The organism is Aequorivita vladivostokensis (assembly GCF_000952855.1).
Lineage (GTDB): Bacteria > Bacteroidota > Bacteroidia > Flavobacteriales > Flavobacteriaceae > Aequorivita > Aequorivita vladivostokensis.
Window position 1 is genome coordinate 230,686 of sequence record NZ_JSVU01000001.1, and the last position, 57,671, is coordinate 288,356.

Sequence of the window (57,671 nt, forward strand, 5' to 3'; positions counted from 1 at the left end):
CTTCCTATTACAGCTTATGTATTCTTTGCTTCGGGACAAAATAACTTTGCAACCTTACCGCTCCTCACCCAGTCTGTGGCAGAGCTCAATAATTTTGAAACCTTGGACGGCAAGCCTGTACAGCTTGAAAATCGTATCACCGTTTTAGGTTTCTTCGGAAAGGATCTTAATGCACATAGAGCCTATGCCTATAATTTGGCGCATAAAATCTACGGAAAAAATCATCAGTTTAATGAATTTCAGTTTGTTATCCTTTTGCCTAAAGGAACTGAGGCCCAAGCCAGAAATATTGAAACGAAGCTGAAACAAATTGCGCCCATCGATGCGTGGTTCTTCGCCTTTGGGGAAGAGCAGGACATCCGCAGGGTTTTTGAATCCTTAAAATCTGATATCTCCTTGGATGCCAATATTTCTACGCCATACGTGTTTATCGTGGACAAAGAAAGAAATCTTCGTGGTCGCGATGACGATGACGACGAAGGGATTATGTACGGTTTCGACTCCAGTAATATTGCCGAGATAAACAACAAAATGAGCGATGACGTAAAGGTGCTTTTGGCAGAATATAGAAGAGCATTAAAAAAATATAATTCCAACCGAGAGATTTAAATTATGGAACGTTCTATTAATTAGGAGCCCCTGTCTCGGACAATTAAATAGTAATCATATCAAAGTATTCCTTAAAAATGAAAAAGAATTATTCCTATATCGGCATTTCCTTTATAATCCTGGTTTTTGGAATTTGGGCCGTGCCTAAGATTATCGACAAACTATCCAAGCCAGATCTGGAAACAATCGGCACAGTGCCACAATTCAGCTTTACAGATCAAAACGGGAAAACCATTTCCAACAAAGATTATGAGGGCAAGGTGTACGTGGTTGAATTTTTCTTCACTACCTGCCCCTCCATTTGTCCCATTATGACGGAGAATATGCTCAAAATCCAGAATGAATTTTTGGGCAATCCTAAAGTTGCAATTGCCTCTTTTACCATCGATCCGGAACACGACACACCGGCAGTCTTAAAGGAATATGCAAAAACGATGGGCATAACAAAGCCGCAATGGCATTTATTGACGGGTCCAAAGGAAGAAGTTTTTAAACTCGCCAATGAAGGCTTTAATCTGTATGTAGGCGATGCCCCTGAAGTAGAGGGAGGTTTTGAGCACTCCGGCTTCTTTGCACTGGTTGACCAAGAGGGAAACATCCGTTCCCGCAAGGACGAGCACGGAAACCCGGTTATATATTACGACGGCTTGGAAGACAAGGGAATACAGATGTTAAAAGAAGACATTAAAAAACTCTTGTAACCCATGCAAACCTCCCCACAAAGCACTAAAAATTATAATGTGTGGATTTGGATACTTTCCATCGCTATTCCGCTGGCAGTGGCCGTTTTGTTCACCGTGAAAATTCCCGGTGCGCCACGCCTTGGCTTTTTACCGCCCATTTATGCAACCATAAATGGATTGACGGCCATAATTCTGATTGTTGCCGTTTACCAAATAAGAAAGGGAAACCGAAGACTGCATGAACGCCTGATGAAAACCGCCATCGCCTGCTCGGTACTGTTTCTAGGTATGTACGTCGCCTACCACATGACCTCAGATTCCACGCCGTTTGGTGGGGAAGGGATTGTGAGATATGTGTACTATTTCATACTTTTAACGCATATTTTACTGTCTATTGTCGTTATTCCCTTTGTATTGATAACCTTTGTGCGGGGAATTTCGGGACAGTTTTACAAACACCGAAAAATTGCGCGCATCACCTATCCGCTTTGGTTATATGTTGCGGTAAGCGGAGTGATTGTTTATTTAATGATTTCACCATATTATTAAATAGAAAAAAGAGAGAAGAACAGAGAAAAAAGATAATTGTGAAAGCTAACCTTTTCCTTTTTTTTTAAACAATGAATAATAAATGAAAGCAAAAATTCTTTTCGTTATATTGATTATATTTCTCATCGCGACAGTTCCCGCTGAAGCCCAATGCGCCATGTGCCGTGCCGTTCTGGAAAGTGAGGAGGGAGGACAGGCTGCCAAGGGGATTAACAATGGTATTGTCTATTTAATGATCTTTCCTTATCTATTGGTCGGCGGTATCGGCTATGCCATTTATCGCAGTCGCAAAAAGGCTCGCAGGGAAAATAAATTATAGTTTTTCCACAGAAGCTGTAACACTTCTCGTCCCTAATAGTCCTATAAATACTTGAAACCATCAAAGTTTCCAAGTCTTAACAAGAATTTCACATTTGGAAGGGGATTTCCCCTTTATTTTGTAAATCAACAATTTTCAGGATGATAGCTATTGAAAACCTTCACAAGTCATATCACATGGGCAAAAATTCGCTCCATGTTTTAAAAGGAATAAACTTTACGGTTTCTGAAGGTGAAATGGTCTCCATCATGGGCTCTTCCGGTTCGGGAAAATCTACGCTGCTCAACATCCTCGGCATCCTTGACGAAGCAGACGAAGGCACCTACACGCTGGACGGCACCTTGATCAAGAACCTGAACGAGAGGGTGGCCGCCCGTTACAGAAACAAATTTCTGGGTTTTATCTTTCAATCCTTCAATCTTATCAATTATAAATCGGCTTTGGAAAACGTGGCCATGCCGCTCTATTACCAAGGTGTAAAACGAAACATTCGTGTGGAAAAGGCAATGCACTATCTCGAAAAAGTAGGTCTTGCCGATTGGGCTACGCATCTTCCCAACGAACTTTCCGGAGGTCAGAAACAACGTGTGGCCATTGCCCGTGCGCTTGCCAGTGACCCAAAAGTATTACTTGCCGATGAACCTACGGGCGCACTCGATACCAAAACTTCTTATGAAGTAATGGAACTCATCCAAGGCATCAATGACGAGGGAAAAACCATCCTCATTGTTACCCACGAAGACGATATAGCGCATATGACCAAGCGAATCGTAAACCTAAAAGATGGAATTATTATAGACGATTCCGTAGTAACCCAAGTACGGGCAAAAAGCGAGGCCTATGTTTAATATTGAACGCTGGCAGGAAATTTTTGAAGCAATTCGGAAGAATAAATTGCGAACCTTTTTAACGGGGCTTTCCGTAGCGTCGGGCATTTTCATATTGGTCATTTTGCTCGCCATTGGGCAAGGTATGTCAAACGGAGTTGCAAAGGAATTTGAAAACGATGCCACCAACCGCATTAGTGTATGGACAAACGTAACTTCGGTTGAATATAAGGGATTGAACCCCGGCCGGATAATAGAAATGGACAACCGCGATTACGAAATGGCGGTTAACAAGAACAGCGAGAAGATTGAGCTAAAATCTGGCGTCTATAGCAGATGGGGCCAATTGACAACCTATAAAAAAGAAAGCGGGAGCTATAGGGTAGAAGGTGTTCGGGGAGATTATCAATTTCTTGAAAATGAAACTTTGGTCGTAGGCAGGTACATTAACCAGAACGACTTGGATTCCTTTGAAAAAAACGCGGTAATAGGCAATCAGGTCTATCTCGATCTTTTTTTGGGAAAAGAGGCGCTCGGCGAATATATTGACATTGCTGGAATAAAATTTAAGGTGGTGGGCGTTTATACCGACCCGGGCGGCGAACGGGAGGAAACCCGAATATTCATTCCGTTGACTACTGCACAGCGTGTTTACAATGCCGGCGATAAACTTCGGTCGCTTGCCTTTACCCTTCAGAAACACGATAAATATGAAGACGCTCTGGCTGCTTCCGAAGCCTTTTCAGCCGAACTGGAAGCTGATCTAAAAGCAAAACACACCATTGCCCCAAACGATGAAAGGGCAGTAAATGTGAACAATACTCTGGAAAACGCCAAACGTTTCTATGATCTCAACAATATGATCCGTTGGTTTTTTTGGGGAGTGGGCATTTGCACCATTATTGCCGGGATTGTGGGCGTTAGCAATATTATGCTCATCATCGTAAAGGAACGCACAAAGGAAATCGGCATCCGCAAGGCTATTGGGGCGCAACCTTGGTCCATTATTGGGATGATTCTTCACGAGTCTATATTCGTAACTGCCATTGCGGGGTTTGTAGGCCTTATCTTCAGCCTGATATTGCTTCAATTAGTGGGGCCATTCATAGAAACAGACTACATACGCAATCCGTCCGTTGATTTTTCGGTAGCCATCACCACGGTAATCATACTCGTTGTGGCGGGAGCCGTTGCCGGTTTTTTTCCTGCGTATCGAGCCGCAAATATTAAACCCATAGAAGCTTTGCGCGATGAGTAAACTATTCAGCAGGGACAGTTGGGCCGAAATTATTGAAGCCCTTAGCAGCAACTGGTTCAGAACCGTGATGACGGCTTTTGGAGTTTTATGGGGAATTTTTATCCTCGTCATTCTCCTAGCGGCAGGCAATGGCTTGGAAAACGGCATTAAGCAGGGTTTCAATGGGATGGCCACCAACTCAATGTTTATGTGGGCACAGACTGCCTCGCAACCTTACAAGGGCTTGCCCAAAGGCAGGCGGTACAACTTTAAGACCGATGATGTGGAAGCCATAAAGCAGCAGGTTCCCGGTTTGCGCTTCGTTTCGCCCAGAAACCAACTGGGAGGTTTTCGCGGAAACAACAATGTAGTGCGTGGCCTTCAAACCGGTGCTTTCAACGTTTATGGCGATTATCCCGAAATTATCCAACAACAGCCAATGGATATTACTTCGGGCCGTTTCATAAATTATTCCGATATAAATGAAAAACGAAAGGTGGCAATTATCGGCAGCGGGGTTCAATCTGCCCTCTACGAACCCAATGAAGAGGTAATCGGTTCTTATATAAAGATTAATGGCGTTAATTTTTTGGTCATCGGCACCTATAAAAAGAAAGGCAATAACGGCGATCCCGAAGAAATGCAGAAAGAAATCTACGTGCCATTCACCTCTTTTTCACAAGCCTTCAATATGGGCGACATTGTGGGATGGATGGCGATTACCGCGGAAGACGGCTCTTCAATAACCAACTTAAAATCGCAAATTTTCGACGTTATCAAAGCACGCCACACCATAAATCCGAACGACGAAAGGGCGGTGGGAAATTTTGACCTATATCAAGAATACAGCAAAATAAACGGGTTGTTTACGGCACTTAACTTTGTGGCCTATTTTGTTGGGATTTTGGTGCTCCTTTCAGGAATTATCGGCATTAGCAACATCATGTTAATAGTAGTAAAGGAACGCACCAAGGAAATTGGAATCCGCCGTGCCTTGGGCGCCACCCCGTGGAGCATCCGTGCACAAGTATTGTTGGAGTCAATTTTCTTGACCATCATTTCGGGGATGGCAGGCATAGTCCTGGCCAGTGCGGTTTTATGGTTCGTTAACTATCAACTCGGCAAAATGGATACAAGCGAAATGATGTTCATCAACCCTTCCGTAAACATCGGCGTAGTGTTTATCGCATTGACTATTTTGATAGTTTCTGGGCTATTGGCAGGATTGATTCCCGCGCAGAACGCCATAAAAGTGAAACCTGTGGAGGCATTGAGAACGGAATAAAATTTATAAATAGAAAAAACCATCAATTAAAAGACTATAATTTCAACAATCAAGAAAATGAAAAAATCAAAAACCATAATAATTCTCGTAACCATTGGTGTATTGTTTACAGTTTCTATGTATTGGCTATATTCAAAAAATATTGAAGACCCAATCGTTTATGAAACCGAAAAACCTGCAATGGGCTCTATCGTGAAAAAGACAGTGGCTACGGGTAGTATTGTCCCAAAGGAAGAAGTGCTTATCAAACCGAACATTTCAGGAATAATAGACGAAATATTCGTTGAGGCAGGCGAAATAGTAAAAGCCGGCGACCTTATCGCAAAAGTAAAGGTAGTACCGAATGTCTCTTCCTTAAACAGTGCCAAGAGCAATATTAGCAGCGTTCGCACTCAAGTGGAGACTGCCCGCTTGGCCTTAGAGAACCAAAAGAGTATTTATAACCGCCAAAAGCAATTGTTTGAAAAAGGTGTAATCTCTGCCAATGAATTTGACAATGCCCAATTGGCCTATAACCAAGCACAGCAAAGGCTGAAGCAAGAAGAGGTTAGTTTAAGGGCGGCAAGCCAAAATTATGATATAGTGAGGACCGGAACTACCAGTGGGATGGGGGCTTCGGCAAATACCGAGATTCGTGCAACGGTTTCGGGAATGGTGCTGGACGTGCCTGTAAAAACCGGAAACCAGGTAATTGAGGCAAACAATTTTAACGACGGAACCACTATCGCAACTTTGGCCGACGTGGACAAAATGATTTTTGAAGGAAAGGTGGACGAAAGTGAAGTAGGGAAAATCAAGGAAGGCTTGCCTCTGAAAATTACCGTGGGAGCCCTTCCCGATAAAACCTTTGATGCCGAACTTGATTACATTGCCCCAAAGGGAGTGGATGAAAACGGCGCAATCCAATTTGAAATTAAAGGAACTATGAAGAACCTGGATACCACTTCTACTTTTATCCGGGCAGGACTTAGCGCCAATGCCTCCATTATTTTGGCCAAAGCCGAAAATGTGCTGACCATAAAAGAGGCTCTGGTACAGTTTGATCCCAAAACGCAGCAATCATTTGTTGAGGTAATAGTGGGCGACCAAAAATTTGAAAGAAGAGATGTGGAACTGGGCGTTAGTGACGGCATAGATGTAGAAGTAAAGAGCGGTATTTCCAAAGACGACAATATAAAAGTTTGGAATCAACTAAAACCAGCACCCGCAACGGGAGGCAAAGGCTAAATCTTTGTGTTCTCTGTGAAACCTTCGTGTCCTCTGTGGTTAAAAGGGGCAAGAAATTCAATTAAAAAATTATAAATTTTGTAACGCAATGGCAATGCAAAAGACTCATTCATCAATAAATCAACCTATGAAGAACATAGCAATCGCTTTCCTTTTTTTGATATTCAGCCTTTCCCTCCAGGCCCAGGATAAAAAATGGACCCTGCAGGAATGTGTGAACCACGCGCTGGAAAATAATATTTCAGTGAAACAAAGTGAGTTGGAATTGGAACTTACTGAGGCAGATAAACTGGAGGCTATAGGTAACTTTTTGCCCTCTCTAAATGCAAATGCCAGTGCCTCAAAAAATACGGGGTTAAGTTTAAATCCTACCAACAATCAGCTGGAGAATACTACCTTTGGCTCTGCTTCGGCTGCTATAAACGTGGGGCTCACGCTTTTTGATGGCCTCAGGAACGTGCGCCAATTGCAAAGGTCCAAGCTTTCGGAACTCGCGGCACAATATCGTTTGGACAAAATGAAGGATGATATTGCCTTGGCCGTAGCAAATTCCTATTTACAGGTTTTGTTGAATAAGGCTAATCTGGAAGTAGCAAAGTCACAAAATATTGTGACACTGGAGCAACTGGATCGCACCAATAATCTTGTAGATGCTGGCGTACTTCCGCGTGGCGACCTTTTGGAAATCAAAGCTACCGATGCTTCAGAAAAGCAACGTATTGCCGTAGCGGAAAACACCGTTAAAATTTCGTTGATTAGTCTTGCACAATTACTTCTTATTAAAGACTATTCAAATTTTGATATAGCAGAAGAAGAATATAAAATAATTGATGGGGGAATTGCAGAGAAGGATGTTTCAGAAATTATTGAAAGTGCAAAAGAGACCCGCTCTGAAGTGCGGATTGCCCAAAAAAATGTAGATCTCGCAAGAAAAGATGTGCAAATTTCCAGAGGCGCATATTACCCCACGCTTTCTGCATTTTTTGGCTATAATACGCGTTATGCTGACAATGATCCTCTAGAACGCCCCTTTATCGATCAATTGTATCTTAATGATGGTATTGGGTATGGGCTACAGCTGAATGTGCCTATTTTTAATGGTTTTGCCGTAAGGAGTAATGTTAAAAGAAATAAAATTGGTTTAAGGAATTCGGAATATCAATTGGAGCAAGCCCAGCTCGATTTAGAATCAAATGTTTACCAAGCCTACGTAGATGCCAAAGGCGCACTGAAAGCCTACGAAGCGGCCATCGTTGCATTGGAATCGCAGGAATTGGCGTATCAATATGCAAAGGATCGCTATGATGTAGGGTTAACAAATGCCTTCGATTTTAGCCAATCAAAATTGCGCTACGACAATGCAAAAATTGAAGAGAACAGAACTAAATTTGAATACATTTTTAAATTGAAAGTATTGGAGCTCTATTTCGGTGTTCCAGCTAGCGAATTAAAATTTTAAATATGAAGAAAAAAACACGCTATTGGGTTATTGCGATAATAGTATTGCTTATTATTTTTCTAATAGTTGGAAAAAAAGCGGGATGGTTCGGAAAATCTGGTGATTTCAAGCAAGTTGAGGTAACTCAAATAGCTGCAATTGATATTGTGGAAACCGTTGCGGCAACCGGAAAAATACAACCTGAGGTGGAAGTGGCACTTTCGTCGGAAGTTTCCGGAGAGATTATAGAGCTTCCCGTAAAAGAAGGCCAAACCGTTGAAAAAGGCGACTTATTGGTTAAAATTAACCCCGATCTTATTCAGGCGGCCGTGAGCCAATCGCAGGCCGGGCTGCAAAATGTGCGCGCGCAATATACACAGGCCCAGGCGAGTGAAAAAAATGCCCGATTAAATTATGAAAGAAACAAGGCACTTTTTGAAAAAGGCGTTATCTCCAAATCGGAATGGGACAAATCTGTAGCCGATTATGAAATGGCGCAGGCCAATGCCAAGGCAGCCTATTATAACGTGCAGAGTGCTTCGGCAAATGTAAAGCAGTCTGTGGACAACCTTTCAAGAACAACCATTTATGCGCCCATGAGCGGAACCATTTCAAAGCTTTCTGTAGAATTGGGCGAAAGGGTAGTGGGAACCGCACAAATGGCGGGTACCGAGATTGTACGTGTTGCCAATCTTCAAAATATGGAAGTGGAAGTAGATGTAAATGAAAATGACATCGTAAAAGTTTCCGTAGGCGACTCTACCATTGTAGAGGTAGATGCTTATCTAAAACGTGAGTTTACTGGCATCGTTACTGAAATAGCAAACAGTGCTGAAAGTTCGCTAACGGCAGACCAGGTTACTAATTTTAAGGTAAAAGTTCGTATTCTTCCCGAATCCTATAAAGATCTTACCGAGGGCAAACCGGAGAGCTTCTCGCCTTTCCGTCCGGGAATGACTGCCACTGTAGATATTATTACAAACAAAAAGAAAAATATCATTGGAGTGCCCATAAGTTCTGTTGTTATAAAGACAGATACGACCGATTCCAAAAAATCGTACGTAGCGAACGAAACCGCCAATGGAACGGCTGAAAAATTTGAGGCGGTATACGTAAAAGAAGGAGATGAAGCTAAGTTGCGCGTCGTAAAGACCGGAATTCAAGACGATTCAAATATAGAAATCATCTCAGGGTTAAAGGTAGGCGAAACCGTAATTACCGGCCCTTATAACACGGTTACTAAATCGTTAAAGCAAGGAGATAAGGTGGAGGTTTCTTCCACTGAAAATGAAAAAAAGGATAAATAATGGCAATTATTTTGTGTCTTGAAACTGCGACTACCAATTGTTCGGTTGCGGTGGCGATTGATGGGGAAGTTAAGGCGATCCGTGAAGAAAACGATGAAAAATTCTCCCACGCTGAAAAGCTTCATGTTTTTATTGAAGAGGTTCTAAATGAAGCCAATATTAATAGAAAGGAACTAGATGCCATTGCCGTCAGCAAAGGTCCCGGTTCCTATACAGGCCTCCGCATTGGTGTGTCTGCTGCCAAAGGACTTTGTTTTGCATTGGATGTACCTTTGATTTCAATACCTACCTTGGATGTCTTAGTGCAACAGGTAGAACAAACAGGTGGATACATCATTCCGCTACTCGATGCCCGCCGGATGGAAGTTTATGCGGCCGTTTACAATGCGGCCAAAAAACAGATTCGCGAAACGAAGGCCGAAATATTAGATGAGAATTCTTTTAGCAATTATTTAAAGGAAGGCAAGACAACATTTATTGGTGATGGGGCAAATAAATTCAAGCAGTTATGTTCAAATGGGAATGCGGTTTTTCTCGACCATAAATTTCCATCTTCCGCGGCAATGGCAACTTTGGCAGAGGCCAAATACGAAATAAGCGACACCGAGGATGTCGCTTATTTTGAACCCTTTTACTTAAAGGAATTTATGTTAGGATAGAACCACTTTTTATAGAAGAGAATCAAAATAGGCTATCGTTTTGATCAAATCTGCTTCCTTATCGAAGTCTATATCGTTTTCCTTTATGTACTTTTTCATCTCACTTTTTTTGCTGTCCATCATTTTTAAAATTCTTGATTTGCTGTTAGGCATTTCTAAAAAGTTGCCATCTTTTACCAAATAATAGGTTGTTTGCATAACAAAGGAAGGAGGAGTGTCTTGCTGGTATGAGGTCTGCGCCTTTCGGGCTTGCCTAAATTCTGCTTTATCTTTTTTATACAGATCATAGGTCTTTCCATCATTCAATATTTTGAAATAGCCTCCTTTTTCGTTGGAGCCATTTAGGGGAATAAAGACATATATATCATTCAATATTCTTACAAAAATGTCTGGCGACTTGAGAAGGGCGCTATATGTTTCATCTGAAATATTTTTCTTTATTTCTATTTCATCCGCATAAGCATTATATCTCATCGGGACGTTATCCCTGATTAATTGATCATCCTGAAATATTTTACCTTGTAAAAAATTCGGGTTAGTATATGCCTGATATTTAATAGCATTAAATTGCGCTTCGGCAAGACCGAAGGCCAAAGCTTTTTGGTTTAGATCAATAGTTCTATCATACACACTGGTATAAGCGCTTTGCCCAGATTGAGCAAACAGCGAAACTGTCATCAAAACAAGAGAGGCTGTGAATATTAATTTTTTCATTTTATAGTATTTAAGATGTTTTATAAAAATATGAATAATTCCTACAAATTTAAGGATTTATTTCTTTAAAGTTTCCAAATTAAAATGGTGAACATCGCGTTGGGGATAAGGTATTGAAATTCCTGCCGCTTCGAGTCTCATTTTTCCTTCCTCTAGAATTAACCAGCGCAGGTTCCAGAAATCTTCATTCTTGGCCCAATAACGAAGGGTGAGGTTTACGGAGCTATCGCCCAATTCGGCAACGGCGACCATTGGCATTTTGTCTTCAAGTGTTAGGACCGTTTCCTGTTCCGATACCAAATTCAAAAGAATTTCCTTAGCTTGCTTTATATTGTCGTCATAACCTATTCCAAAGGTCAAGTTTTCGCGCCTAATGCCTTCTTCGGTATAATTTATAATATTGTCATTGCTCAGCTTTCCATTTGGGATTATGGCAAGCTGGTTTCCAAAGGTGGTCAACTTTGTATTGAATATTGAAATCTCCTTTACTGTCCCGTCAACACCTTGGGCACTTATAAAATCGCCTACGCGAAATGGCTTTATCAATAAAATAAGGACACCTCCGGCAAAATTGGCCAGTGATCCTTGCAGCGCCAATCCCACGGCAAGTCCCGCGGCACCAATAATCGCAACCAAAGAGGCAGATTCAACGCCCAGTTGCGTAATGACCAATACGAAGAGGACAATTTTAAGCCCCCAATTAATAAGGCTGGCGATGAAGTTCTCCAGCGTGGGGTCATATTCCTTTTTGTCAAAAAATCTCTTTATAAAACCATTCAGGATTTTTACCAGCCACAGTCCTATGAACAGCATTAAAACTGCCCCAATAACATTAGGTAAAAAATCTATTAGTTTTTGTCCATACTTTTCAATATAAATATCCAAGTCTTTGAATTTGTCCATAAAGTTTATTCGTTTTTGTTTAATGATTCAATTGCAATTTTTGGATCCTTTATCGGGAGTTTGCAAGTATTGTTTTTGCAAACATAAAAAAGGGTTTCGTTGGGCACAAATCTATTTTGGAATAACGGCCCGTTGTTTTCTTCTCTGCTGCCCGCAATTATTTTATTGGGAAGATAATGTTTGTTTATGTTTTTTACTTTTTCATCTACATCTTCTCCTATAATTACTACCTCGTAAAAATCGTTTTTAAGGTTCAACAATAGGTCCAGCCAATTGGAAAATCCGCTGGGATACTGCATAATCTCTGTTGAGACATTCTTTAGCATTTGCTGCGAAATTGCTTCAAAACTGGTATCTTCAAAATATTTTGAAAGCAGAAATAGGTTTTTGGCCATCGAGGAATTTGAGGCTGGAATTACGTTATCGCGATATTCAAAGTTTCGGCTCACGATGGCTGGGTCCTTTTTTGAAGTGAAATAAAACATCTGTTTTTCCGAATCAAAGAAATTGTCAATCGCATATTCGGTCATTTTCTTTGAAAGATGGAGCCATTGTTCATCCAGCGTGGTTTGATACAGGGCTATAAAAGCTTCAATAGTGAAGGCATAATCCTCCAAAAAACCGTTGATGCTACTTTTGCCGTCTTTGTGATTATGAAACAGTGCTCCGTTTTCCTGCAGTTGTTTTTCAGCAATGAACTTTGCATTTTTAATGGCGCTGTTTAAATACGCTTCTTTCCCAAAAACTTTATAGGCGTCTGTGTACCCTTTCAGCATCAGCGCATTCCAAGAAGTAAGGGTTTTGTCGTCCAAACGCGGTTTTGGCCTTTGGTTGCGATAGGCGCGCAGTGTTTCTTTCCAGCTTTTCTTTTTCTGCTGAAATACTTCGGAAGTAAGTTCAAATTCCCGCTCAATCTCCGCATCCGTTTTTTTTCGGATTAGCACGTAATTGTCTTTTTCCCAATGTCCGAAACTGTTCACATTATAATATTCCTTAAATATTTCGAAATCGTCTTTTAGCAACCGCCGCAATTCTTCCGAAGTGAAAACATAGAAAGCGCCCTCTTCCAGGGCTCCCTTTTCATTTTGGCTGTCTGCGTCGAGCGAGGAATAAAAACCGCCTTCGCTATTGGTCATTTCACGTGCTATAAAATTTAAGGTTTCTTCAACCACATCTTTATAAAGCAGATTTTGCGTAACCGAAAATGCATTGCTGTAAAGAGTGACGAGTTGGGCATTGTCATACAGCATTTTTTCAAAATGGGGCACGTGCCATTTTTCATCGGTACTATAGCGGGCAAAGCCACCGCCAATCTGGTCATAAAGACCGCCGAACGCCATTTTATCCAAGCTCAGGGTTACGTATGCCAGTAGCTCATCATCTTTTTCTGAAACGGCCTGTCTTAATAAAAACTCCAGATTATTGGGCATCATAAACTTCGGAGCGCCTTTGAAGCCGCCATTTCTTTCATCAAATTGGTTGGACCATTTCGATACAATTTCCGCAACCGGAAAATTTTTAAAGTTGACGGCTTCGGTTTTTAATTCAATGAGGTCCATGGATTTAATGCCCTCTTCCAGTCGGTTGGCGTAGGCAATCAGTTTTTCGGGCTCGCTTTTGTAAACTTCCTGTATCTGCTCCAGCGCATTTATCCAGTCATTTTTTCTGAAATACGTACCGCCCCAAACGGGTCGGCCATCAGGCAGGGTTACCACGTTCAGCGGCCAGCCGGCACTGCCGGTCATCAATTGCACGGCATTTATGTAGGTTTGGTCCACATCTGGTCTTTCCTCCCTATCTACTTTTACGGAAATATAATGTTGGTTCATCACGGCGGCCACCGTGCTGTCCTCAAAACTTTCGTGCTCCATAACGTGGCACCAGTGGCAAGCGGCATAGCCAATGCTCACGACCATCAGCTTTTTTTCCTTTTTGGCCTGTTGTAGGGTTGCTTCGTTCCAAGCCTTCCAGTGTACCGGATTGTGCGCGTGCTGCAGCAGGTAGGGGCTGGATTCCGAAATTAAATCGTTTGTAAATTTGTGTGTTTCCACAGTATTTTTTGTTGAAGAATTGCAACCGATCAGAACTTGCAGTGCCAAAAAAACCAGTATCGATCGCATAATAACTTTTCAGAAAAACAAAAATACGCTTTTGACATATCAAAAGCGTATTGAGTCTAAGCGATAAAAATCTTATTTCACTTCAAAAGTGATCTTAACATTTACGCGAAACTGGGTAATGTTGTCCCCGTCCACAACGCAAGTTTGTTCATTTATATAGGCGGAGCGTATGTTTTTTACGCTTTTGGATGCTTCCTTTACTGCGTTTCTGGTAGCGTCTTCCCAGCTTTGGCTAGAGTTTGCTAGCACTTCAATTACTTTTAATACTGCCATAATTATTTTTTGGTTTTGGGTTAAAATTCAGTGAACCCCTAAATTACAATTATTAAGCGCTAATTTTCAGAAAATTAAGTTAAAAGAGAAGTTTCTAAACCTTATCCGTTAATGGCCACCACTTGCTGTACTTGGCCGCGCAGCATTTCCTTCAGCATGGTTTCAATGCCGTTTTTCAGAGTGATCGTGGATGATGGGCAACCGCTGCAAGCCCCTTGAAGAATTACCTTCACCGTTTTGGTCTCTGTATTGAAAGAATCAAACATAATATGGCCGCCGTCGCTTGCCACGGCCGGTTTCACATATTCGTCGAGAATGGAGATTATTTCCTTTTCAAGATCGGTGTATGCTTTGGGAGAATTTTGGGAAGTATTTGTTGAGGTAGATTTATTTTCAGCAATATTTGTAGCGTTCAATACTTCATCGTTCAATACAGGTTTTCCTTCCTCGATAAATTTTCTGATGAATTCCCGCAGTTCTGATGAAATATCCTGCCATTGCGCTACATCATATTTCATAACCGAAACGTAGTTCGCGCTTATAAAAACTTCTTTCACAAATGGAAATGTGAACAACTCCTTGGCCAGGGGCGAATGGGCGGTTTCGTCGTTACTTTTAAATTCAAAAGTTCCGGTTGCCAACGTTTTATTGGCCACAAACTTCATCACACTAGGATTGGGGGTGGTTTCGGCATAAACACTTACCGGAACTTTTTTCACCTTAGGTTGTTCCGAGATCACGGGATTGCCGGTATTCAGATATTCAAGGATAGAATCGGCAATTTCCTGCTGAACGTCTTCCCATTCCACAATATCATACTTTTCAATGGCGATAAAATTTTGTGAAATAAAGACCGTTTTCACAAAAGGCAGATAAAAGAGCTGTTGGGCCAGAGGACTGGGTTTTGCCTCCTCGACATTATTGAATTCATAACTGGATGATTGCGTTAAGAAAGAATTAACAATAAATTTAACAATTTTGGGACTTGAAGTATTTGAAATTTCTATGTTAAATTGTGGCATCCCTTTGAATTTTGTGCGAAAATATGAAAAGAAAAACAATGTATTCAATATATTTGGCAACTTAACAAATCCTTATCATATAAAGGTCCGAGGTTTTGGTAGATAAGTATTAGCTGAAAAATTTTAATATTTGGCGTGCGGAAAAACTAATTTGGGGATGCCACGCTGAACAAAAGCCTATTTTTTTAAGAATTTCAACCAATGGTATTCATAAAAATTTCTTAATTTCCCCCGATTTTATGTTTTTAACGTTATGAAAAAAAATTACTCCCCGAGACTGTTTCTCTTATTGTTTGCATTATTTTCGGTTGCAATTTCCTTTGGACAGGGTACTACCTGCGCTGCCATTGAACCATTTTGTGCTGGAAATCAAGCATTGATTTTTCCCAATTGTAACAATGTTGATCCTAATTGTAATGCGACCGCAGAACCGGGTCCCGACTACGGTTGTTTGTTCACTCAGCCCTACCCGGCATGGTTTTATTTGCAAGTTGATCAGGCTGGAAGGTTGGATTTCCAAATAGTTCAAAATACTTCCTTCGATGTTAATGGAAATCCTACAGGTACAGGTTTGGACGTTGACTTTATTGCTTGGGGGCCATTTGCCCAAGGCGATGATTTGTGCGATTATACACAATTACAATCATTTAATGAAGTTGATTGTAGCTATTCCATACAACCGGTAGAGAGCTTTACCATTCTCAATGCGCAGCCCGGTGAAATATATGTTTTGTTAATTACTAATTACAATCGGAGTCCGGGCTTTATAAAATTGGAACAGACTAATGCCGGCAATCCCGGCAGTGGTACCACTGACTGTAGCATTTTAACCACTCAAACCGGTTGTGAGGGAGATCAGTTTACGCTGGATGCAACTGCCCTAGGCGCCACAAACTATCTTTGGGAGTATGATGATGGTACTGGCTACGTTACTATATTCAACGGTAATTTCCCCACAATTAACGTAACCGGTGCTGGAGATTATAGGGTTACAATAACCTTCGGAGCGGGAACGCCCCAAATTCGGGAATTTGAAATAATAACCTATCCCCAACCCGTCATAGCCAGTCCGCCACTGGATATGGATATTTGCGACAACGGTTCAAACCCCGGAGTATTTAACCTTGAATTGAACAGTCCAATAGTTTTGGGAGGACAAAACCCAAATTTCCAAATTACTTATCATCATAGCCAACTAGAGGCCCAAGGAGGAGCTAATCCTATAAATCCAGCCAATGCTTATCCTATTGTCGGTGCTTCGGAAACCATATGGGTTCGAATACAGGATCCTTCGGGAACTTGCTATGCAATAGATTCTTTTGAAATCACCTTTGCCTCCGCTACGGCTACCCAGCCTGTAACACCATATTACGTATGTGATCAAGATGAGGATGGCCAGGAAATAGTAAATCTGCAACCGCTTTTTAATACAACTATTTTAAACGGGCAAAACCCATTGCAATATGGCGTTAGTTATCACGATAATCCTACAGATGCTGGAACCGGGAATAACCCGCTGCCACAACCGTACACGGTTACCGTTAGCCCTATGACCATATATGCTCGGGTGCAAAGTAACAGTGATCCAAGTTGCTTTGATACCACCGATTTTGAGATAATTTTGGATGTGCCTCCAGCTATAAACATGAATCCCGCCCCACTGATAGTCTGTGATTCGGACAATGATGGTATAACTGAATTTACCTTGCATGATGCAGATCCAGATATTACCAATGGCGACCCTACTTTAGTGGTTTCCTATCACCGTACTTTTTCGGATGCCCAAACCGATGAAGGTGAACTTTTTGATCCTTATGACAATAACTTAAATCCATACAACGACAGTGTTTGGGCACGGGTTGAAAGTCCAAATACCAGTTGCTACGCCATAGTGGAATTGCCATTGGAAGTGCGGGACAGCCCAGTGCTTACCGAGCCCACGCCCTATCGAATTTGCGATGACAACAATGATGGATACGAAATTTTTGACCTCATCACAACCAAACGCGATGAAATCTTGAATGGTCTTGATCCGTTACTGTACGATCTCTATTTTTATGAAATTGAACAAGACGCTATTGATGCTGGAAACTCCGCTTTGACCCCTACGCCCGATTTTTCATTGGCCATAGGCAATCCCGGTGCCTATCAAAACGCAATCCAAAATGCCCAGACTATTTATGTTCTTGGGGTAGGCACTGCGGCCAATACTTCCCCCAATAATGGCGCTCAAGGATGTTTTGATATAGTGGAACTGCAACTTATAGTGGATCCAATGCCCACGGCCATAGAACCTGCAGATTATCACCTTTGCGACGATACTTTAAACGGCAGTACTCCGAATGATCAAATTAGTACTTTCAACCTTAACTCCCGTGATGGAGAAGTTTCAGGAGGTCTTCTTGGTCTTACGGTTACATGGTATGTAACTCCAGCAGATGAAATTGCGGACAACCCAATACCAAACCCCGCCGAATATCAGAACATCACCAATGCCCAAACTGTCGTTGCAAGGCTTACCAATGGCTTTGGTTGTAAAGATCTCGCCACCTTAACACTGGTTGTTGATCCATTGCCTACCCCAGGACAACCACAACCTTTGGAATTATGTGATGAAGGTGGAGGTTTTGCAGAATTCGATCTTAGCCAACGCATCGCTGCAATCGAGGGGAATGAACAAAACGTAACAGTAAAATTCTACCCTACCCAGGCAGAAGCAGAAGCCGGTGGTCCAGGAGAAATACTTGCTCCATATTTATATACCAATATTATTCCTTTCAATGATTCGGTCTGGGCGAGACTGGAAGGTAATATTACGGGATGCTTTGCTCTTGTGGAACTGGAGCTCATCGTCATTCCATTGCCGGACGATCCCGATGGAAACTTTTTGGATCCGTATGAACTATGTGATTTAGATGGGAACGGACAAGGAATTTTTGACCTTACCATTCAGGACGATGCTGTATTTGGAATACAAGATCGAGCCGATTTTGCACCCATTAGGTATTATGAAGACATTTTGGATGCCCAGGCCGGGAACAATAATTTTATCGATCCCGCCAATGCATTTCCAAGTGCTGGCCAAACTGTATATGTACGTTTGGAAAGTTTGATTACGGGCTGTTTCAAAATAACTCCTTTTGACTTGGTAGTAAGCGAATTCCCAACACACGGCCCTGCTGCCGATCTAGAGGCCTGTGATGACGAGGTGAATGGCAGTACCAGTACGGACGGCAAATCTACTTTCGATTTGACGCTGAATACGCTTCCAATTCAAGATGGGGATACATCCCTTACAATATTGTATTATGCAGATGAAAACGATCAGACCAATAATATCCCAATTGACAATCCATCAGAATATCAAAACGAGATAGTACCACGGCAGGAAATTTTTGTTACCGTTACAGGTCTGAATTTGTGCGAGGATAATTTCAGTTTCTTTATAACTGTGAATCCAAACCCAGAAGCGGTACAACCAACTCCTTTATATGCTTGTGATGTTGATAATGATGGGGATGCCTTTTTCGACCTTGAAAGCAAAACGGCAGAAATACAGGGTGGAGATACCTCTTTGATAGTTACCTATCACGATAATCCACTAGACGCATCAACAGGAGCCTTTCCCCTTAATAGTCCGTACGAAAATATCATTCTTTATAATCAGCCCATCTACGTACGGGTGGCGTTCGCTAACCCGCCAGCGGGCACCGGTTGTTTTACCGTTGTCATCCTGGATTTAATAGTAAACCCAACGCCGGAGGTCCCTCAGGATTTGCCAGATCTTATAGCTTGTGATGATGATGACTTTGCCCTTTTCGATCTTACCGAACAGAGAGATGGTATATATGGAACCCAATCTCAGGATGATTTCACCTTAACCTATCATCTTACCGAGGCTGATGCCACTGCCGGTACTCCTTTGATTGCACAGCCAGATAGATATACCAATGTTACCAACCCACAAACTATTTGGGTGCGTTTGACCGATAATGCTACGGGATGTTTCAAATTAGGTAGTTTTGATTTGGTTGTAACTACTGGCTTGCCAATAAACGATCCGCAACCTTGGGTGAAATGTGATGATTTAGGAGAACCATTTGATGGAAAAACTATTTTTAACCTTACCGAAAAGAACAGCGAGATAACAATTGATGAACTTACGCAGGGTGTATGGTACTTTGAGACCCCGGCTGATGCCCAAAATAACGAAAACGCAATAGACCCAGATACGGCGTACGAAAATATAACCAACCCGCAAATAGTTTATGTGCGCGTCGAGGATAGTAATACAGGTTGTATTTCATTCACCACCCTTACATTAAGAGTGGTACAAAATCCAAATCCTGTTCCTCCCACCCCTATAGAGCTTTGCGATGATAATTTTGGAGTCCCATTTGATGAAACAGAGCTTTTTGATCTTACCATTCGGGAATCGCAAATACTTAATGGAAATGTTTGGACGCTCGGTTATTATGAAAGCTTTGACGATGCCGTAAATGAGAATGGCGAAATAGTAGCGCCAGAACTTACGGCCTACGAAAATACAAGCAATCCACAGACTATATATGTACGGGTTACTGAGCCATCTTCTCTATGTTTTGAAATAGTAGAATTACAACTTATCGTGAACCCATTGCCAGATGATACTGCCGTGGTTTCCGACTATATAATCTGTGCTGCGGATGACAGTGAGATAGGAATTTTCAACTTGGAGACGAAAGTGGATGAAATCTTAGGTGAACAAACAGATCCTCCATTTACGGTAAGTTTCCACTTAAACGCGGCCGACGCACAGAGTGGCAACCGTCCTATTGTGAATACCACCGCATATCAAAATGTTGATGTGAACAATAATCCGATAAACCCACAGACCATTTATCCGCGCATAACTAATACTGAAACAGAATGTGCAATAGGTGGCGTTCAAAGTTTTGAATTGATTGTTCAAAGAGGTGCCGTTGCGGTTACCCCTGCCGAACCTTTTGTAATCTGCGATAATGTAGCTCCGAATGATGGTTTTGCAGAATTCGATCTTGAAGATTTCACAAGCCAACAGGTTGCCGACCTTCACGCTGAAATATTAGCTGGTCAAGATCCCGCGGTGTATGAGGTCACTTTCCATGAAACCCTAGAGTCAGCAGAAGCGGGGAGCCCTGTTATTAGCTTTCCATATACAAACATTATCAATCCACAGCGAATTTACGCTAGAGTAACCAATACTGCCAATCCATACACTCCCCAGTGCTATGCCGTGGCGGAGATTATTCTTAAAGTAGAGCAATTGCCCGAAGTGTTATTGGATGGCGACTACCGCTTGTGTGTTGATGAAAACGGAAATCCAATTGCCGAAGAAGAAGGAAGTCCATCCCCTCCTGTTATTGACATCGGTTTAGATCCAGCATTGTATACCTTTGTGTGGGAATTTAACGGAGTGATTGTTGTAGGCGAGAACGGCCCTTCCATTATTGCGCTGCAAGGTGGGGAATATACGGTTACATATACCGAAATAGCAACTAACTGCGAAGGTTCTGCAACTGCAACTGTTACGGTTTCCTCGCCACCTTTTACCTATGAGGCCAATTTGGTAACAGGAGCCTTTTCCGACAACCCGATTGTTGAAGTGATTGCAACGGGTGATGGTACGTATCAGTATCAGTTGGATAGCGGGCCTTTCCAGGACAGTAATATTTTTGAAAACGTTGATCCTGGTAATCATACTATAACCATTAAGGATATTTATGGTTGTGGAAGTGTTACGATAGAAGTTGGCGTTATAGACTATCCACCATATTTTACGCCGAATGCGGATAGTTATCACGATACTTGGAACATAATCGGTATCGCCACGGGCGATCCTACCGCTAAAATCTATATTTTTGACCGTTTCGGAAAACTATTGAAACAACTAAGTCCACTAGGTACAGGATGGGATGGGACATATAACGGAAAACCGCTTCCATCTAGCGATTACTGGTTCCGAGTGGAATATACCGAAAACGGAACGAATAAAGAATTTAAAGGACACTTTACCCTAAAACGATAAATACCGACTATGAACATTAAAAAAATTCCCCTAATCCTACTTTTGATAGTATCGCTTTATGGCTTTTCACAAGATGGTATTCCTGTTTATTCAGAATATTTAGCGGATAATTTATATATATTGCATCCATCAATGGCGGGTGCCGCCACGCATAATCAACTGCGTTTGTCCGCACGCCAGCAATGGTTTGATCAGAACGAGGCCCCAAATCTGCAGACGCTGAACTTCAATGCGCGTTTGGGAGACCAATCGGGGGTGGGCGTCATTTTCTATAATGATAAAAATGGATATCACTCCCAAACAGGTGGGTACCTAACCTATGCCCACCATATTATGTTTTCGAGAAGTGAAGCAGATTTAAATCAGTTGTCTTTCGGTCTTAGTGTAGGTTTGACCCAATCCCGTTTGGATGAGACCCAGTTTGACCTTACGGATTTTGATCCAGTTATTAGCGGAATCATTCAGAGCACTTCCTATTTCAATGTTGATGCAGGCCTTTCGTATAACTTTCTTGATTTTTCGGCGCATTTCACCGTAAAGAATCTCATCTTCCAAAACAGATCGATCTATACCGAGAAGTATGAATCTAATAACCAAAGAAGGTACCTGCTTTCGGCCGCGTATGCCATAGGTCAATATGGAGCGGACTGGAGCTATGAGCCCTCCATTCTCTTTCAATGGAGTGAGCGTACGGGAGAACAGGCCGTGGACTTAAACTTCAAAGCCTATCGAAAGATGGATTTCGGCCAGCTATGGGGCGGATTGTCCTACCGAAGAAGTCTGGATGGCGCAGAATATCTAAATGGAGAAGAGGTAAAGGCTCAAAAGCTACAGTGGTTTACGCCAATATTGGGTATAAACTATAAAAACTTTATGTTTGGCTATAACTATTCCTACCAATCTGGAAATGTTAAGTTTGAAAGCGGTGGCTTCCATCAAATCACCCTAGGTTACGACTTTTTGGGCGGCAGGCCAGAACCTTATGATTGTAACTGTCCGGCAATCAACTAAGCACATTTTTCATATAACCTAAAAATAGCCCGAGCTTATAAGTGTCGGGCTTTTTTATGTGACATGATTTTGAAATGATAAAGGCTGACATAGATAGCTTTGCTTCGGTTGGCTATTTTTTATATTATTCCAAAACTTTTCACTTTTTGATATTTTCTGCATTGCGATATTAAATTTTTTCAAAATAAAGTGCGCATTACCCAAATATGTGTTTCAATTACTCAGCGCTCTTTTTGGATGAGTGAAGTATTCTTTTTTCACAAAAGTGGGAGCTGTTTCAGAAAATCGTAATTTTAAGCATTGCGGTAAAGTGCGTATGTTTACTGTTTTAAAATTTAAATGAAAATCCCTCTTTTTATTTTTACGGCATTTGTGATTCTTTTTTCCGTTGCGGCCTATTCGCAGGGAAATCGGCAATTGGATAATAAGTCTTTTATGCTAAAGGGGGAAGTGGTGGATGGGGAAACCAACATACCGATCGCCAAGGTGAATGTTGAAATCTTGGGCGGCCAATACACAACTACAAATCTTTCCGGACGCTTTGCCATCTCTGCGAAAATTGGCGATGAACTCATTATAAAAAGTGACGATTTTGTAACGGTATATTATGCCGTAACGAAAAACGATTTTATCACCGTTCGCGTGGAAAAGGCCAAAGAAGAAATTGAATCATCCGTGGCAAAAGGCACTAATCTTAAATCACAGGCTGGGTTTAAGGTGTATTTGGATTCTGCCAGATTTTTTCTGAAAAAGGATGCCCAAAAAAGTATTGAATATGTAACTCGCGCATTGGAACCGGGGCGGGACAAAACCATTTCCGCGAAAGAAAACAGGCAGGCCTTTGAGACCTTAGGCGATATAAATTTGTTTTGGAAACAGCCCGACCTTGCGATTGATAATTATAAACGGAGCCTTCAGAATACGCCGAATAGTGATGTCTCGATAAAATTGGCAAAGGCATTTGCAGAAAATAAGAATTATCAAGAAAGCATTACTACTCTTCAAAATTTAATAAAACAAACGCTCTCAGCCCACCAAAAAGTTGAAGTTTACGAGAGTTTGGGCGATACCTATAAAGCTACGGGCAACGCCATAAAAAGCGTGTTCAATTATCAGATGGCGCTGGATATAGCAAAGGAAAGCCAAATTAAACCTAAAATCACCAACCTAAATTCCAAGATAGGAGAGGCCTACGCGCAAAGTGGTGCCCTGAATGAAGCCGAGGAATATTTTGACAATTCATTAAAGCTGGCCAAAAAGGAAAATAAGCAGCGTGCCGTTTCCGAAAAAAATAAAGTTGCGGATTTTTATAACCAAAACCGCGAGTACGATAAGGAAATACAGCTTCGGGAAGAAACCCTGGAAGAATTGAACGCAATGGGAAAGGCCGCCAAAGTTGAGGACGAGGCCCTTACGCCCCAACGCCAAAATTACAAAATAGCAAACGCCTTTGTGGCGCAGGAAAAGTACGAGCAGGCCATTCCGTACCTTGAAAAGAGTATTGCAGAGGCCGATAAAAATGAGGATCTAGTGGTGCAAAAAGATGCCGTGCGGAAGCTCTCGGAAATTTATCGGGACATCGGGGAGTTTGATAAGGCTACCGAGAGCTATCAACGCTATGTGGAGGTTGTAGATGAGCTTTATGTGAAAAAGGAACAGGAAATTAGCCAAGCTGCACGTTTCAACAGGGAAATTACGCAGAAGCAAAACCGCATTATAAGCCTTGAAAACGAAAGGAAGCTCAACGAAAGCCGATACAAGCTCGCATTTGAAAACCAAGAACTTGTGGAGAGAAATGCCACGATTCAAAAGTGGGTCATCATTTCGCTTGTGCTTATTGTGCTATTGTTGATTTTTGCCGCCTACACGCAGTATAAAAATGTGAAACAGCAAAAATTTGCCAATAATCTTTTGGCGTTAAAGTCGCTTCGGTCGCAAATGAATCCGCACTTTATCTTTAACGCCCTAAACTCGGTAAACAGTTTTATTGCGGTGAATGACGAGCGCGCGGCCAATAAATACCTTACGGATTTTTCATTGCTAATGCGATCGGTTTTGGAAAATAGCGAAGAGGATTTTATTCCCTTGGAAAAGGAAATCGAACTGCTGCAACTTTATGTGAAGTTGGAACATTTTAGATTTAAGGATAAATTCGACTATAAATTTTCGGTAGATGAAACGATTAATTTAAACGAATTCGTCATTCCACCCATGCTGCTTCAGCCTTACGTGGAAAACGCCGTGTGGCACGGGCTTCGGTACAAGGAGGAAAAAGGTTTGCTGGAGATTAATTTTAAAAAAATAGATGCCAAAACCGTTAAAATAATTATTCAGGATGATGGTATTGGCCGTACTAAGTCGAAAGAATTCAAAACCGAAAACCAAAAAAAGCAGAAGTCCAAGGGAATGGGCAATACGCAAAAAAGAATTGCTATCTTAAACGAAATGTACAAAGACAAAGTGGACGTAACCGTAGCGAATGTTTTCGAGAACAGCGAAGGTACCCGCGTGGAACTGATTTTAAAGAAAGATTGATGAAACTAAACGCAATAATAGTAGAAGACGAGGAAACCAGCAGGGAAATCCTTAAAAATTATCTGGCAAAGTATTGTCCCAGCATCGCTCTAAAGGGCGAGGCGGGGAATGTGGATGAAGCCCTGGTTCTGATTCGAAATAATGATTTGGATGTGGTTTTTCTCGATGTGGAAATGCCTTTTGGCAATGCGTTCGATTTGTTAGACAAGGTTGGTGACCGCCAGTTTGAGACCGTTTTTGTAACGGCGTACAACCACTATGCTATTGATGCACTGAATGCACACGCTTCCTATTATTTGCTGAAGCCCATTTCCATAGATAAGTTGATCGAGGCCGTTGATTATGTTTCAGAAATAAAAGCTAAGGAAAACAGTCTTCAAAATTCAATTTTAAAGCCACTGCAAACACAAGTGGCTGGCAAAATAACCATTCCGCTGCAAAACGGTTTTGAAGTGCTTCAAATGGAAGAAATCCTTTATTGTCAAGCAGATGATAACTATACGCAGATCTATTTAAAGAAAGGAAAACGATTGGTAAGCAAGACGCTAAAATATTTTGAAGATTCCCTGTCAGAAAACGGTTTTGCTCGCGTTCACAAATCTTATTTGGTAAACGTGAACGAAATAACCGAATACAAAAAAGGAAAGGGCGGGAGCGTAGTACTTTCCAGCGGGAAGGAAATAATGGTTAGCCCTTCGCGAAAGAAGGAATTGCTAGCTTATTTTGGCTAAAAATTTATTTGGAAACACAAGTGTGATGCTGTATATTTATAGCTCAATTGGAAGCCGAATATCCTTCACGCTTTAGTGCCTTTCCAAGAGATTTGAAATTTAATTTTTTTCAGCCCTAAGCCATCTCTATGCCATCTCTATGCCGACTCTAAGCCGACGTTATGCCGACTCTACCTCATAGATACTCCCTAAATACCCTATAAAAACGTCACAATTAAGTTATTCTAATTTTACAAAGAACTACAAATTACAACCGATGATATTAAAACCCGTAAATGGAAAACATCCAGAAATTCCCAAAGATTGCTTTATTGCTGAAAACGCCACTATTGTTGGTGATGTGGTAATGGGCAATGAATGCAGCGTTTGGTTTAACGCTGTGATTCGCGGCGATGTGCATTTCGTTAAAATGGGCAATAAGGTAAATGTGCAGGACGGTGCGGTTATTCACGCCACCTACAAAACTTCTCCCACCACCATTGGCAATAATGTTTCCATTGGCCATAATGCCATTGTGCACGGTTGTACTATTCATGATAACGTGTTAATTGGGATGGGAAGCATTGTGATGGACGATTGCGTGGTGGAAAGCAACACCATAATAGCAGCCGGGGCAGTGGTGTCAAAAAACACAAGGGTTGAAAGCGGAAGCATTTACGCGGGGATTCCGGCAAGAAAAATTAAGGATATCAGTCCAGAGCTTACCAAAGGCGAAATAGAACGTATCGCCAATAACTATGTGATGTATTCTTCTTGGTTTAAAGAGTGAATTAGAACTCTTTTTTCTCCACGGAAATTTTTTCAGAATAATTTTTCAGGAGAAATTTTAAGGTGTCGGTTTCGGCATTTGTAAAAAACTGAAGTTTGGGCGCGGTATTCTCGTCCCGAAGCATATCCATACTTTGCAGTACGGTTTTGGTTTGTCTGGCCACTGCCTCCCCCGAATCGATTATTGTTACGTTATCGGGAAGGATCGCTTTCAACTGCGGGATTATATAGGGATAATGGCTGCAACCCAAAACCACATAATCTACATTTGCGGCAATCATCGGCTTGGTATGTTTCTTTAATAGCGAAACCATTTCGGGACCGTCAAGATTCCCCGCTTCAATTAACGGCACCAGACCCTCGCCTATAATTTCGACCACGTTTATATCTTTGGTAAATTCCCGGGTAGTTTTGCTGAAAAGGGCGCTGCTCAGGGTTCCTTTGGTGGCCAGAATGCCGATGCTTTTCGCGGTGGTCTGTAGCGCGGCGGGTTTTATGGCTGGTTCTATTCCGATAATTGGAATGTCATAATTTTTCCGAAGAGTAGCAATGGCATTGGTAGTAGCGGTGTTGCAGGCCACTACAATTATTTTTGCGCCCAACGCCAATAATTTCTCGGTGTTCTTAATGCTCAAATTTGTAATTTCCTCTGCGGTCTTGTTACCGTAGGGCGCATTTTTGCTGTCCGCGAGATAAATAGTATGTTCCAGCGGCAGAAGTTTGTTGATTTCCTTCCAAATGGAAGAACCTCCCACGCCCGAATCGAATATACCAATGGGATTGTTTTTTTTCATATCGTAAATGTAGCCAATATGTTCAAAATGGCACATAAAAAAACTGCCCGCAGAAGCGGGCAGTTTTTAAATTTCTTTGAAGAAAGAATTACATTCCCAATTCTTTTTTCACATCGGCCATTAGATCTTTTCCGTCGGCAAGGATTACGCCGCTACCCAAAGTGGAATCCAACACATACTGGTATCCTTGTGCTTTTGCAACTTTTTGAATAGTATTCTGGGCTTTTTCAAGAATAGGCTTAAAAATATCCGTTCTTTTTTTGTCTAAATCCTGAAGCGCTTGTTGTCTATACGCTTGAATGTTGTCCTGCATTCCTTGAACTTCCTGAAATCTTTTTTGATTCTCTTCATCAGTTTTACTCGCAGCTTCAGTGTCATACTGTTTCATCTTGGTTTCTAGCTCTTTTGCCATTGCCTTGATTTCAGTATCATAAGTTTTCTGCACTTTTTCCAATTGGCTTTGGGCCGCTTTATATTCGGGCATAGCCTCGATTAGTTCCTGTGCGTTAATGTGTGCAATTTTGGACTGGGCGTTCATAAAACTTGTTGCTCCCACGAATAGTGTCATTGCAATTAAAACTATTTTCATTTTTCTCATTGTAAGTGTATTTAATTTAAGTGTTATCTGTTTAAGGGTGTTGATTACTTGTTTTGGAAATTAAATTTATTCTTGGCCATCACCTTCCTCACCATCTTTTCTTCCTTCTGAAGCATTGTTTCTGTTTTGGCGGGCATTCAGGATGGAATCTCTTCGTTGCTCTCTTTCTTCGATCAAACGTTGTCTGCGTTGCTCAAATTCAGCTTTTTTCGCGGCGCGGATGGAGTCGCGTTCTCTCTGGCGCTGGGCCATCATTTCCTCGCGTTCTGTCTTTTTTGCTTCTACTAATTTTTCGCGCTCTTCCTGCTTTTCTTGGATTGCTTTTTCTCTTTCGGTAATAGCGCCTTCCTCTTCAGATGAAAGTGCCTCACGTCGCTCAATTTCGCGCTGCTCTTTTTTGTTGGCTGCCTGAACTCTTCTTCCTGCCCGCTCAATGCTTCGCAGTACTAAGTCACTAATATCGTTTCTCTTTGCTGCGAAGAGCATCACTACGTCTGCAGATTTGTCAAAGATGAAATCGTACTTTTTATTCTCTGCAATTTCCTGTACTATATTGAAAACTTGATCTTGAATGGGCTGTACCAATTGCCTTCTTTGGATCATCAAATCGCCATTTGGCCCAAAACGATCCTGCTGGTATTGAAGCATTTCGTCTTCCTTGATTTTTATCTCCTCTTCGCGCTCATCAATAAGTTCTTTGGTAAGCAGCACTCTTTCATTTGCAAGGTTCAGCTTCATTTGGTCTATCTCTTTCTGCTTCTTTTCAATGTCCTGTTTCCACCGTTGTACCTTGCCTTCCAATTGAATGGATGCTTCCTTGTACTCGGGAACACTTTCCAGGATATATTCCATATCAATATATCCTATACGAACGCCTCTTTGAGCTTCAGCCATAAAGGTGAAGCAAAAAAGGAAAAAGGTAAAAAATAGTATTTTTTTTGTCTTCATATTATTTGGTTATTGTTTAAGAAAATATCGTGCCAGTTTTTAAAATTGTTGCCCAATGATAAAGTGGGTCTCCCATCCGTTCTTCTCGGTTCCGCCTAAAACTGGGTCGAAGCCATAGCCAAAATCGATACCTAAAAGTCCGAACGCAGGCATAAATATACGCAATCCTGCGCCAGCGGAACGTTTCAGTTCGAAAGGATTATAATTTCTGAAGCCGTCATAAGACGCTCCCCCCTCGGCAAACCCAAGCACATAAATGGATGCCATCTGGGCCAAAGTTACTGGATATCTTACCTCTAACGAAAATTTATTGTAAATCGTATTTCCGTCCTGATCAGAAAGAGACTGGTTGGGATACCCCCGCAATTGTATCACTTCACGGCCATCCAAACTATAGGCGCCCAGACCGTCACCTCCTACGAAAAATCTTTCAAAAGGTGGCACTCCTCGGTCTTGATTGTAGGCTCCCAAGAAACCGAACTCAGTATTCGTTCTAAGAACCATTTTTCCCACAAGTCTCGTGTACCAGCTTCCCTTAAATTTAATTTTATAGTATTCAAGCCATTTGAAACGTTCTTGGTCTATCTGTGAAATTCTTTTGCGGTCATCAATATACTCCGGGTCGTCCTGTGGGGTTTGCTCGAGTAGCGCTCTTTCATTGGAAAGGGCCTTATAATCTACATTGTTAAAGGCAGAATAGGGAAGCGTGAGCTTTGCCGTAATGCTAAAGTCGGATCCCTGTGTAGGATAAATAGGATTGGTGGCGGTGTTGTTTCGGCTTATGCCGATAGTATATGCCAGGTTGTTTGAATAACCATCGCCAAAGGTAAACAGGCCTGTGTTGTAATTATTCAAATTATAGTGCTGGAAGCTGATGGCATTGGACCATACAAAGTAGTCATCTGGCCACTTTACCTTTTTGGCAAGGCCTACCGAACCTCCGGTAATGGTAAAGCTTCTGGATTTATCTGCCCGTCGGTTACTGTAATCGTAAAAATTCTGAATGGTGTGCGAAAACGAGGTGGACAATTGTACCGGTTTTCTTCCACCTAACCAAGGCTCGGTCAACGATAGACTATAGGTCTGGTAATAACTACTGGCCTGGGCCCGGATGGATAGCTTCTGGCCATCACCCATTGGCAAAGGTTTGTATGAACTTAGGTTGAAAATATTTCGAAGTGAAAAATTGTTGAATGAGAGCCCTAACGTTCCTACAAATCCGCCTCCGCCATAGCCTCCCTGAAGCTCTATCTGGCTGGAACCTTTTTCTACGACCGAGTATTCCAAATCAACCAAGCCGTTATTTTCATCAACTTTTTTGAAGTTGGGGGAAAGCTGCTCCGGATCAAAGAAACCCAATTGGCCCAATTCGCGAATGGTTCTTACCACATCGCGCTTGCTGTATTTTTGGCCGGGACGCGTTCTTAATTCTCTATAAATTACGTGATCGTTGGTACGGTCGTTTCCTACCACGGTTACGTGGTCAAAATAGAACAAATTACGCTCCATAATACGTATTTCGAAATCGATGGTGTCATTGCGCACAGCTACTTCCACAGGATTTATACGCGCGGCGAGGTATCCGTTGTTTTGGTAAAGGTTGGTAAGGTCGTTGGCCTCTGGATCGGTATCATCTTGAATGCGTTCTTGCAGCAATACACCGTTGTAAACCTCACCGCTTTTAATTCCAAGTATTTGACGTAATTGGTTGTCGGTAAACACACTGTTTCCGATGAATTTAATATCGCCAAAATAATATTTGTCGCCTTCTTCAAGTGTAATATCCAAGGCTACATTCTTTTTGTCGAGAACGCGCAAGGTATCGCTAATAACGCGGGCATCGCGATAGCCGTTTGATTTATATTTTTTTAGGATGGATTCTTTGTCTTCCTCAAAACCTTCTTCGGTATATTTTGAACGTTTCCAAAAACGGATAAAGTTTTTGCGTTTTGTTTTTTTCATGGAACGCCGCAGTTTACCGTTGGTAAATTGCTCGTTTCCTTTAAAATTAATTTCCTTGACTTTTACGCGTTTTCCCTTATCGATTGTAATAACCATATTTTGTGAACCCTCTACACCCGCCGAATCGGTCTGTGGGATGGTATTGATGGTCACCTCGGTATTAAAAAAACCGTCCTTTTTATATTTGTTTGTGATGTAATTTTTGGTGGTAGTGAGAAGGTTTTCTGTAATTTTGGTCCCGGCCTTAAGATCATTGTCCTTAATGATCTCCTTTTTCTTTGCTTTTCGTATTTTCTTGCCGTTTATTTCAACTTCATTGAGTTTTGGCAGTTCCACGATATAGAGTTCTAAATCTACATTGTCGCCTTCAATATTGGTAACATAAAATGCGATGTCACTAAAGAGATTTTGTTCCCATAGTTTTTTGGTTACTTGGCTCAATTTTTCACCCGGAATGTAGATGCGGTCACCTTTTTTTAGACCGGTAAATGCAATCACGGTCTGTTCGTTAAAGCTTTGGGCTCCAGTAACCTTTATTTCATTTATGGTATATTTTCTTCCGCTGTCGAGTTCTTTTTGCTGTGCCTGTAGTGTAAAAACGGAAAGTATTGTAAATAGTAAAATACAATAAGATTTTCTGTATGTATGCAATAGGGAACTATTGATTAAGTTGTTCACTGGTTTTTCCAAATCTTCTTTCTCTGTTTTGATAATTTAATATTGCTTCAAAAAGATGGTTTTTTGTATAATCCGGCCAAAGTGTTTCAGTAAAATACAACTCGGCATACGCTATTTGCCAAAGTAGAAAATTACTAATGCGCTGCTCGCCACTAGTGCGGATCAATAAATCTACATCTGGTAAATTTTGCGTGTAAAGATGATTATTAATTACCGTTTCATCAATATCATGCGGCGAAATTAGGTTATTTTTAACTTTAAGACTAATCTCTTTTATTGTTTTTGTAATTTCTTCCCTTGAACCGTAACTTAATGCGAGCGTAAGGGTCATTCGCTTGTTGTTCTTGGTTTTAGCAATCACGTCAAGCAACTCTTTATGTGCTTTTTTGGGTAGGGCTTCAAGATTGCCGATGGCATTTAGTTTTATGTCGTTGTCGGTAAGGGTTTTTATTTCTTTTTTAAGGGAAGAAACTAGCAGTTTCATCAATAGTTCTACCTCCATCTTTGGGCGGTTCCAGTTTTCTGTTGAAAAGGCGTAAAGCGTTAAAAAGGGAATTCCTATTTCCGCACTTCCCTCTACTATTTCGCGAACTGCCTTTGTGCCATTTTCATGCCCGATGGAGCGGAAAAGACCTTTCTGTTTTGCCCAGCGCCCATTGCCGTCCATAATTATGGCAAGGTGCTGGGGGAGTTTGTCTTTGTCTATTTGGTCTTTGTTGTCCATTCTCACTTAAAAGTTGCAGTAGCAAGGCTTTCTTCCGAATGCAAAAGTAACGGTTATGCCAGTAAAAACATACCAATCGTCGCTGTTTGTATTTCCAAATTTTAGCTCTTCTCTCTCTGCCAGTCCCTTCACGGGGTTGCTGCCATCCAGATTATCCGTAAAGGTGTAGCGTGCGCCAATTTCAAAACCCACCATTGCGTTTTGGCCCATATTGGCTTTATATCCTAGCACTATCGGAATTGCCACACTGCTGGCGCCGTCATAATCGGTTATTGCATCATTTCCTCTTTTATATAGGGCATCGTACCAGAAATAAGTAAGCCCGGTATATAAATAAGGAGTGGATATGGCTTTCTGTGCGTGGACGTTAAATTCCCAAAAGGTGTATTCAAGGCCTATGGAAACCTCCTTCACCGTATTTTCAAAAGAATAGCCACGCTCTTTTCTGCGGTTGTTGGAACTTTTGGAATCGTCTCCTTTTATTTTTGCGATCATTACAGAACCTCTAAAGGAGTGCCGTGCACTTCGGTTCCATTTAAAAATGCCGCCTGCGGCAAAGGTGTTTGGATTTATGAAATTGGTTTTCCCTACATCGCCAATGTAGTTTGCGCCCCCGATAATCCCGCCTATTTCATAGGTCTGGGAATGTGCATAGAATGCTGTTGAGAGTATTAAAAATACGGTCGCGAAATACTTCATATACTTTAAAAGTTTGCAAATATAACAATAAACTTGGCTTGACATTGTTGCGAGCCAAGTTGTCTCAGTTGATTAACAAATTTTGATGGATTTTATTGTTTAGTTCCGCTTGTCTTCGCCCCACAAAAGTTTTTTGCGCAAGGTTTTTATGAAACTATCATCGTGCAGCTGTAATAATTTGATGGTAAAAGGCGCTTTTTTAATGATAATTTCGGTCTCGTTGGCAAGGGTCGCGATGCGAGAATCCATGGAAACCAAGAAAGTGTTTTCGCGTCCCGAGACTTTTAATGAAATGGTACTGGAATCTGGAATGACCAAGGGTCGGGCATTTAGGTTGTGCGGAGCAATGGGCGTAAGTACTATATTGTTTGCATCAGGAGCTATCACTGGGCCGCCGCAACTTAAGGAATAGCCGGTGGAGCCGGTAGGTGTAGCTACAATAAGACCGTCAGACCAGTATGAAGTAAGATATTTATCATTCACCAAAGTTTCCACCTTTATCATGGAAGTGGTATTCCTTCGGTTTACGGCTACTTCGTTTAAGGCGAAGTTTAAAGGTTGGATTTCACTGCTCTTCGGAAAAGTTTCTACGGTGAGCAGGCTCCGTTCCGAAATGGAATATTCCCCCTCCAGTATCTGGTTCAGGCTTTCGGTCATTTCCTCTTTTTGAATGGTGGCCAAAAACCCTAATCTGCCCGTATTAATACCCACGATCGGTATGCCTAAATCACCTACGAAGGTTACGGCTTTCAATATGGTTCCATCTCCACCAATGCTAAAAAAAAGGTCAAAACTGGAATCTAATTCGGTAAAGGTAGAAAGGGCGGAAAAGTTTTTTGTGATATCCTGATTTTGGTTAATGATGCCCAGAAAGTTCTCCTCAATCACTACTTCCGCCGCTCTTTTCTGCAGTGCATCGAGCAACATCTGGATATAGATTTCAGAATTCTCGTGATAAAATTGTCCGTAAATGCCTATTTTCATATAAATGCTGTTGGTGTTATCGTTGGTGCTCTTTCCCTACAGTTATATATTAAGGTATTTGTCCAAATATTCAGACCGCTCCTTTAAATCTTCCAAAAACTTATCCTCTTCGTGATGGCTGATTACATTGTACTTGTATCTTCTAAAAGTTTGTACAATGCTGTTCATTGCGGTATGGCCCACTTTTACCGTAATCTGAACGCTGTCGTTTTCAATTTTTGAAATAAACAGCCCAAAAATACGGGTTCCGTTTGATTCTACAATTTGGCAGATTTCACTAAAGGAATAATCCTGGATTCCCTTTTCAACCACAATAATTCCTCCCGTTTCGTTCAAGAAAGGCGTGTTGTTGAAAAGACTCATTATATCGCCCAGTTCATAATATCCCAAATAGTTGTTATCGGCGCCCAAAACCGGCATAATGTTGCTATTATGAAGCGCAAAGGCCTCCAGAATGTCCAGCCAATTGGTGTCTTCCAATACGTGGAAGGGCTCCAAGGCATATTGAAAATCGTTGAGTGTCTTGGAGTTGTCAAAGCAGTAAGCATCATTTTCAGAAACGCTACCTATAAAATGTCCGTCCTTTTCCACGGGTACGTGCGAATAGGTAAGTTGGTTGAAAACCGTCTGTACATCCTTTACTTTAGAAGAAATGTCGAACGGTTCAATATCGTTAATGATGTAGTTCAGGGTTTCCATTGCAATAAATTTTTAACGCAAATTACTTAAAATAAAGGTTCATTAGCGTTTGGAAGGTTTGTATTTTTGTTAAAAAAAGCCCTTAAGCCCCCGAAGGGGGAATTGGAGCACAAAAATACTGTTAACCGATAACAGAAAACTGAAACCTTTTTTCATGACAAAACTAAGCGTAAACATAAATAAAATAGCCACCCTGCGCAATGCCCGTGGCGGTAACGTGCCCGATCTGTTGCAGGTTGCAAAGGACATTCAGGCGTTTGGCGCACAGGGCATCACCATCCACCCAAGACCCGACGAACGCCACATACGCTACCAGGACGCCTATGATCTAAAAGCCATTGTTACTACGGAATATAATATTGAGGGCAATCCGATGGACAATTTCACGAAAATGGTTTTGGAGATAAAACCTACCCAGGTTACCCTCGTTCCCGATGCCGTGGATGCCATTACTTCCAACGCGGGGTGGGACACGGTGAAACACAAGGATTATTTAAAGGAAATTATTTCTGAATTTAAACGAAACGGGATCCGCACCTCCATATTTGTGGACCCAACCCTAAAGATGATTGAAGGCGCCGCCGAAACCGGAACCGACAGAATTGAACTTTACACCGAAGAATTTGCAAAGCAATATGCCTTGGGAAATAAAAAAGCCGTAAAACCTTATACGGAATGTGCAGTTCTCGCAGATAAACTGAATTTGGGCATCAACGCGGGCCACGATCTTTCTTTGGAGAATGTTGCGTTTTTTAAGGAAAACATTCCGCATCTATTGGAAGTGAGCATTGGCCACGCCCTTATCAGTGAGGCGCTTTATGATGGGTTGGAAAAAGTGATTTCGGAATATTTAAAAAAATTGAATTAATGGTCTTACACTCCCAAATTTTAGGCTCCGGCAAACCTTTTGTAATCCTTCACGGCTTTCTCGGCATGGGTGATAACTGGAAAACCCTCGGCACGCGCTGGGCCGATGACGGCTATGAGGTTCATCTGTTGGACCAGCGCAACCACGGCCGCAGTTTTCACAGCGAGGAATTTTCGTATGAAAAAATGGCCGAGGATTTAAAAAAATATTGCGATGAGCACGATTTAAAGGAAATAATCCTGCTCGGCCATTCCATGGGCGGCAAGGTTGCGATGCAGTTTGCCGTAACCTATCCTGAAAAGGTTTCAAAACTGATAGTTGCAGATATTGCGCCCAAAGCCTATCCGCCGCATCATCAGGATATATTGAAAGCGCTTTCGGCCTTAGATTTTTCAACCATAAAATCACGCGGCGAGGCGGAGGATATCCTTTCGGAATATATAAAGGATCAGGGCACGCGATTATTTCTTCTGAAAAATCTATACCGAAAGACCAAAAAAGAATTGGCGCTTCGCATAAACCTGCCCGTACTTTCTGAAAAAATTGAAGAAGTAGGCGTCGCTCTTCCCGAAAATACTGTGTTTGAAGGCGATACACTTTTTTTGGGCGGTGAAAAAAGTGGTTATATGGAACCGATGGACGAGCTTTTGATTAAAAAACATTTTCCAAAAGCCGAAATAGGCACCATTTCGAACGCCGGACATTGGCTGCACGCGGAAAATCCCGACGAATTTTATGATAATGTTATGAATTTTTTATAATATTGTAAGAAGGTTTCTTATGCGTGCATAATAAATGCCTTTAAATTAATTCCTTACTAATTAAACTCAAGAATTAACTCTAAAAGAAATACACAATTATGAAGAAAGTATTAATACTTGCCGCTTTTGTACTTGCAAGCGCGGTTACTTATGCGGGCGGTTACCGCGTAAGTTTACAGGGCAATAAAGCCCTGGCGATGGGCCATACGGGCGTTGCGGTTATAAACAGTAGCGAGTCCGTGTTTTTTAACCCGGCCGGACTGGTTTTTATGGAAGACAAATTTAGTGTCTCCGTTGGAGTGCACGGTGTGTTTTCAAACATTGCCTATCAAGACACAGAGTCTGGCGCAAACGCCCGTACCGATAGTCCTGTTGGTACGCCGCTTTATCTGTATGCATCATATCAAGCAACAGACTGGTTAGCGTTCGGCCTTGGGGTTTATACACCCTATGGAAGCTCTGTAGAATATGAGGATGACTGGGCCGGATCGCACTTGGTAAATAATATCGATTTACAGGCCATATACATTCAGCCTACAGTTTCCTTTAAAATCAATGAGAAGTTGAGTATTGGTGGTGGCCCAATCTATGCCACTGGTTCCGTTAACTTTAACAGAAACCTTAATCGAACGCTTACCGATCTTGACGGAAACCGCGCCAATGTTACCGTTGACGCTTCCGGTGTTAGCAACTGGGGATGGGTGGCCAGCGCAATGGTTAACCTTACTGATAATTTGCATATTGGGGCAACCTACCGTTCGGAAATTATTTTGGAAGCAGAAGATGGCGACGCCGACTTTTCAAACATTCCAAATTCACCGTTGACGCCTTTTGCCGATACTACTTTTGACGCCTCATTACCGATGCCAGCTGAAATGACCGTGGGAATGTCCTATGAGTTTTGTGAAAGCTGGACCTTCGCTTTTGATTTCAACAGAACATATTGGGATGTGTACAATTCCTTGGATATTGATTTTGCAAACCCCGTAATTCCAGATTCAAAAAACGCGCGTAATTACAAGAATGCTTCTATCTATCGTTTCGGAATGCAGTATGACGCTACCAAGATGTTTACCTTAAGAGCCGGTTATTATTTTGACGAATCTCCCGTTCGTGAGGGCTATTTCGCACCTGAAACACCACGTAACGACAGCAACAACTTTACTGCAGGTCTTACCGTGAATATTGGAGACCACCTTCAGATAGATGCATCCTTCCTGTATTCACACTTTAAGGAAGTGGATGCGTCCTATGACTATTACTTCGAAAATGGGGTAGCAGTTCCTTTTAAGGGAACCTACAAAACCAATGCTTTCGTTCCAGGATTGGGGCTTACTTATAAATTATAATCGAAAAAAATCTTAAAGATGAAAAATATACTTAAATATACTTTTGCAGTTTTGGCCGTTGGCTTTGCAAGCTGCGAGCCCGAATTTGATACTCCTGTAACAGATGATGGTTTTTACAGTAGCGGTACGGCAAACCTTTCAAACTATGTTGCCGTTGGAAATTCCCTGACCGCGGGTTACGCTGATGGCGCACTCTATATTACGGGCCAGAAAAACAGCTACCCAAACATTATGGCAGAACAATTTGCCTTTGTGGGCGGTGGTGAATTTACCCAACCGTTGATGAATGATAATCTCGGCGGTCTGTTATTGGGCGGAACGCAGATAACTGAAAACAGATTCGTTCTTGCCGTTGACGCAAACGGAAACCCAGGGCCGGTTCGTTTGGAAGGAACCCCAACAACCGATGTCTCAAATAAATTAAGTGGGTCTTTCAATAATATGGGTGTTCCGGGCGCAAAGAGTTTTCACTTGGTAGCTCCAGGTTATGGTAATGTAGCTGGAGTGCCTACAGGTTCAGCTAATCCTTATTTTGCACGTTTTGCCAGTAGTGAAAATGCAACCGTAGTTGGCGACGCCGCTGCGCAAAACCCAACTTTTTTCAGTCTGTGGATCGGAAATAACGACATTTTGGGCTATGCAACTTCAGGAGGCTCTGGAGTTGACCAGACAGGAAATTTTGATCCTGCGTCCTATGGACCAAATGACATTACAGACCCAAATGTTTTTACGTCTGTTTATAGCCAGCAGGTAGATGCTCTTACTGCAAGTGGCGCCAAAGGTGTTTTGGTGAATATTCCGGAAGTAACTTCCATACCTTATTTTACTACCGTTCCAACAAATGCAATTCCCTTGGATGCTGCCACAGCGGCACAATTAAATGCACAGTTTGCTGCGTATAACAATCAAGTATTGCCTGGTTTGGCCGGAATGGGCGTTATTTCTCCCGAAGAAGCTGCGCTACGTATGATTAATTTCTCGGCGGGACAGAATTTTCCAATTATGACCGATGACGATTTAACAGATTTAACTACAATCCTGCAAGGACCTCCTTTCAATCTTCCAGTTCAATTGGCAGCGTTATTAGGTCAATTGCGACAAGTAAAATCTGACGACCTTATTGTTCTAACGGCATCATCGGTATTGGGAACCACACCCGATCCCAACAATCCTCAAGGCGTGATCGGTGTTTCCATTCCCTTGAGCGATAAATACGTTCTTGCAGTTTCTGAGCAGGCTCGCGTTACGGCTGCAAGTACTGCATATAATGCAACCATTCAAGCGCTTGCCGGCTCCAAAGGCTTGGCCTATGTTGATGCCAAAGCGGCTCTGGCCAGAGTAGCCAATGGCGGTGTCGCTTATGACGGTGGCGTGCTTACGTCGCAATTTGTAACGGGCGGAGCGTTTTCTTTGGATGGCGTTCACCCAACCCCAAGAGGGTATGCCTATACCGCAAACTTGATTATTCGTGCAATTAACGAAACTTACGATGCAACCATCCCAACGGTGCACGTGGGTAATTATCCTACTATCACTGCCGCAAACAATTAATAGCTAAAAGATTAATTTGAGAAAAACCGTCCTCATTTGGGGGCGGTTTTTTTATCTTTAGGTTCAATTTAAATTCCTTAAAAATGAAACTTATCATAAAATTATTGCTCACGGCACTCGCGGTCGTTATTCTTTCCAAAATCCTGCCCGGCGTAGCTGTAGAAGGCTATGGTTCGGCCATAATAGTTGCAATTGTGATTGCACTATTGCGGCTTATAGTGAAGCCAATTTTGGTGCTGTTGACGCTGCCCATAACCATTATTACCTTTGGGCTTTTCCTGCTGATAATCAATGCTTTCATTATAATGATGGCCGACTATTTTGTGGGCGGGTTTGCGGTGGCTACCATTTGGTGGGCGCTACTTTTCAGTTTGTTGCTTTCGCTTTTTCAATCCCTTCTTTTTTCGCTTATAAAGGAAGATTAGCAAATTGCTGAACAACAGTTTGTAATTGTTTGTTGTGTTGTCTAAAAAGCCGTACTTTTGCAACCCGAAATTCAGAAGAGAAAAAATGAACATTACAAAAAAAGACATTGATAAACTGAACGCCGTGCTTACGGTAGAGGTTTCAAAAGAGGACTATTCAGGTAAAGTTGAAAAGGTTCTTAACGATTATCGTAAAAACGCCAATATTCCCGGGTTCCGAAAAGGGCATGTGCCTATGGGAATGGTAAAGAAGCAGTACGGAAAGGCTGTATTGGTGGAAGAAGTGAACAAGCTGCTCCAGGATGCACTCCACAAATTCCTCAACGAAGAAAAACTTGACGTGCTGGGCAACCCACTTCCGAAGAATGAAGCGGAAATCAATTGGGATGCAGACGATTATTCCTTTGAGTTTGAATTGGGCCTTGCACCAAAGTTCGATGTGGATGTAAAGGGCAAAGAGGTGGTTCAATATAAAATCATTGCCGATGATGAAATGCTTAACAACCAAGTAAAGACCATCCGCAAGCAATACGGCAAGTTGATTTCCAAAAAAGAAGTGGAAGAAGGTGATGAAATTACCGGAACTTTTACTTCAAATGAAAAAGAAATAGAGAAGAAAACAACCCTTTCCACAGAGGAGATTGCCGGTAAAAAGCAATTGGAAAGTTTAATTGGGGCAAAAGTTGGCGACACGGTTACTTTGAAAACAAAGGGAATGTTTGGCGATGACCACGACAACCAAAAGTATTTTGGCGTTTCGCATGACGATGCCCACGGTTTGGACATTGAAGTTTCTTTCAAAATCGAAGAAGTGAACAAACGTGAAATGGCCGAATTGAACCAAGAACTGTTCGATAAATTGTTCGGGGAAGGCGTGGTTACTTCCAAAGAGGAATTGAAGGCCAAAATAAAGGAAGATGCCGAAGGACAATTTGCACAACAAAGCGACCAAAAATTATTGAATGATGTAGTTGAGACCTTGATTGAAAACACAAAATTCGATCTTCCGAAGGAATTTTTGCAGCGCTGGATTGCAATGACTGGCGAAAAAAGACTGTCAGAAGAAGATGCAAAAGCCGAATACGAAAGAAGCGAAAAGGGCCTGCGCTACCAATTGATAGAAGGAAAACTTCGTGCGGAAAACAATCTGCAGGTAACTTTTGAAGAGTTGAAAGACTATTCAAAAAATATGATAAAAGCGCAGATGGCACAATTTGGCCAAACGGACCCTTCAGATGAGGAATTGGAATCAATCGCGGCCCGCATTCTTTCAAATAAGGAAGAAGTAGAACGTCTGAGCGAGCAGTTGAACACCAACAAATTACTTAACTTCTTTAAGGAAAACGCAAAATTGAAGACCAAAGAGGTTACCTACGATGAATTCATTAAGGAAGCCTACGCCTAATTCAGCGAAGAAATAGTTATCTTTAGGCGTTGAATTATTTAATTTGACGCCTTTTTAATTCCCGCGCAGATGGGAATCTTAAGGCTTTCTAAATTAATTTTCGTAAATCTAAAAAACGAACAAACATTTATGAACTACAGTAACGAATTCAGAAACTTTGCTATAAAAGATCAAGGCATCAACAATATGTACTACGACAAAATTATAAGTAGTATGTACCCTACCAATTTGACGCCAAATATTATTGAAGAACGCCAGATGAACGCCGTGGCAATGGACGTTTTTTCGCGGTTAATGATGGATCGAATCATATTTCTCGGCACGGGAATCAACGACCAAGTGGCAAATATTGTGCAGGCACAACTATTGTTTTTGGCAAGCACCGATGCCGCTCGCGATATCCAAATTTACATCAACTCTCCCGGCGGTAGCGTGTACGCGGGCTTGGGGATTTATGATACTATGCAATTCATAAAACCGGACGTGGCAACCATTTGCACCGGAATGGCAGCTTCCATGGCCGCCGTCCTCTTGTGCGCCGGTGAAAAAGGAAAGCGTAGCGGATTAACGCATTCACGTGTGATGATCCACCAACCTTTGGGCGGGGCCCAGGGCCAAGCGAGCGATATTGAAATTACCGCCCGTGAAATAATTACCTTAAAAGAAGAGCTTTATAAAATCATCGCCAAACACACGGGACAAACCTATGAAAAAGTGTATGACGACAGCGATCGAGATTATTGGATGAAGGCCGATAAGGCTTTGGAGTACGGCATGATCGATGAAATATTGACACGAAGCTAAAAAACAGATTTTTTTGAAAAAAGATAATATGTCGAAAGAAGATTTAGAATGTTCCTTTTGTGGCCGCAAAAAGTCGGAAACCAACTTGCTCATTGCGGGTCTGGATGCCCACATTTGCGACCGTTGTATTGAACAGGCCCACGGAATTGTGGTTGAGGAGGCGTTGCATTCAGGAAACACAGATCTTTCCAAAGATTTAATGCTGAAAAAGCCAAAACTCATCAATGCATTTTTGGACGAATACGTAATAGGGCAGGAGCATACCAAGAAAGTAATGTCGGTTGCCGTTTACAATCACTACAAGCGATTGTTACAGCCAAAGAGTGATGACGATATTGAAATACAGAAAAGTAATATCATCATTGTGGGGCAGACCGGAACCGGAAAAACCTTGATTGCAAAAACCATAGCTCGAATGTTGAACGTTCCCTTGGCTATCGTTGACGCTACGGTTTTAACCGAAGCTGGTTATGTGGGCGAGGACGTGGAGAGTATTTTAACCCGTTTGCTCCAAGCCGCAGATTACAATCTCGAAAAAGCAGAAAACGGAATTGTATTTATTGATGAAATTGATAAAATTGCCCGTAAGAGCGACAATCCGTCAATTACCCGCGATGTGAGTGGCGAAGGTGTACAGCAGGCGTTATTGAAACTTTTGGAAGGAACTACGGTAAACGTGCCGCCAAAAGGAGGCCGAAAACATCCGGATCAAAAATTTATTGAGGTAAATACGGAAAATATCCTCTTCATTGCTGGTGGTGCCTTTGATGGCATTGAGCGTCATATTTCAAAAAGATTGAATATGCAGGCTGTCGGATTTTCAGCATCCTTAAAGGAAAATCAAATGGAAAAGGATAATATGCTTCGCTATATTATTCCGAAGGATTTAAAGGATTTTGGCTTGATTCCCGAAATAATCGGCCGTCTTCCCGTGCTTACTTATATGAATCCTCTAGATAAGGAAACATTGCGTGCAATTCTTACCGAGCCTAAAAATGCCATTATAAAACAGTATAAAAAACTGTTTGAAATGGATGGAATCGATTTTGTGATTACTGAAGAGGCATTGGACTTTATCGTTGATCAGGCCATTGAATACAAGCTGGGCGCACGTGGACTCAGGTCGCTTTGCGAAGCCGTGTTGACCGATGCCATGTACGATCTCCCGGGAACGGACGAAACAAAACTGCACGTAACTAAGGAATACGTTGAAGAAAAGATGAGCAAATCAACAATCAAAAAGTTGAAAGCGGTTTCTTAAGGATCGAAGTTTTTATAAAAGCAAAACCCCGATGAAAATCGGGGTTTTTTATACTTACTAATTAACACTTAAGGGATAGCGAGCAAAGATTTATTCTTGTTGTAAAGAATTTTATTGTGCATTTGCTCTTTCTTGCTCTTTAAATTATAACCGGCTACTTCACCGTCATTTTTAGCTGCATTTGTAGATGCACATGACGAAAACAAAAAGGTAAAAACCAAAAAGCAAACTATGTATAAAACTTGTTTCATTTTGAAATATCAATGATTTTTGATGCCTCAAAAGTACCATGGAACCACAGTGACCACAAAAGTTTTAGTTGAACTTACATAGAAAGTCGTTGAAATACATTTTTTGAAAAAAGTAGTCGTTAAAGTGTTTGAAATATACGATTTACAACCCTTTGTAAAACTAGAAAAGTATTAAAAGGAACGATTGAGCGTTAACAATTCTTCCAAATAATCCCGCGTGTTGGAAAGTCTGGGCACTTTGTGCTGCCCGCCCAGTTTGTTTTTTTCCTTTAACCAGTCATAAAAAAGACGTTCCCGCGCGTGATGGATTTTTGGGGCGTTTAAAGTAGTATTGTTGAAACGTTTCGCCTCATAATCGCTATTTACTTCCTGTAAAGCAGTATCCAAAAGTTTGGTAAACGATTGAAGATCATCGGGCGGCGATTTGAATTCAATAATCCACTCGTGCGCGCCTTTTTCTTTTCCATTCATAAAAATGGGCGCGGCTGTATAATCCACGATTTCGGCGTTGGTAAGTTGCGAAGCCTTTCGCAGTGCAGTCTCGGCATTTTCAATAATTAACTCTTCGCCAAAAACATTGATGTGGTGTTTTGTTCTTCCCGTAACTTTTATGCGGTATGGATCCGTTGAGGTAAAACGAACGGTATCGCCAATTTTATAGCGCCAAAGACCCGCATTGGTAGTAATGACGATGGCATAATTTTTCCCTTCTTCCACCTCGCTCAGCGGAATTACCTTTTCGTCCGGAGTACCGTATTTATCCATAGGGATAAATTCATAAAAAATTCCGTAATCAAGCATCAACAGCAACTCCTTGTTTTCGTTTCGGTCCTGGATTGCAAAAAAACCTTCCGAAGCATTGTAAATTTCATAATACCTAAAATCACTTTTGGGTAGCAATTTATTATATTGGTCAATGTACGGATCAAAATTTACACCGCCGTGAAAATATACCTCCAAATTTGGCCAAACTTCAAAAAGATTATTTCTACCGGTAGTTTCAATAACCTGGTTCAGCAATACGAGCATCCACGAGGGCACGCCGGCCAGACTGGTAACATTTTCCTTGATGGTTTCATTAACTATTGCCTGCATTTTGGTTTCCCAATCGCCCATTAGTGAAACTTCGTTGCTGGGCGTACTGCTAAACTCGGCCCAAAAAGGCATATTGTCTATCAAAATTGCGGAAAGGTCGCCAAACACGGTTCCGTTTTCTTCATACAATTGCTTGCTTCCCCCGAGCCGTAAACTCTTTCCCAAAAATAATTGGGCATTTGGATTGTTGTTTAGGTACATGCACAGCAAATCCTTACTCGCTGCATAGTGGCAGTTTTCGAGGGAATCGTTTGTAACGGGAATGAATTTACTCTTGGCATTGGTAGTGCCGCTGGATTTGGCAAACCATTTTATGGGCGTGGGCCAAAAAATATTGCTTTCGCCGCGGCGGGCGCGTTCAATTCTGGCCTCATTTTCTTCGTAAGTTGTAACCGGCACCCTTTCTGAAAATTCACGGTAGGTCTTTATGGTTGAAAAATTGTATTCGCGGCCAATTTCAGTATATTTTGCTTTTTGGAGTAAATTGAAAAGCAATTCTTCCTGAACCTCAATAGGATACTTCAAAAAAAGGTCTATTTGATGAAATCTTTTTTTAAGGAACCAAGAAGCAATAGAATTTACAATGGGGATTGGCATGTTTTTCTGCTATCTTTATGCTATAAAAATAACGATTTTATAATTACGACCTGCCTGCTGGAAGGTAGGTTTTTAACTTTTTTTGAAGTGATGTTTTCACGGCGTTTCTTCAGAAAGCAGGATCACCTAAATATTTTTGAGTAAATGAATTACGAAGGAGTGCTAACAAAAATGCAGACTGAAAATGGATCGCCCATTCAGTATTACTTGGTTTTTGAAAATGATTTTTTGCATATGAACCAGTTGCTGGATAAGAAAGTTTCAATCAATTTTCTGCGCTATCAATGCCTGAATTGTGGCCTTCAGAAGAAAATTTACCGTCAAGGTTACTGTTATGATTGCTTTTTTGAAATTCCCCAAGCGGCCGATTGGGTGATAAGTCCTGAAAAAAGCAAGGCGCATCTCAATATAGCGGAACGCGATTTAGAATTTGAAAAACGCGCGCAGCTGCAACCCCACGTGGTCTACCTTGCCAATAGCAGCAGTGTAAAAGTTGGTGTAACTCGCAAAAGCCAAATCCCCACGCGTTGGATTGACCAAGGCGCACACGAGGCTATTGAAATTGTGGAGGTGCCCAACCGCTATCTGGCAGGAATTACCGAAGTAGCGTTAAAGGATCACGTGAGCGATAAAACCAATTGGAGAAGCATGCTAAAAAACGACGTAAAGGATGAAAATTTGGTGGAATGGCGCAACAGGCTGAAGCAATTCATTCCCGCTGAAGCTGCCGAATATTATTTGGAGAATAATACTGAAACAAATCTGCTGTTCCCAGTGATGAACTATCCCGAAAAGCCAAAATCCTTAAATCTCGAAAAAAATCCATTTTATGAAGGAATTCTAAAAGGAATTAAGGGACAATACCTGATGTTTGAAGATCAAACCGTTTTCAATATTCGGGGAAATGAAGGTTATGTGGTTTCAATTACCGTAAATTAATTTCCCGTTTTTGTAGTATCGGCCTTCTTTTTCTTTCCGCCCAAAATGCCCCCCAGCACGTCTTTTATAATTTGGGTATTCTGTTGTTGGGTTGTTTGCTGTTGGTTTGTATTGGTATTCGTTTTAGTGGAATCTTGCTTGGTTCCTCCGCTTAAAATTCCTCCTAAAATATCCGTGCCCTGATTTATCAATTTGTCTTTTTGTTTTGCCAGCAACTGTTTGGTCAATGCATTGATGGCTGTTTCTGCGTTTAAAGAAACCTGCGGATTTGTAAATGTTCCTTTCAAGCCAATGGGCAATGCCACGCTCATTGCATCAGCTTCCTTCGGGCTTAAATTTTGAAGCAATTTGGTAACATCGTTGCCCAAATATTTTGCGGGCACGTCCATCGTTACATTATAATCAATGGATTTATCCAGCCCGTGCGTTCCAGCAACGGCAACATTGATTCCCTTTATATCAAAATCAAATGGTTTCACTTCTATTTTTCCATTGTTGAAGGTAAAATTCGTGCTCACGTCCCGTAAACTCAAACGATCCAAATTCAAAAATGAAACTTTATTACCCAAAGCCGCAAGTAAGGGAGCTTGTTGCGGATCCACTTCGGCAGTGATAATTTGGGCTAAGGCAGTGCCGGCCAGCGTGGAAAGTTTTGGCGAAAGATCATTCGTCAGTTGTCCGTTCAATTCAAACTTGGTATTTAAACTTCCCTGCAATGCTTTTGCAATCGGTACCAAAAATTGAAACATTTCCAATTCCTTGAACGATTGGTCAATATCAATTTTGCTCAAATCCAAAGCCATTGCGAAAGTAGGAGTTTCAGTTTTGGTTGAAACATTTCCTGAAAGCGCAATATTTCCGCCGAAAATATCGGAGGTGAAATTGCTGATTGTTATAGTTTCGTTTGCAATCGCCGCGGTTCCTTTGGCATTTTTCAGTTCCAAATTGTCATAGATTACTTTATCCGCATTAAAATCTAAAGTAGCATCCAGAAAATCAGGAATTTTCACAGCTTCTGAAGAGGCCGTTTTTTGGGCAGCAGTTCCTTTTTCTTTGGAATTATTTTCCGAAACAGAATCTTCCGAAGCCATAAAATCATTCACGTTAAAAGTATTTGATTGTACCTCGAAGCGTCCTTTCAAATCCTGTTTGCTCATCAAAAATGGGATGAGATTCTGTATGTTGCCCGAAGCCTTAATATCGGTTTGACCCGTTTTCGCGTTCAGTTCTTTTAAGGTAATCGAGCCGGGCTGCATGGCGAGGTTGGCATTGGCCACCTTCAACTCGTTTTTAAAACCTGCGTCATAATTAAAATTGGTAAGGCTTGCCGTTCCGCGGGCGTCAATTTGGTCGTTTCGCTCCTTTTCAACCGATTCCATATCGAAATTTGCGATAACATCTGCTTTGAAAATTCCGCTGAGTTTTTGTTCCATTTCAACGGGTAGCACTTTTTCAATATTTGCCAAATTCAACGTTCCCTGCATTTCCATATTTACCAATGGATTTTCGGTCATATTCTTGATGCTTCCATTCATTCGGAAAGGTTCGTTGTCAATTCTAAAAGTCAATTTTGGAATGTTGAGGTAGGTGTCGTTCAGTAGGCCGGTTTCATTTTTTAACTGTGCGTCGATAGTAATATTGTCAACGGTTTTTGGCAAATCAGGATATTTAAAGGAAGCATTGTCACTCGCAATTTTTATATCCATCGTTGGTATGTGCGTGCTGTCCACAATTCCTTTCAGCATCCCGTTTACGGTGAAATTTCCCGTAGTTTTTACATCGTTAATTTGCTTTACGTAGGTTTCGGGGATTACGGCCAAAAAGTTTTTAAAATCTGAGGACGGCGTTTTAAAAGTAAGGTCCACTTGGTTATTGGTTTCGTTCACTTTTACGTAACCGTCAAAGGTGAGTGGCAGTTCGTTGATTTTGGCCTCGTTTTCAAGGAAGGTATATTTTTGGTTTTTTAAATCGAGTTTAAAAATTGCGTCGAGGGAAATTCTGTTTTTGGTCAAATATTCGGTGCTGTCAATTTTAAAAGAAGCGAATGCTTCAGTCTTTGTGTCCAGATTGCTTATTTCCTGCGAAAGGTCGCCGCTGCCTTCGTGCTGCACTTCGGTGAGCATCAAATATGTATTTGTGGCCTCGTCCAAATAATTGATGCGCGAATTGGTTATTTCATAATTTTTCAAATCAAAAGTGAAGCCGCCAGCGCTCTCTTCCCCTTCGGTGACTGCGGGCGCGTCATCTTTTATGGCAATGTCGTAATTTGCATTTCCCAGGGAGTCAATCTTTATATTCACGAAAGCTTCGTCAATTTTCACTTCGTCAACTTTTATGGCTTCATTGCTTTTTTTGAATAGCTGCATAATGCCCATATCCATTGAAAGTGTCTTGCCGCTCGCCAGCGTATCGCCCTCAAAAGGTGCTTTGTTGATTACGCTGAAATTATTCAACTGTAGCGACGCATCGGGAAAACTGCTGAAAAGACTCAAGTCAAGATCTTCCCAAGCCACGGTGGCGTTGAGGTTTTCGTTGATGGTCCGCTTCAGCATTTTTTCAAGGCTTCCCTTAAAAATGAAAGGAGCCGCGATCAGCAATAGAATTAAAATTCCGAGAATAATCCCTATTATTTTGAGTGCTTTCTTCATAAAAAATTTGAAAATTTCTTTTGTGATAATTCCTTTGGAAACAGCTTATTAAAAAGCGGCATTTCCGTAAAATTTATATCTACGCACAAATTTACTTGGTAGTCTTTTTCTTTTCCTTAATTTCGTCTTAAATGTTAAAATTTGGATACGCTTCAACCTTCCCATAACGTTTATCTCTCGCTTGGCAGCAATATGGGCAACCGTTTTGAGCATCTTCAGAATGCGGTGAATGCGCTTTTTGAAGAGGTGGGAAGTATTGTGAAAATTTCCTCGGTTTACGAAACCCCGGCAATGGGTTTTGAGGGCGACCCTTTTTTGAACTGCGCTGTTTGGTTGCAAACGGACATGAAACCGTCCAAGGTTTTAAAGTCTATTTTGGATATTGAAAAAAAAATGGGGCGCAAGCGAAATGTTTCAAAAACCTATACCTCACGTCCTATTGACATCGATATTATTTTTATTGATGGGGAAATTTTACAGACCGAAAAATTGATAGTTCCCCATCCCGAAATGCAAAACCGAAAGTTCGTGCTACAGCCCTTGGCAGAAATAAATCCAGAATTGATCCATCCCATTTCGAATAAAAAAATTATAAAGCTTTTGGTTGAAACCGTCGATAAAAGCCTGCTTCAAAAGCAATCCAAATGGCTCAGCAGCCCGATGAAGTCTTATAACATTTCACAATATAATTACATCGCCATTGAAGGAAATATCGGGGCTGGGAAAACGAGTTTGGCCACAAAAATTGCAAACGACTTTAATGCCAAATTGATACTGGAGCGTTTTAAGGACAACCCATTTCTGCCAAAATTCTACGAAGACGCCGCACGTTACGCCTTCCCTTTGGAAATGTCTTTTCTCGCCGATCGTTATCAGCAATTGGTTGACGATATTACACAGTTCGATCTTTTTAAAGAATCGGTAATTGCAGATTATGACGTAAATAAATCGTTGATTTTTGCAAGCATCACCCTGCCCGAGGAGGAATATGCGCTTTACAAAAAGCTTTTTCGGGTAATGCACAAAGATGTGCCCAAACCGGATAGGTATATCTATTTGTACCAAAATACGGAGCGTTTGCTGGAAAATATAAAAAAGCGCGGCCGCAAATATGAGCAGAGCATTGAGGCTGCCTATCTGCAAAAACTGAACACGGGGTATTTGGAATTCATAAAAAACCAACATTCGGAAAATATTAAGATAATCGATATTTCAGAAATGGATTTTTTGAAGAACCGGGGAGATTATTTGAGGATTTTGGAAGAAATTGTTTCCTAAGAAAACAGGAGTTGCCAATTGCAACTTATCCTTTTTTTGCAGCAAACTGAAAACTGCGACTGCCTACTAAATTTGCTTACCTTTGCAAAAAATAATAAATGAGCGCACAAGACAATTACGATAGAGGAAGAGGTTCCAACAAACCCGGAAAGAATGCACGAAAGAAAAGTATGGCTCGTGGCAATGCTCCCCTGAAATCTGAGAGCCCAAATAGAAATACCGGAAGGCAGCAAGACCCCGCGAAACCTAAGTTGAAATTTGATAAAACCGGAAAGGAAATTGGCCGCAGGGAGAAGCCTGTTAGGGAGGTAAAAAAGAGCAATCCCGAAGATGGAATCCGCCTAAATAAATACATTGCGAACAGTGGCGTATGCTCCCGCCGCGAGGCCGACACTTACATTGCCACTGGATTGGTTACCGTAAACGGAAAAATTGTTAACGAGATGGGCTACAAGGTCCAATTAACTGATGACGTCCGTTTTGATGGCCGCCGTTTAAACCCGGAACCAAACACTTATATTTTGCTGAACAAACCAAAAGGTTTCGCAACAACAGATAGCAACGCAAAGGGAATGACCGTTATGGATTTGGTAGCAAATGCAACCACTGCCAAAATAAAACCTTTCGGCCGTTTGGGCAGGAATGCAACTGGACTTTTATTGTTCACGAATGACGATGAGTTTGTTCAGAAATTTACCAAAAAAGGTATTCCGAGGTTATTTCATATAGAACTTGACAAAAATCTTAAAGCAGAGCATCTTAAAAAAATAAAGGAAGGCTTTACCATTGAAGGAAAGGAAATTACCGTTGAGGAAATAAGTTATGTTGATAATTCACCCAAAAGCGAGATAGGTTTAAAGATAAAACATACGGGAAACAGCATCATTCGCACCATTTTTGAACATTTGGGTTATGACGTAGTCCGCGTGGATTGTGTTACCCTGGGCCCATTGACCAAAAAGGATTTGCCACGGGGCCGCTGGAGAACACTTACCGAAAAGGAACTCAACATGTTCAGCATGATTTAATGCGAACGAAAAATTACTGTCTAATATAAATTATTGGAATTTTTTTGGCACTTTTGTATTGTAAATATTTTAACAGCTAGTATTTTTGAAATGGTTGGTTTTTGAAAATTTCAGAAACACAAATTCTAAATGGACAACACATTTATACTTCCAGCAGCTGCCTTGCAGCAGATTATAGGCATTAGTCCCACTTTAAAAGCTATGCCTATTCGCAGTTAAACTTCAAGTTAATTTTTTGTTATACTCTCCTTTTTTCAGGGAATACGCGACAAGAATTTTTAATTTACCCCTTCAACCAAAAAGATAAAATGAATACCAAATACATAGATTTAATTAACCAAACGTATTATTTTCCCCAGGAAGAATTTCGTTTGGGCGATAACGGGCTTGAATTTCACGGTGTAGATTTAATGGGGCTCGTAGAGCAATATGGCGCACCACTTAAATTTACCTATCTCCCGAAAATTTCAGAAAACATAAACTTGGCAAAAAAGTGGTTTGCCGAGGCTATTGAAAAGAACAACTACAAGGGCACTTACAACTACTGCTATTGCACGAAAAGTTCGCATTTTAAGCACGTTTTGAACGAAGCATTAAAAAACGATATTCATATTGAAACCTCTTCGGCCTTTGATATTGACATCGTGGAGCGTTTAAAGAAAACAGGAAAAGTAACCGACAAAACCTATGTAATTTGCAACGGATTCAAACGCGAGCGTTATATAGAAAACATAGCCAGGTTAATCAATAATGGTCACGAAAACTGTATCCCGATTATTGATAATTACGAGGAAATAGAATTACTGTCAGATAGCATTGAAAATCATTTTAATGTAGGTATCCGTATCGCTTCCGAAGAAGAACCAAAGTTTGAATTTTATACTTCCAGATTGGGGATTGGCTATAAAAACATCATCCCTTTTTATGAAGAACAGATAAAAAATAATGAACGCGTTGATCTAAAAATGCTGCATTTCTTCATTAACACGGGCATTCGCGACACGGCGTACTATTGGAACGAATTGGTAAAATGTTTAAAAGTATATGTTCGTCTAAAAAAGATCTGTCCATCATTGGATAGTTTGAATATTGGGGGCGGGTTTCCGATAAAAAACTCCTTGGCCTTTGAGTACGATTATCAATATATGGTCAATGAAATATTGAACCAAATAAATATAACCTGTGCGGAAGCTGAGGTACCAGTGCCGCATATTTTTACCGAATTTGGAAGTTTCACTGTGGGCGAAAGCGGGGGTGCCATCTACGAAATTTTGTACCAGAAACAACAGAACGACCGTGAGAAGTGGAATATGATAAATTCGTCATTCATCACAACTTTGCCGGACACTTGGGCCATCAGCAAACGTTTCATCATGCTCGCCATTAATCGTTGGCACGATGAATATGAAAGGGTGCTATTGGGTGGACTGACTTGTGACAGTGATGATTATTACAACAGCGAGCAAAACATGGCGGCTATTTATTTGCCAAAATTCAGAAAGGAAAAACCTTTGTATATTGGCTTCTTTAACACGGGGGCCTATCAAGAAACCATTGGAGGCTTTGGAGGTTTGCAGCACTGCTTAATTCCTTCGCCGAAACATATTTTGATTGACAGAGATAAAAACAATAAAATAACAACCGAACTTTTTTCAGAACAACAAACAAGCGAGCAATTGCTAAACATTTTAGGTTATGAGCACTAAGACGTACGCAGGCATCCCGCAAAAATATGCGGCCCTGGAAACATCAAAAATTGTATTGATCCCCGTTCCCTATGATGGAACCAGCACTTGGCAAAAAGGTGCAGACAAAGGTCCCGAAGCATTTTTGGACGCTTCGGAAAATATGGAACTGTATGATATTGAAACCCAAACAGAGGTTTATAAACAAGGGGTCTATCTTGCCGATGCAATTACTGAAAACTCCTCTCCGGAAGCCGTAGTTTCCGAAGTACACAAAGTAACCAAGGATTACATTAAAAGAAATAAGTTTGTAACCATTTTTGGTGGTGAGCACAGTATTTCCATAGGTACAATTAGAGCTTTCAATGAATGTTTTGACAATTTAACGGTGCTTCATATTGATGCCCACGCCGATTTGCGCAAGGAATTCCACGGAAGTAAATGCAACCACGCGTGCGCAGTCTATGAAGCTAGCCAGACCACAAATTTGGTACAGGTAGGTATTAGAAGTATGGATGTTGCAGAGACTACCGTAATGGATGAAGAAAAAGTATTCTTTGCCCACGATATGGCAAAGGATGAGTACTGGATGGATAAAGTTATTGAAGCTTTGGGCGACAATGTTTTCATCACTTTTGATTTGGATGCCTTGGATCCTTCAATTTTGCCATCAACGGGAACTCCAGAGCCGGGCGGACTATTTTGGTACGAAACCCTGGATTTTCTAAAGCAGGTTTTTGATGAAAGAAATGTGGTAGGTTTTGACATTGTAGAGCTTTGTCCAAATCCGGAAGAAAGAGCCTCCGATTTTGTAGCGGCAAAGCTTTACTACAAAATGTTGACCTACAAATTTGCAGGCACGGACGAAGAAGACGAATACGAAAGCAATTTTAACGAAACCAAAAAAGGCGTTTCAAAATTTAATACAGAAGAAGATGAGTACTAGCAAAGGATCTATTTCCCAATTTATTGAAAAATATTATTTACACTTTAATGCCGCCGCCCTCGTGGATGCCGCGAAAGGTTATGAAGCACAGTTGAACCAAGGTTCAAAAATGCTCGTTTCCCTTGCCGGTGCTATGAGTACTGCTGAATTGGGAAAGATTTTTGCCGAAATGATCCGTCAGGATAAAGTGCATATTATCTCTTGTACTGGCGCAAACCTTGAGGAAGATATTATGAATCTCGTAGCGCATAGCCATTACGAGCGTGTACCGCATTACCGCGATTTAACACCGCAGGACGAGTGGGATTTGCTTGAAAGAGGAATGAACCGCGTAACCGATACTTGTATCCCCGAAGAAGAAGCTTTCCGAAGAATCCAAAAGCACATTGTAAAACTGTGGAAAGAGGCTGAAGCAAAGGGTGAGCGCTACCTTCCGCACGAATATATGTATAAACTTCTCTTGAGTGGCGTGATGGAAGAACATTACGAAATAGATCTAAAGGATTCGTGGATGTACGCCGCTGCCGAAAAGAATCTGCCAATTATCTGCCCAGGGTGGGAAGATAGCACCATGGGGAATATCTTTGCCAGCTACGTTTTAAAAGGCGAATTGAAAGCTTCAACCATGAAAAGCGGCATTGAGTATATGACCTTCCTTGCCGATTGGTACACTGAGAATTCGAAAAAAGGAATTGGGTTCTTCCAGATTGGCGGTGGAATTGCGGGAGATTTCCCAATCTGTGTGGTTCCGATGCTTTATCAGGATATGGAAAGAACTGACACTCCGTTTTGGAGTTACTTCTGCCAAATCAGTGATTCCACTACAAGTTTTGGAAGTTATTCGGGCGCCGTTCCCAATGAAAAGATTACTTGGGGTAAATTGGATATGGATACTCCCAAATTTATTATAGAAAGTGACGCCACCATTGTGGCACCGTTAATTTTTGCTTATCTGCTTGATATGTAAAAAATTGCGTTAAATGTTTTTTAACCTCAGACAAATGTCTTAAATTTGTAGACAAATGTATTTATTATGGGTTATGATGAACAGAATATCGCAATTAACGAAGTAAATGAATCGCTAACCGCCTATGTGAAGCATATCGGCAGTATATCGCGAAGTATCTCTTTTGCAGATTTTTTTCTCGATAAAATGCTTATCATTCAAGCCATAAGGACAGGACTGCCATATAAAATTTTTCAACAAATAAAAAGGTTTACGCCCTTTACAGACGAAGATTGGGCAGAATATCTAGATTTGTCCACTAAGACCTTGCAGCGGTATCGCGATGATAATGATTTTCATTTTAAATCTATTCATACTGAAAAGATTTTTGAACTGGCTGAGGTTACCAATTTTGGAATCGAGGTTTTTGGCTCTTCCGAAAAATTCTATAGCTGGTTAAATGTGCCTTCGTTTGCATTAAACGGTTATAAGCCCGGTGAGCTTTTAAAAGATTCCTATGGTAAGGAAATGGTCATGGCAGAGCTTAACCGTATAGAGCACGGTATTTTTGCGTAATGAGGGTTTTTAGGCTATCCAGAAAAAAATACGCCAATGATCTAAGTGGAAAGGGTGCTGCCAAATTTGGGAACCGCTGGAACAGTAAAGGCGTTGAGATGCTGTATACTGCCGAGAGTAGGGCGCTTGCAATGGCAGAAGTAATTGTACATTTAAGCATAGCTTCCCTCCCCGACGACTATATGATGATTGAAATAGAAATTCCTAGAAACGTCGAAATAGAAACTTTGTCCGCCCGACGTTTGGCCACCGGTTGGAATACAAACCCGCCCAAGCTAAATACACAAAATATTGGCGATGAATTCATACGGGCCAATAATAATTGCGTGCTCAAAGTGCCTTCGGCCGTGGTGAAAGGGGATTTCAATTATTTGCTCAACCCGAATCATAAAGACATTAAAAAGATTAAAATTATAGAAATCACCGACTTTCCTTTTGACGAAAGGATTTTTAATTAGAAACACACATCCCAAAAATTATATGGAACCTAAAAAGATTGAAAATATTGAACTTAAGTTTTTAACCATAAAAGACTATGAAGCCCTGAAAAAGGCAACTATTCAATCTTATGGGGGTATGCCAAATAGCTATTGGAAGATCAACGAAATAGGAAACCTCATAGACATCTTCCCAGAAGGACAAGTGGTTATTATGGCCGATGGCGAAATTGCCGGTTGTGCGCTCTCCATTATTGTTGACTTTGATGAATTGGGAGAAAAACATACCTACAAAGACATTACAGACGACCCCAATTTTAAAATACACGACCCCGAAGGCGATGTGCTCTATGGAATAGATGTTTTTATCCGTCCAGATTTTCGGGGATTGCGTTTAGGACGAAGATTATACGATTATAGAAAGGAACTTTGCGAAAACCTAAATCTGAAAAGCATCGTTTTCGGGGGAAGAATGCCAAATTATCATTTACACGCAGATAAACTTTCGCCAAAACAATACATTGAAAAAGTAAAGCGCAAACAGATTGACGATCCCGTTTTAAACTTTCAAATTTCCAACGACTTTCACCCAGTGCGCGTATTAAAAGGCTATTTGGAAGGCGACAAGGCTTCGGGGGAGTTTGCGGTTTTAATGGAATGGGACAATATTTACTATACCAAACCCGAGAAAAAACCAAAGCCTTCTGCGATAAAAAGTATTGTTAGGTTGGGGTTAATCCAGTGGCAAATGCGTAGCTATTCCGGCATGGAGGAGTTGATGCACCAAGCAGAGTATTTTATAGATTCTGTGGCTGGGTACCGCTGCGATTTTGCTATGTTTCCAGAGTTCTTCAACGCTCCGCTTATGGCAAAATACAACCATATGAGCGAGCCAGATGCCATTCGCGAATTGGCTAAATATACTAAGGAAATTACTGAAAGACTTTCACAGCTTTCAATTTCGTACAATATCAATATTATAACTGGGAGTATGCCCGAAATGGTCCGCGGCAAGCTTTACAACGTAGGTTATTTATGTCGTCGCGACGGAAGTGTGGAACGTTACGAAAAGATTCACGTTACGCCAGACGAAGAACGCGTTTGGGGAATGGTAAACGGTAATTCCCTAAAAACTTTCGATACTGATTGTGGAAAAATTGGGGTGCTGATTTGTTATGATTCAGAATTCCCCGAACTCTCAAGATTGCTTTCTGATGAGGGAATGGACATCTTATTTGTTCCATTTCTTACAGATACTCAGAACGGCTATTCTCGCGTAAGACTTTGCGCCCAGGCACGAGCTGTAGAAAACGAATGTTATGTAGCTATTGCAGGAAGCGTGGGCAACCTGCCCAAGGTGCATAACATGGATATACAATACGCCCAAAGCGCAGTATTCACGCCTTGTGATTTCTCTTTTCCCAACAATGGAATTAAAGCCGAAGCAACCCCAAACACCGAAATGATATTGGTGGCCGATGTCGACATAGATTTGCTTCGGGAACTGCACACTTTCGGAGCTGTTCGTAATTTGAAGGATAGAAGAAAAGACTTCTACAGATTGGAAAGAGTAAAAAAATAGTTGCTGTCCTGCAAGGTTTTTAAAATCTTGCAGGTTTCAAATTTGTTGGAACAATGATTTCCCAAATCGCAACTCCTATAACAACAATATATTCCATAGCAACCAACCAAAGCTTTTCATCAAAACCATTTTCGCCATAAGCAGAATAGCTTAGCATTACCATAAAACTCCAAACTATCGGAAATTTATATTTTGTAAAAACTGAAAGTAAAAGTGGAGTGGCAACGTACCACGGATGCACAGTGGTGGAAAGTAAAAAGTAAAACGAAATTGCAAAAAGCATCCCGGTCATCAATTCCTGTGGCGTTTTATTTTTTCTGAAAAAAGCGATCGCCAGAACAAAAAGTAATACTAGAACAGGCAGAATCTTTCCAGTAGTTTCTATAATATTCCATCCTACAACTTGAAACCCAATCCAGCGGATTATGTAGTACATACTCGCATTGAATTCAAAATTCTGGAACCAAAGTCCGATGGTCGAGGAGAAATTCTGAATAAATTCTGAAGAAAGAAAGGGTAGAAATGTAAGTACTACGGTAAATCCGATAACTGAATAAAATCCCACGAGTTTTTTAATCGAAACCCCAAAGATTTCTAAAACCTTTTGGGTTTTTTCATTAGTGAAATATTTCAAAAACAAAGGCAAAAACAATAACGGAAGCAATTTCACGGAAACAGAAATTCCAATCAAAACGGCTGCCCAAAACCATTTTCCTTTGAATAATAAATATAGTGCCCAAACAAAAAAGAAAAGCATTACCCCTTCAAAATGAAGATTTCCAGTAAGCTCAATGATGATAAAAGGATTTAGAAAATACCAAAAGATGTTTTTAATTGGAAGGTTCAACTTTTCTAAAAGTTTCTTTCCGAAGTAAAGAATTCCAACATCT

At 41.2% G+C, this 57,671-nt stretch carries 50 protein-coding genes (2 of these 50 only partly in view); 33 read left to right on the forward strand and 17 right to left on the reverse strand.

Annotated features, from left to right (window positions below):
- The 11 genes from MB09_RS01025 to tsaB all read left to right on the forward strand — a co-directional run.
- On the forward strand, nt 1-609 hold the 3' portion of the coding sequence (locus MB09_RS01025; protein WP_045079326.1) for a hypothetical protein. Its footprint begins 36 nt before the window's first position; the window shows 609 of its 645 coding nt (coding positions 37-645); its start codon lies beyond the left edge, outside the window; it ends in the stop codon at nt 607-609.
- A 77-nt stretch (nt 610-686) separates the two neighbouring features.
- Complete coding sequence (locus MB09_RS01030; protein WP_045079001.1) at nt 687-1,310, forward strand: SCO family protein; 624 nt, start codon at nt 687-689, stop codon at nt 1,308-1,310.
- Between the two features lie 3 nt (nt 1,311-1,313).
- Nucleotides 1,314-1,841 (forward strand): DUF420 domain-containing protein, encoded by a 528-nt coding sequence (locus MB09_RS01035; protein ID WP_045079002.1) that lies wholly within the window; start codon nt 1,314-1,316, stop codon nt 1,839-1,841.
- Nucleotides 1,842-1,923: 82 nt separating this feature from the next.
- On the forward strand, nt 1,924-2,160 hold the full coding sequence (locus MB09_RS01040) for a hypothetical protein (protein WP_045079003.1): 237 nt from the start codon (nt 1,924-1,926) through the stop codon (nt 2,158-2,160).
- A gap of 140 nt (nt 2,161-2,300) precedes the next feature.
- Nucleotides 2,301-3,008: an ABC transporter ATP-binding protein gene (locus MB09_RS01045; protein ID WP_045079004.1), complete on the forward strand. Its 708-nt coding sequence runs from the start codon at nt 2,301-2,303 to the stop codon at nt 3,006-3,008.
- A complete protein-coding gene (locus tag MB09_RS01050; RefSeq protein ID WP_045079005.1) occupies nt 3,001-4,245 on the forward strand; it encodes an ABC transporter permease in 1,245 nt (414 codons plus the stop codon). The genes MB09_RS01045 and MB09_RS01050 overlap by 8 nt, the downstream gene beginning before the upstream one ends.
- Nucleotides 4,238-5,509, forward strand: a complete 1,272-nt coding sequence (locus tag MB09_RS01055) for an ABC transporter permease (RefSeq protein WP_045079006.1) — start codon at nt 4,238-4,240, stop codon at nt 5,507-5,509. The genes MB09_RS01050 and MB09_RS01055 overlap by 8 nt, the downstream gene beginning before the upstream one ends.
- A 57-nt stretch (nt 5,510-5,566) precedes the next feature.
- The gene (locus MB09_RS01060; RefSeq protein WP_045079007.1) at nt 5,567-6,736 is read left to right on the forward strand and encodes an efflux RND transporter periplasmic adaptor subunit; all 1,170 of its coding nucleotides are present in this window, start codon (nt 5,567-5,569) and stop codon (nt 6,734-6,736) included.
- A gap of 127 nt (nt 6,737-6,863) precedes the next feature.
- Nucleotides 6,864-8,195 (forward strand): TolC family protein, encoded by a 1,332-nt coding sequence (locus tag MB09_RS01065; RefSeq protein ID WP_045079327.1) that lies wholly within the window; start codon nt 6,864-6,866, stop codon nt 8,193-8,195.
- Nucleotides 8,196-8,197: 2 nt separating this feature from the next.
- Complete coding sequence (locus MB09_RS01070; RefSeq protein WP_045079008.1) at nt 8,198-9,481, forward strand: efflux RND transporter periplasmic adaptor subunit; 1,284 nt, start codon at nt 8,198-8,200, stop codon at nt 9,479-9,481.
- Nucleotides 9,481-10,140, forward strand: a complete 660-nt coding sequence (tsaB, locus tag MB09_RS01075) for a tRNA (adenosine(37)-N6)-threonylcarbamoyltransferase complex dimerization subunit type 1 TsaB (RefSeq protein WP_045079009.1) — start codon at nt 9,481-9,483, stop codon at nt 10,138-10,140. Before MB09_RS01070 ends, tsaB begins: the two co-directional genes overlap by 1 nt.
- A gap of 9 nt (nt 10,141-10,149) precedes the next feature.
- Here the strand turns inward: tsaB and MB09_RS01080 are convergent, their stop codons facing one another.
- The 5 genes from MB09_RS01080 to MB09_RS01100 all read right to left on the reverse strand — a co-directional run bounded on the left by MB09_RS01080 (nt 10,150) and on the right by MB09_RS01100 (nt 15,172).
- Entirely contained in the window at nt 10,150-10,854 is a 705-nt protein-coding gene (locus MB09_RS01080; protein ID WP_045079010.1) for a hypothetical protein, read from the reverse strand.
- A 57-nt stretch (nt 10,855-10,911) separates the two neighbouring features.
- Complete coding sequence (locus MB09_RS01085) at nt 10,912-11,757, reverse strand: mechanosensitive ion channel family protein (protein WP_045079011.1); 846 nt, start codon at nt 11,755-11,757, stop codon at nt 10,912-10,914.
- A 5-nt stretch (nt 11,758-11,762) separates the two neighbouring features.
- Nucleotides 11,763-13,877, reverse strand: coding sequence for a thioredoxin domain-containing protein (locus MB09_RS01090; RefSeq protein WP_045079012.1), 2,115 nt, complete (start codon nt 13,875-13,877; stop codon nt 11,763-11,765).
- Nucleotides 13,878-13,949: 72 nt separating this feature from the next.
- Nucleotides 13,950-14,150, reverse strand: coding sequence for a dodecin family protein (locus tag MB09_RS01095; protein WP_045079013.1), 201 nt, complete (start codon nt 14,148-14,150; stop codon nt 13,950-13,952).
- Nucleotides 14,151-14,251: 101 nt separating this feature from the next.
- Nucleotides 14,252-15,172: a NifU family protein gene (locus MB09_RS01100; RefSeq protein WP_045079014.1), complete on the reverse strand. Its 921-nt coding sequence runs from the start codon at nt 15,170-15,172 to the stop codon at nt 14,252-14,254.
- Between the two features lie 253 nt (nt 15,173-15,425).
- On the opposite strand from MB09_RS01100, the gene MB09_RS01105 reads away from it, so the two are divergent.
- From MB09_RS01105 to MB09_RS01125, 5 genes are all read left to right on the forward strand, one after another.
- Nucleotides 15,426-21,218: a T9SS type B sorting domain-containing protein gene (locus MB09_RS01105; protein ID WP_045079015.1), complete on the forward strand. Its 5,793-nt coding sequence runs from the start codon at nt 15,426-15,428 to the stop codon at nt 21,216-21,218.
- Nucleotides 21,219-21,227: 9 nt separating this feature from the next.
- Nucleotides 21,228-22,229, forward strand: a complete 1,002-nt coding sequence (locus MB09_RS01110; RefSeq protein WP_045079016.1) for a PorP/SprF family type IX secretion system membrane protein — start codon at nt 21,228-21,230, stop codon at nt 22,227-22,229.
- A gap of 339 nt (nt 22,230-22,568) precedes the next feature.
- On the forward strand, nt 22,569-24,764 hold the full coding sequence (locus MB09_RS01115) for a tetratricopeptide repeat-containing sensor histidine kinase (protein ID WP_045079017.1): 2,196 nt from the start codon (nt 22,569-22,571) through the stop codon (nt 24,762-24,764).
- The gene (locus MB09_RS01120) at nt 24,764-25,495 is read left to right on the forward strand and encodes a LytR/AlgR family response regulator transcription factor (RefSeq protein ID WP_045079018.1); all 732 of its coding nucleotides are present in this window, start codon (nt 24,764-24,766) and stop codon (nt 25,493-25,495) included. Before MB09_RS01115 ends, MB09_RS01120 begins: the two co-directional genes overlap by 1 nt.
- Nucleotides 25,496-25,751: 256 nt before the next feature.
- Nucleotides 25,752-26,264 carry a gamma carbonic anhydrase family protein gene (locus MB09_RS01125; protein ID WP_045079019.1) on the forward strand — a complete coding sequence of 171 codons (513 nt, stop codon included), beginning with the start codon at nt 25,752-25,754 and terminating at the stop codon, nt 26,262-26,264.
- Nucleotide 26,265: 1 nt separating this feature from the next.
- Here the strand turns inward: MB09_RS01125 and murI are convergent, their stop codons facing one another.
- The 8 genes from murI to MB09_RS01165 all read right to left on the reverse strand — a co-directional run bounded on the left by murI (nt 26,266) and on the right by MB09_RS01165 (nt 34,349).
- Nucleotides 26,266-27,057 (reverse strand): glutamate racemase, encoded by a 792-nt coding sequence (gene murI, locus MB09_RS01130; protein WP_045079328.1) that lies wholly within the window; start codon nt 27,055-27,057, stop codon nt 26,266-26,268.
- A gap of 88 nt (nt 27,058-27,145) precedes the next feature.
- A complete protein-coding gene (locus MB09_RS01135) occupies nt 27,146-27,655 on the reverse strand; it encodes an OmpH family outer membrane protein (RefSeq protein ID WP_045079020.1) in 510 nt (169 codons plus the stop codon).
- A gap of 66 nt (nt 27,656-27,721) precedes the next feature.
- On the reverse strand, nt 27,722-28,603 hold the full coding sequence (locus tag MB09_RS01140; RefSeq protein ID WP_045079021.1) for an OmpH family outer membrane protein: 882 nt from the start codon (nt 28,601-28,603) through the stop codon (nt 27,722-27,724).
- 39 nt (nt 28,604-28,642) lie between these two features.
- Nucleotides 28,643-31,243, reverse strand: coding sequence for a BamA/OMP85 family outer membrane protein (locus tag MB09_RS01145; RefSeq protein WP_045079329.1), 2,601 nt, complete (start codon nt 31,241-31,243; stop codon nt 28,643-28,645).
- Nucleotides 31,224-31,967, reverse strand: coding sequence for an isoprenyl transferase (locus MB09_RS01150; protein ID WP_045079022.1), 744 nt, complete (start codon nt 31,965-31,967; stop codon nt 31,224-31,226). Before MB09_RS01150 ends, MB09_RS01145 begins: the two co-directional genes overlap by 20 nt.
- 6 nt (nt 31,968-31,973) lie before the next feature.
- Nucleotides 31,974-32,666 carry a type IX secretion system protein PorG gene (gene porG, locus MB09_RS01155; protein WP_045079023.1) on the reverse strand — a complete coding sequence of 231 codons (693 nt, stop codon included), beginning with the start codon at nt 32,664-32,666 and terminating at the stop codon, nt 31,974-31,976.
- A gap of 99 nt (nt 32,667-32,765) precedes the next feature.
- A complete protein-coding gene (locus MB09_RS01160; protein WP_045079024.1) occupies nt 32,766-33,650 on the reverse strand; it encodes an NAD kinase in 885 nt (294 codons plus the stop codon).
- Between the two features lie 42 nt (nt 33,651-33,692).
- Nucleotides 33,693-34,349: a CBS domain-containing protein gene (locus MB09_RS01165; protein ID WP_045079025.1), complete on the reverse strand. Its 657-nt coding sequence runs from the start codon at nt 34,347-34,349 to the stop codon at nt 33,693-33,695.
- 154 nt (nt 34,350-34,503) lie between these two features.
- On the opposite strand from MB09_RS01165, the gene MB09_RS01170 reads away from it, so the two are divergent.
- The 8 genes from MB09_RS01170 to clpX all read left to right on the forward strand — a co-directional run bounded on the left by MB09_RS01170 (nt 34,504) and on the right by clpX (nt 42,773).
- Nucleotides 34,504-35,217 (forward strand): pyridoxine 5'-phosphate synthase, encoded by a 714-nt coding sequence (locus MB09_RS01170; protein WP_045079026.1) that lies wholly within the window; start codon nt 34,504-34,506, stop codon nt 35,215-35,217.
- Nucleotides 35,217-35,978, forward strand: coding sequence for an alpha/beta fold hydrolase (locus MB09_RS01175; protein ID WP_045079027.1), 762 nt, complete (start codon nt 35,217-35,219; stop codon nt 35,976-35,978). Before MB09_RS01170 ends, MB09_RS01175 begins: the two co-directional genes overlap by 1 nt.
- Nucleotides 35,979-36,076: 98 nt before the next feature.
- Nucleotides 36,077-37,327: an OmpP1/FadL family transporter gene (locus tag MB09_RS01180; protein ID WP_045079028.1), complete on the forward strand. Its 1,251-nt coding sequence runs from the start codon at nt 36,077-36,079 to the stop codon at nt 37,325-37,327.
- An 18-nt stretch (nt 37,328-37,345) separates the two neighbouring features.
- Complete coding sequence (locus MB09_RS01185) at nt 37,346-38,878, forward strand: SGNH/GDSL hydrolase family protein (protein ID WP_045079029.1); 1,533 nt, start codon at nt 37,346-37,348, stop codon at nt 38,876-38,878.
- Nucleotides 38,879-38,961: 83 nt separating this feature from the next.
- Nucleotides 38,962-39,303, forward strand: a complete 342-nt coding sequence (locus tag MB09_RS01190; RefSeq protein WP_045079030.1) for a phage holin family protein — start codon at nt 38,962-38,964, stop codon at nt 39,301-39,303.
- A gap of 85 nt (nt 39,304-39,388) precedes the next feature.
- Nucleotides 39,389-40,708 (forward strand): trigger factor, encoded by a 1,320-nt coding sequence (gene tig / locus MB09_RS01195; protein WP_045079031.1) that lies wholly within the window; start codon nt 39,389-39,391, stop codon nt 40,706-40,708.
- Between the two features lie 129 nt (nt 40,709-40,837).
- Nucleotides 40,838-41,512 carry an ATP-dependent Clp endopeptidase proteolytic subunit ClpP gene (clpP, locus tag MB09_RS01200; RefSeq protein ID WP_045079330.1) on the forward strand — a complete coding sequence of 225 codons (675 nt, stop codon included), beginning with the start codon at nt 40,838-40,840 and terminating at the stop codon, nt 41,510-41,512.
- Nucleotides 41,513-41,540: 28 nt separating this feature from the next.
- Nucleotides 41,541-42,773: an ATP-dependent Clp protease ATP-binding subunit ClpX gene (gene clpX / locus MB09_RS01205; protein ID WP_045079032.1), complete on the forward strand. Its 1,233-nt coding sequence runs from the start codon at nt 41,541-41,543 to the stop codon at nt 42,771-42,773.
- A 68-nt stretch (nt 42,774-42,841) separates the two neighbouring features.
- Here clpX and MB09_RS01210 read toward each other — a convergent pair whose 3' ends face one another.
- Both MB09_RS01210 and MB09_RS01215 read right to left on the reverse strand, forming a co-directional pair.
- On the reverse strand, nt 42,842-43,024 hold the full coding sequence (locus MB09_RS01210) for a hypothetical protein (protein ID WP_045079033.1): 183 nt from the start codon (nt 43,022-43,024) through the stop codon (nt 42,842-42,844).
- Between the two features lie 171 nt (nt 43,025-43,195).
- Nucleotides 43,196-44,716 carry a GH3 auxin-responsive promoter family protein gene (locus MB09_RS01215; protein WP_045079034.1) on the reverse strand — a complete coding sequence of 507 codons (1,521 nt, stop codon included), beginning with the start codon at nt 44,714-44,716 and terminating at the stop codon, nt 43,196-43,198.
- A gap of 144 nt (nt 44,717-44,860) precedes the next feature.
- Here MB09_RS01215 and MB09_RS01220 point away from each other — a divergent pair, with 144 nt between their 5' ends.
- Nucleotides 44,861-45,655 carry a DUF2797 domain-containing protein gene (locus MB09_RS01220; RefSeq protein ID WP_045079035.1) on the forward strand — a complete coding sequence of 265 codons (795 nt, stop codon included), beginning with the start codon at nt 44,861-44,863 and terminating at the stop codon, nt 45,653-45,655.
- Here MB09_RS01220 and MB09_RS01225 read toward each other — a convergent pair.
- Nucleotides 45,652-48,303 carry an AsmA family protein gene (locus MB09_RS01225; RefSeq protein ID WP_045079036.1) on the reverse strand — a complete coding sequence of 884 codons (2,652 nt, stop codon included), beginning with the start codon at nt 48,301-48,303 and terminating at the stop codon, nt 45,652-45,654. The two genes, MB09_RS01220 and MB09_RS01225, sit on opposite strands and share 4 nt — an antisense overlap.
- A gap of 141 nt (nt 48,304-48,444) precedes the next feature.
- Here MB09_RS01225 and folK point away from each other — a divergent pair, with 141 nt between their 5' ends.
- The 8 genes from folK to MB09_RS01265 all read left to right on the forward strand — a co-directional run bounded on the left by folK (nt 48,445) and on the right by MB09_RS01265 (nt 56,781).
- Nucleotides 48,445-49,581 carry a 2-amino-4-hydroxy-6-hydroxymethyldihydropteridine diphosphokinase gene (folK, locus tag MB09_RS01230; RefSeq protein WP_262987120.1) on the forward strand — a complete coding sequence of 379 codons (1,137 nt, stop codon included), beginning with the start codon at nt 48,445-48,447 and terminating at the stop codon, nt 49,579-49,581.
- A gap of 98 nt (nt 49,582-49,679) precedes the next feature.
- Complete coding sequence (locus tag MB09_RS01235) at nt 49,680-50,609, forward strand: pseudouridine synthase (RefSeq protein WP_045079037.1); 930 nt, start codon at nt 49,680-49,682, stop codon at nt 50,607-50,609.
- A gap of 308 nt (nt 50,610-50,917) precedes the next feature.
- Nucleotides 50,918-52,315, forward strand: coding sequence for an arginine decarboxylase (locus MB09_RS01240; protein WP_045079038.1), 1,398 nt, complete (start codon nt 50,918-50,920; stop codon nt 52,313-52,315).
- Nucleotides 52,305-53,240 carry an agmatinase gene (gene speB, locus MB09_RS01245; RefSeq protein ID WP_045079039.1) on the forward strand — a complete coding sequence of 312 codons (936 nt, stop codon included), beginning with the start codon at nt 52,305-52,307 and terminating at the stop codon, nt 53,238-53,240. The genes MB09_RS01240 and speB overlap by 11 nt, the downstream gene beginning before the upstream one ends.
- Complete coding sequence (locus MB09_RS01250; RefSeq protein ID WP_045079040.1) at nt 53,230-54,207, forward strand: deoxyhypusine synthase family protein; 978 nt, start codon at nt 53,230-53,232, stop codon at nt 54,205-54,207. The genes speB and MB09_RS01250 overlap by 11 nt, the downstream gene beginning before the upstream one ends.
- A gap of 66 nt (nt 54,208-54,273) precedes the next feature.
- On the forward strand, nt 54,274-54,762 hold the full coding sequence (parS, locus tag MB09_RS01255; protein WP_045079041.1) for a type II RES/Xre toxin-antitoxin system antitoxin: 489 nt from the start codon (nt 54,274-54,276) through the stop codon (nt 54,760-54,762).
- Complete coding sequence (locus tag MB09_RS01260; protein ID WP_045079042.1) at nt 54,762-55,220, forward strand: RES family NAD+ phosphorylase; 459 nt, start codon at nt 54,762-54,764, stop codon at nt 55,218-55,220. Before parS ends, MB09_RS01260 begins: the two co-directional genes overlap by 1 nt.
- A 22-nt stretch (nt 55,221-55,242) precedes the next feature.
- A complete protein-coding gene (locus MB09_RS01265; RefSeq protein ID WP_045079043.1) occupies nt 55,243-56,781 on the forward strand; it encodes a bifunctional GNAT family N-acetyltransferase/carbon-nitrogen hydrolase family protein in 1,539 nt (512 codons plus the stop codon).
- 19 nt (nt 56,782-56,800) lie between these two features.
- On the opposite strand, the gene MB09_RS01270 is transcribed toward MB09_RS01265, so the two are convergent.
- Nucleotides 56,801-57,671: the 3' portion of a glycosyltransferase 87 family protein gene (locus MB09_RS01270; protein WP_045079044.1), read on the reverse strand. The gene runs 515 nt beyond the window's last position; only the last 871 of its 1,386 coding nucleotides appear in the window; its start codon lies beyond the right edge, outside the window — the gene reads right to left on this strand; it ends in the stop codon at nt 56,801-56,803.

Coding starts and splice junctions, on each gene's coding strand:
- MB09_RS01150 (WP_045079022.1), bottom strand. CDS start 31,967: ATGGACAACAAAGACCAAATAGACAAAGACAAACTCCCCCAGCACCTT.
- MB09_RS01225 (WP_045079036.1), bottom strand. CDS start 48,303: ATGAAGAAAGCACTCAAAATAATAGGGATTATTCTCGGAATTTTAATT.
- MB09_RS01090 (WP_045079012.1), bottom strand. CDS start 13,877: ATGCGATCGATACTGGTTTTTTTGGCACTGCAAGTTCTGATCGGTTGC.
- MB09_RS01065 (WP_045079327.1), top strand. CDS start 6,864: ATGAAGAACATAGCAATCGCTTTCCTTTTTTTGATATTCAGCCTTTCC.
- parS (WP_045079041.1), top strand. CDS start 54,274: ATGGGTTATGATGAACAGAATATCGCAATTAACGAAGTAAATGAATCG.
- MB09_RS01115 (WP_045079017.1), top strand. CDS start 22,569: ATGAAAATCCCTCTTTTTATTTTTACGGCATTTGTGATTCTTTTTTCC.
- MB09_RS01165 (WP_045079025.1), bottom strand. CDS start 34,349: ATGGAAACCCTGAACTACATCATTAACGATATTGAACCGTTCGACATT.
- MB09_RS01030 (WP_045079001.1), top strand. CDS start 687: ATGAAAAAGAATTATTCCTATATCGGCATTTCCTTTATAATCCTGGTT.
- MB09_RS01140 (WP_045079021.1), bottom strand. CDS start 28,603: ATGAAGACAAAAAAAATACTATTTTTTACCTTTTTCCTTTTTTGCTTC.
- MB09_RS01035 (WP_045079002.1), top strand. CDS start 1,314: ATGCAAACCTCCCCACAAAGCACTAAAAATTATAATGTGTGGATTTGG.
- MB09_RS01180 (WP_045079028.1), top strand. CDS start 36,077: ATGAAGAAAGTATTAATACTTGCCGCTTTTGTACTTGCAAGCGCGGTT.
- MB09_RS01135 (WP_045079020.1), bottom strand. CDS start 27,655: ATGAGAAAAATGAAAATAGTTTTAATTGCAATGACACTATTCGTGGGA.
- MB09_RS01125 (WP_045079019.1), top strand. CDS start 25,752: ATGATATTAAAACCCGTAAATGGAAAACATCCAGAAATTCCCAAAGAT.
- MB09_RS01240 (WP_045079038.1), top strand. CDS start 50,918: ATGAATACCAAATACATAGATTTAATTAACCAAACGTATTATTTTCCC.
- MB09_RS01105 (WP_045079015.1), top strand. CDS start 15,426: ATGAAAAAAAATTACTCCCCGAGACTGTTTCTCTTATTGTTTGCATTA.
- MB09_RS01095 (WP_045079013.1), bottom strand. CDS start 14,150: ATGGCAGTATTAAAAGTAATTGAAGTGCTAGCAAACTCTAGCCAAAGC.
- MB09_RS01235 (WP_045079037.1), top strand. CDS start 49,680: ATGAGCGCACAAGACAATTACGATAGAGGAAGAGGTTCCAACAAACCC.
- MB09_RS01055 (WP_045079006.1), top strand. CDS start 4,238: ATGAGTAAACTATTCAGCAGGGACAGTTGGGCCGAAATTATTGAAGCC.
- speB (WP_045079039.1), top strand. CDS start 52,305: ATGAGCACTAAGACGTACGCAGGCATCCCGCAAAAATATGCGGCCCTG.
- clpX (WP_045079032.1), top strand. CDS start 41,541: ATGTCGAAAGAAGATTTAGAATGTTCCTTTTGTGGCCGCAAAAAGTCG.
- tig (WP_045079031.1), top strand. CDS start 39,389: ATGAACATTACAAAAAAAGACATTGATAAACTGAACGCCGTGCTTACG.
- murI (WP_045079328.1), bottom strand. CDS start 27,057: ATGAAAAAAAACAATCCCATTGGTATATTCGATTCGGGCGTGGGAGGT.
- MB09_RS01110 (WP_045079016.1), top strand. CDS start 21,228: ATGAACATTAAAAAAATTCCCCTAATCCTACTTTTGATAGTATCGCTT.
- MB09_RS01160 (WP_045079024.1), bottom strand. CDS start 33,650: ATGAAAATAGGCATTTACGGACAATTTTATCACGAGAATTCTGAAATC.
- MB09_RS01185 (WP_045079029.1), top strand. CDS start 37,346: ATGAAAAATATACTTAAATATACTTTTGCAGTTTTGGCCGTTGGCTTT.
- tsaB (WP_045079009.1), top strand. CDS start 9,481: ATGGCAATTATTTTGTGTCTTGAAACTGCGACTACCAATTGTTCGGTT.
- clpP (WP_045079330.1), top strand. CDS start 40,838: ATGAACTACAGTAACGAATTCAGAAACTTTGCTATAAAAGATCAAGGC.
- MB09_RS01170 (WP_045079026.1), top strand. CDS start 34,504: ATGACAAAACTAAGCGTAAACATAAATAAAATAGCCACCCTGCGCAAT.
- MB09_RS01100 (WP_045079014.1), bottom strand. CDS start 15,172: ATGCCACAATTTAACATAGAAATTTCAAATACTTCAAGTCCCAAAATT.
- MB09_RS01080 (WP_045079010.1), bottom strand. CDS start 10,854: ATGAAAAAATTAATATTCACAGCCTCTCTTGTTTTGATGACAGTTTCG.
- MB09_RS01210 (WP_045079033.1), bottom strand. CDS start 43,024: ATGAAACAAGTTTTATACATAGTTTGCTTTTTGGTTTTTACCTTTTTG.
- MB09_RS01045 (WP_045079004.1), top strand. CDS start 2,301: ATGATAGCTATTGAAAACCTTCACAAGTCATATCACATGGGCAAAAAT.
- MB09_RS01190 (WP_045079030.1), top strand. CDS start 38,962: ATGAAACTTATCATAAAATTATTGCTCACGGCACTCGCGGTCGTTATT.
- MB09_RS01085 (WP_045079011.1), bottom strand. CDS start 11,757: ATGGACAAATTCAAAGACTTGGATATTTATATTGAAAAGTATGGACAA.
- MB09_RS01250 (WP_045079040.1), top strand. CDS start 53,230: ATGAGTACTAGCAAAGGATCTATTTCCCAATTTATTGAAAAATATTAT.
- MB09_RS01265 (WP_045079043.1), top strand. CDS start 55,243: ATGGAACCTAAAAAGATTGAAAATATTGAACTTAAGTTTTTAACCATA.
- MB09_RS01215 (WP_045079034.1), bottom strand. CDS start 44,716: ATGCCAATCCCCATTGTAAATTCTATTGCTTCTTGGTTCCTTAAAAAA.
- MB09_RS01175 (WP_045079027.1), top strand. CDS start 35,217: ATGGTCTTACACTCCCAAATTTTAGGCTCCGGCAAACCTTTTGTAATC.
- MB09_RS01050 (WP_045079005.1), top strand. CDS start 3,001: ATGTTTAATATTGAACGCTGGCAGGAAATTTTTGAAGCAATTCGGAAG.
- MB09_RS01070 (WP_045079008.1), top strand. CDS start 8,198: ATGAAGAAAAAAACACGCTATTGGGTTATTGCGATAATAGTATTGCTT.
- porG (WP_045079023.1), bottom strand. CDS start 32,666: ATGAAGTATTTCGCGACCGTATTTTTAATACTCTCAACAGCATTCTAT.
- MB09_RS01120 (WP_045079018.1), top strand. CDS start 24,764: ATGAAACTAAACGCAATAATAGTAGAAGACGAGGAAACCAGCAGGGAA.
- MB09_RS01040 (WP_045079003.1), top strand. CDS start 1,924: ATGAAAGCAAAAATTCTTTTCGTTATATTGATTATATTTCTCATCGCG.
- MB09_RS01060 (WP_045079007.1), top strand. CDS start 5,567: ATGAAAAAATCAAAAACCATAATAATTCTCGTAACCATTGGTGTATTG.
- MB09_RS01260 (WP_045079042.1), top strand. CDS start 54,762: ATGAGGGTTTTTAGGCTATCCAGAAAAAAATACGCCAATGATCTAAGT.
- MB09_RS01220 (WP_045079035.1), top strand. CDS start 44,861: ATGAATTACGAAGGAGTGCTAACAAAAATGCAGACTGAAAATGGATCG.